The 56,829-nt window shown below is 65.0% G+C and carries 50 protein-coding genes (2 of these 50 running past the window's edge); 23 read left to right on the top strand and 27 right to left on the bottom strand.

Features of this window, described 5'->3' with window-relative positions:
• Nucleotides 1-1,695 carry the 5' portion of an ATP-dependent DNA helicase RecG gene (recG, locus tag C0V74_RS01100; protein WP_143250260.1) on the bottom strand. The gene continues 366 nt to the left of window position 1, outside the view, so 1,695 of the gene's 2,061 nt are visible here — the first part of the coding sequence; its start codon is at nt 1,693-1,695; its stop codon lies off the left edge, out of view.
• A gap of 143 nt (nt 1,696-1,838) precedes the next feature.
• Here recG and C0V74_RS01095 point away from each other — a divergent pair, with 143 nt between their 5' ends.
• The 3 genes from C0V74_RS01095 to mfd all read left to right on the top strand — a co-directional run bounded on the left by C0V74_RS01095 (nt 1,839) and on the right by mfd (nt 6,313).
• Entirely contained in the window at nt 1,839-2,354 is a 516-nt protein-coding gene (locus C0V74_RS01095; RefSeq protein WP_131623386.1) for a hemerythrin domain-containing protein, read from the top strand.
• A 39-nt stretch (nt 2,355-2,393) separates the two neighbouring features.
• Nucleotides 2,394-2,672, top strand: coding sequence for a succinate dehydrogenase assembly factor 2 (locus tag C0V74_RS01090; RefSeq protein WP_143250259.1), 279 nt, complete (start codon nt 2,394-2,396; stop codon nt 2,670-2,672).
• A 143-nt stretch (nt 2,673-2,815) separates the two neighbouring features.
• Nucleotides 2,816-6,313, top strand: coding sequence for a transcription-repair coupling factor (gene mfd / locus C0V74_RS01085; RefSeq protein ID WP_143250258.1), 3,498 nt, complete (start codon nt 2,816-2,818; stop codon nt 6,311-6,313).
• Nucleotides 6,314-6,560: 247 nt separating this feature from the next.
• Here mfd and C0V74_RS01080 read toward each other — a convergent pair whose 3' ends face one another.
• The gene (locus tag C0V74_RS01080) at nt 6,561-8,810 is read right to left on the bottom strand and encodes an EAL domain-containing protein (protein WP_168194120.1); all 2,250 of its coding nucleotides are present in this window, start codon (nt 8,808-8,810) and stop codon (nt 6,561-6,563) included.
• Between the two features lie 318 nt (nt 8,811-9,128).
• The gene (locus C0V74_RS01075) at nt 9,129-9,932 is read right to left on the bottom strand and encodes an outer membrane protein assembly factor BamD (protein ID WP_131623392.1); all 804 of its coding nucleotides are present in this window, start codon (nt 9,930-9,932) and stop codon (nt 9,129-9,131) included.
• Nucleotides 9,933-10,079: 147 nt separating this feature from the next.
• Here C0V74_RS01075 and C0V74_RS12790 point away from each other — a divergent pair, with 147 nt between their 5' ends.
• Nucleotides 10,080-10,235: a hypothetical protein gene (locus tag C0V74_RS12790; RefSeq protein WP_168194119.1), complete on the top strand. Its 156-nt coding sequence runs from the start codon at nt 10,080-10,082 to the stop codon at nt 10,233-10,235.
• A 221-nt stretch (nt 10,236-10,456) separates the two neighbouring features.
• Here the strand turns inward: C0V74_RS12790 and C0V74_RS01070 are convergent, their stop codons facing one another.
• The 4 genes from C0V74_RS01070 to C0V74_RS01055 all read right to left on the bottom strand — a co-directional run bounded on the left by C0V74_RS01070 (nt 10,457) and on the right by C0V74_RS01055 (nt 17,851).
• Nucleotides 10,457-11,191: a hypothetical protein gene (locus C0V74_RS01070; protein ID WP_143250256.1), complete on the bottom strand. Its 735-nt coding sequence runs from the start codon at nt 11,189-11,191 to the stop codon at nt 10,457-10,459.
• A 10-nt stretch (nt 11,192-11,201) separates the two neighbouring features.
• Nucleotides 11,202-13,019 (bottom strand): translation elongation factor 4, encoded by a 1,818-nt coding sequence (lepA, locus tag C0V74_RS01065; RefSeq protein ID WP_143250255.1) that lies wholly within the window; start codon nt 13,017-13,019, stop codon nt 11,202-11,204.
• Between the two features lie 49 nt (nt 13,020-13,068).
• Nucleotides 13,069-15,261: an EAL domain-containing protein gene (locus C0V74_RS01060; RefSeq protein WP_143250254.1), complete on the bottom strand. Its 2,193-nt coding sequence runs from the start codon at nt 15,259-15,261 to the stop codon at nt 13,069-13,071.
• A gap of 88 nt (nt 15,262-15,349) precedes the next feature.
• Nucleotides 15,350-17,851: an EAL domain-containing protein gene (locus C0V74_RS01055; protein WP_349236017.1), complete on the bottom strand. Its 2,502-nt coding sequence runs from the start codon at nt 17,849-17,851 to the stop codon at nt 15,350-15,352.
• Nucleotides 17,852-18,244: 393 nt separating this feature from the next.
• Between C0V74_RS01055 and C0V74_RS01050 the strand changes: the two genes are divergently transcribed.
• The 5 genes from C0V74_RS01050 (at nt 18,245) to C0V74_RS01030 (ending at nt 24,975) form a co-directional block, all read left to right on the top strand.
• On the top strand, nt 18,245-19,933 hold the full coding sequence (locus C0V74_RS01050; RefSeq protein WP_143250252.1) for an alpha/beta fold hydrolase: 1,689 nt from the start codon (nt 18,245-18,247) through the stop codon (nt 19,931-19,933).
• Nucleotides 19,934-19,947: 14 nt separating this feature from the next.
• Nucleotides 19,948-20,811: an alpha/beta hydrolase gene (locus C0V74_RS01045; protein WP_246844912.1), complete on the top strand. Its 864-nt coding sequence runs from the start codon at nt 19,948-19,950 to the stop codon at nt 20,809-20,811.
• Nucleotides 20,808-22,127, top strand: a complete 1,320-nt coding sequence (locus C0V74_RS01040; protein ID WP_143250251.1) for an FAD-dependent oxidoreductase — start codon at nt 20,808-20,810, stop codon at nt 22,125-22,127. Before C0V74_RS01045 ends, C0V74_RS01040 begins: the two co-directional genes overlap by 4 nt.
• A gap of 68 nt (nt 22,128-22,195) precedes the next feature.
• Nucleotides 22,196-23,965 carry a D-aminoacylase gene (locus C0V74_RS01035; protein ID WP_143250250.1) on the top strand — a complete coding sequence of 590 codons (1,770 nt, stop codon included), beginning with the start codon at nt 22,196-22,198 and terminating at the stop codon, nt 23,963-23,965.
• Nucleotides 23,962-24,975 (top strand): NAD(P)-dependent alcohol dehydrogenase, encoded by a 1,014-nt coding sequence (locus C0V74_RS01030; protein ID WP_143250249.1) that lies wholly within the window; start codon nt 23,962-23,964, stop codon nt 24,973-24,975. The genes C0V74_RS01035 and C0V74_RS01030 overlap by 4 nt, the downstream gene beginning before the upstream one ends.
• 103 nt (nt 24,976-25,078) lie before the next feature.
• Here C0V74_RS01030 and dnaN read toward each other — a convergent pair whose 3' ends face one another.
• The 4 genes from dnaN to C0V74_RS01010 all read right to left on the bottom strand — a co-directional run bounded on the left by dnaN (nt 25,079) and on the right by C0V74_RS01010 (nt 28,891).
• Nucleotides 25,079-26,206, bottom strand: a complete 1,128-nt coding sequence (dnaN, locus tag C0V74_RS01025) for a DNA polymerase III subunit beta (protein ID WP_131623405.1) — start codon at nt 26,204-26,206, stop codon at nt 25,079-25,081.
• A gap of 142 nt (nt 26,207-26,348) precedes the next feature.
• A complete protein-coding gene (fabG, locus tag C0V74_RS01020) occupies nt 26,349-27,101 on the bottom strand; it encodes a 3-oxoacyl-[acyl-carrier-protein] reductase (RefSeq protein ID WP_143252108.1) in 753 nt (250 codons plus the stop codon).
• Complete coding sequence (gene fabD / locus C0V74_RS01015; RefSeq protein ID WP_143250248.1) at nt 27,101-28,039, bottom strand: ACP S-malonyltransferase; 939 nt, start codon at nt 28,037-28,039, stop codon at nt 27,101-27,103. Before fabD ends, fabG begins: the two co-directional genes overlap by 1 nt.
• Before the next feature lie 24 nt (nt 28,040-28,063).
• Nucleotides 28,064-28,891 (bottom strand): LD-carboxypeptidase, encoded by an 828-nt coding sequence (locus C0V74_RS01010; RefSeq protein WP_143250247.1) that lies wholly within the window; start codon nt 28,889-28,891, stop codon nt 28,064-28,066.
• 62 nt (nt 28,892-28,953) lie between these two features.
• On the opposite strand from C0V74_RS01010, the gene C0V74_RS01005 reads away from it, so the two are divergent.
• Nucleotides 28,954-30,369, top strand: coding sequence for a Mur ligase family protein (locus tag C0V74_RS01005; protein WP_143250246.1), 1,416 nt, complete (start codon nt 28,954-28,956; stop codon nt 30,367-30,369).
• Nucleotides 30,370-30,375: 6 nt separating this feature from the next.
• Here the strand turns inward: C0V74_RS01005 and C0V74_RS01000 are convergent, their stop codons facing one another.
• The gene (locus C0V74_RS01000) at nt 30,376-31,344 is read right to left on the bottom strand and encodes a DUF808 domain-containing protein (RefSeq protein WP_143250245.1); all 969 of its coding nucleotides are present in this window, start codon (nt 31,342-31,344) and stop codon (nt 30,376-30,378) included.
• Nucleotides 31,345-31,527: 183 nt separating this feature from the next.
• On the opposite strand from C0V74_RS01000, the gene rpsF reads away from it, so the two are divergent.
• The 6 genes from rpsF to C0V74_RS00970 all read left to right on the top strand — a co-directional run bounded on the left by rpsF (nt 31,528) and on the right by C0V74_RS00970 (nt 36,289).
• The gene (gene rpsF / locus C0V74_RS00995) at nt 31,528-31,893 is read left to right on the top strand and encodes a 30S ribosomal protein S6 (protein ID WP_131623415.1); all 366 of its coding nucleotides are present in this window, start codon (nt 31,528-31,530) and stop codon (nt 31,891-31,893) included.
• A complete protein-coding gene (gene rpsR / locus C0V74_RS00990) occupies nt 31,893-32,117 on the top strand; it encodes a 30S ribosomal protein S18 (protein WP_126175369.1) in 225 nt (74 codons plus the stop codon). Before rpsF ends, rpsR begins: the two co-directional genes overlap by 1 nt.
• Before the next feature lie 14 nt (nt 32,118-32,131).
• The gene (rplI, locus tag C0V74_RS00985) at nt 32,132-32,740 is read left to right on the top strand and encodes a 50S ribosomal protein L9 (protein ID WP_143250244.1); all 609 of its coding nucleotides are present in this window, start codon (nt 32,132-32,134) and stop codon (nt 32,738-32,740) included.
• A gap of 147 nt (nt 32,741-32,887) precedes the next feature.
• Nucleotides 32,888-33,916 carry an SDR family oxidoreductase gene (locus tag C0V74_RS00980; protein WP_143250243.1) on the top strand — a complete coding sequence of 343 codons (1,029 nt, stop codon included), beginning with the start codon at nt 32,888-32,890 and terminating at the stop codon, nt 33,914-33,916.
• A 49-nt stretch (nt 33,917-33,965) separates the two neighbouring features.
• Nucleotides 33,966-35,402 (top strand): AMP nucleosidase, encoded by a 1,437-nt coding sequence (locus tag C0V74_RS00975; RefSeq protein ID WP_143250242.1) that lies wholly within the window; start codon nt 33,966-33,968, stop codon nt 35,400-35,402.
• A 41-nt stretch (nt 35,403-35,443) separates the two neighbouring features.
• Nucleotides 35,444-36,289: an SDR family oxidoreductase gene (locus C0V74_RS00970; protein ID WP_246844911.1), complete on the top strand. Its 846-nt coding sequence runs from the start codon at nt 35,444-35,446 to the stop codon at nt 36,287-36,289.
• On the opposite strand, the gene C0V74_RS00965 is transcribed toward C0V74_RS00970, so the two are convergent.
• Both C0V74_RS00965 and C0V74_RS00960 read right to left on the bottom strand, forming a co-directional pair.
• Nucleotides 36,240-38,090 (bottom strand): M2 family metallopeptidase, encoded by a 1,851-nt coding sequence (locus C0V74_RS00965; protein WP_143250240.1) that lies wholly within the window; start codon nt 38,088-38,090, stop codon nt 36,240-36,242. The genes C0V74_RS00970 and C0V74_RS00965 overlap by 50 nt on opposite strands.
• A 75-nt stretch (nt 38,091-38,165) precedes the next feature.
• The gene (locus C0V74_RS00960) at nt 38,166-38,921 is read right to left on the bottom strand and encodes an alpha/beta fold hydrolase (protein WP_207912420.1); all 756 of its coding nucleotides are present in this window, start codon (nt 38,919-38,921) and stop codon (nt 38,166-38,168) included.
• A gap of 346 nt (nt 38,922-39,267) precedes the next feature.
• Between C0V74_RS00960 and C0V74_RS00955 the strand changes: the two genes are divergently transcribed.
• Nucleotides 39,268-40,350: an HlyD family secretion protein gene (locus tag C0V74_RS00955; RefSeq protein WP_131623423.1), complete on the top strand. Its 1,083-nt coding sequence runs from the start codon at nt 39,268-39,270 to the stop codon at nt 40,348-40,350.
• A 70-nt stretch (nt 40,351-40,420) separates the two neighbouring features.
• Here the strand turns inward: C0V74_RS00955 and C0V74_RS00950 are convergent, their stop codons facing one another.
• The 4 genes from C0V74_RS00950 to trmD form a co-directional block, all read right to left on the bottom strand.
• A complete protein-coding gene (locus C0V74_RS00950) occupies nt 40,421-41,002 on the bottom strand; it encodes a hypothetical protein (protein WP_143250239.1) in 582 nt (193 codons plus the stop codon).
• Nucleotides 40,999-42,024 carry an aspartate-semialdehyde dehydrogenase gene (locus C0V74_RS00945; RefSeq protein ID WP_143250238.1) on the bottom strand — a complete coding sequence of 342 codons (1,026 nt, stop codon included), beginning with the start codon at nt 42,022-42,024 and terminating at the stop codon, nt 40,999-41,001. The genes C0V74_RS00950 and C0V74_RS00945 overlap by 4 nt, the downstream gene beginning before the upstream one ends.
• A gap of 141 nt (nt 42,025-42,165) precedes the next feature.
• Entirely contained in the window at nt 42,166-42,537 is a 372-nt protein-coding gene (gene rplS, locus C0V74_RS00940; RefSeq protein WP_131623429.1) for a 50S ribosomal protein L19, read from the bottom strand.
• Entirely contained in the window at nt 42,534-43,274 is a 741-nt protein-coding gene (trmD, locus tag C0V74_RS00935) for a tRNA (guanosine(37)-N1)-methyltransferase TrmD (protein ID WP_143252107.1), read from the bottom strand. Before trmD ends, rplS begins: the two co-directional genes overlap by 4 nt.
• Nucleotides 43,275-43,314: 40 nt before the next feature.
• Between trmD and C0V74_RS00930 the strand changes: the two genes are divergently transcribed.
• Complete coding sequence (locus tag C0V74_RS00930; RefSeq protein WP_143250237.1) at nt 43,315-44,241, top strand: NAD(P)/FAD-dependent oxidoreductase; 927 nt, start codon at nt 43,315-43,317, stop codon at nt 44,239-44,241.
• Here C0V74_RS00930 and glmU read toward each other — a convergent pair.
• A complete protein-coding gene (gene glmU / locus C0V74_RS00925) occupies nt 44,238-45,596 on the bottom strand; it encodes a bifunctional UDP-N-acetylglucosamine diphosphorylase/glucosamine-1-phosphate N-acetyltransferase GlmU (RefSeq protein ID WP_143250236.1) in 1,359 nt (452 codons plus the stop codon). The genes C0V74_RS00930 and glmU overlap by 4 nt on opposite strands.
• 61 nt (nt 45,597-45,657) lie before the next feature.
• Here glmU and C0V74_RS00920 point away from each other — a divergent pair, with 61 nt between their 5' ends.
• Nucleotides 45,658-46,326 (top strand): HAD-IA family hydrolase, encoded by a 669-nt coding sequence (locus tag C0V74_RS00920; RefSeq protein ID WP_143250235.1) that lies wholly within the window; start codon nt 45,658-45,660, stop codon nt 46,324-46,326.
• Nucleotides 46,327-46,415: 89 nt separating this feature from the next.
• Nucleotides 46,416-47,348 (top strand): SDR family NAD(P)-dependent oxidoreductase, encoded by a 933-nt coding sequence (locus tag C0V74_RS00915; protein ID WP_143250234.1) that lies wholly within the window; start codon nt 46,416-46,418, stop codon nt 47,346-47,348.
• Nucleotides 47,349-47,391: 43 nt separating this feature from the next.
• Here C0V74_RS00915 and C0V74_RS00910 read toward each other — a convergent pair whose 3' ends face one another.
• From C0V74_RS00910 to C0V74_RS00895, 4 genes are read right to left on the bottom strand one after another with little or no spacing between them, the layout of a single operon-like run.
• A complete protein-coding gene (locus C0V74_RS00910; RefSeq protein WP_131623441.1) occupies nt 47,392-47,742 on the bottom strand; it encodes a DUF2794 domain-containing protein in 351 nt (116 codons plus the stop codon).
• The gene (gene epsC / locus C0V74_RS00905) at nt 47,739-48,443 is read right to left on the bottom strand and encodes a serine O-acetyltransferase EpsC (protein WP_131623443.1); all 705 of its coding nucleotides are present in this window, start codon (nt 48,441-48,443) and stop codon (nt 47,739-47,741) included. Before epsC ends, C0V74_RS00910 begins: the two co-directional genes overlap by 4 nt.
• A gap of 28 nt (nt 48,444-48,471) precedes the next feature.
• Nucleotides 48,472-49,083 carry a DnaA/Hda family protein gene (locus C0V74_RS00900; RefSeq protein ID WP_143250233.1) on the bottom strand — a complete coding sequence of 204 codons (612 nt, stop codon included), beginning with the start codon at nt 49,081-49,083 and terminating at the stop codon, nt 48,472-48,474.
• Complete coding sequence (locus C0V74_RS00895) at nt 49,083-50,366, bottom strand: heavy-metal-associated domain-containing protein (protein WP_246844910.1); 1,284 nt, start codon at nt 50,364-50,366, stop codon at nt 49,083-49,085. Before C0V74_RS00895 ends, C0V74_RS00900 begins: the two co-directional genes overlap by 1 nt.
• Nucleotides 50,367-50,434: 68 nt before the next feature.
• Between C0V74_RS00895 and purM the strand changes: the two genes are divergently transcribed.
• Both purM and purN read left to right on the top strand, forming a co-directional pair.
• Nucleotides 50,435-51,538, top strand: coding sequence for a phosphoribosylformylglycinamidine cyclo-ligase (gene purM, locus C0V74_RS00890; protein WP_143250232.1), 1,104 nt, complete (start codon nt 50,435-50,437; stop codon nt 51,536-51,538).
• Nucleotides 51,531-52,484: a phosphoribosylglycinamide formyltransferase gene (gene purN, locus C0V74_RS00885; protein ID WP_143250231.1), complete on the top strand. Its 954-nt coding sequence runs from the start codon at nt 51,531-51,533 to the stop codon at nt 52,482-52,484. The genes purM and purN overlap by 8 nt, the downstream gene beginning before the upstream one ends.
• A 42-nt stretch (nt 52,485-52,526) precedes the next feature.
• Here purN and C0V74_RS00880 read toward each other — a convergent pair whose 3' ends face one another.
• From C0V74_RS00880 to C0V74_RS00865, 4 genes are all read right to left on the bottom strand, one after another.
• Nucleotides 52,527-52,967, bottom strand: coding sequence for a nuclear transport factor 2 family protein (locus C0V74_RS00880; RefSeq protein ID WP_143250230.1), 441 nt, complete (start codon nt 52,965-52,967; stop codon nt 52,527-52,529).
• An 87-nt stretch (nt 52,968-53,054) separates the two neighbouring features.
• Entirely contained in the window at nt 53,055-53,477 is a 423-nt protein-coding gene (gene ndk / locus C0V74_RS00875) for a nucleoside-diphosphate kinase (RefSeq protein ID WP_143250229.1), read from the bottom strand.
• Between the two features lie 80 nt (nt 53,478-53,557).
• Nucleotides 53,558-53,995 (bottom strand): DNA polymerase III subunit chi, encoded by a 438-nt coding sequence (locus C0V74_RS00870; RefSeq protein ID WP_143250228.1) that lies wholly within the window; start codon nt 53,993-53,995, stop codon nt 53,558-53,560.
• A gap of 41 nt (nt 53,996-54,036) precedes the next feature.
• Nucleotides 54,037-55,491, bottom strand: a complete 1,455-nt coding sequence (locus tag C0V74_RS00865; protein WP_143250227.1) for a leucyl aminopeptidase — start codon at nt 55,489-55,491, stop codon at nt 54,037-54,039.
• 186 nt (nt 55,492-55,677) lie between these two features.
• Here C0V74_RS00865 and lptD point away from each other — a divergent pair, with 186 nt between their 5' ends.
• Nucleotides 55,678-56,829, top strand: partial view of an LPS assembly protein LptD gene (gene lptD, locus C0V74_RS00860; RefSeq protein ID WP_246844909.1) — the 5' portion only. The gene runs 1,107 nt beyond the window's last position; the window shows 1,152 of its 2,259 coding nt (coding positions 1-1,152); it begins with the start codon at nt 55,678-55,680; the stop codon falls past the right edge of the window.

The following is a 56,829-nucleotide window of genomic DNA, read 5'->3' as shown; positions in this document are numbered from 1 at the left end:
GAGCTGATGAAGCTGGGCGAGGCCGAACCGTTCGGCCTGCTCGATGATCATCAAGGTCGCGTTGGGCACATCGACGCCCACCTCGATCACGGTCGTTGCAACCAGCAGCTTCGCGTCGCCGGCGGCGAACCGCTCCATGGCCGCATCCTTGGCTTCGGGCCGAAGCTGGCCGTGGACCAGCACGACCGCGTCACCGAATCGCTCCTTCAACGCAGCGAAGCGCGCCTCGGCCGCGGCGATGTCCTCGTTCTCCAGCTCGTGCACCATCGGGCACACCCAATACGCCTGCGCGCCAGCCTCCAGTTGCGCCGCGAGCCGCTCGACCATCTCGGACAGGCGGTCCGTGGACACGACCACGGTGTCGATCGCCTGGCGACCGGGGGGCATTTCATCGAGCCGGCTGACCTCCATCTCGCCATACTGCGCCAGCGTCAGCGTCCGCGGGATCGGCGTCGCGGTCATGGCCAGCGTATGCGGGGTCACCCGCCCCTTGCCGGCGAGCGTAAGCCGCTGCGAGACGCCGAAACGGTGCTGCTCGTCAATCACGATGAGGCCCAGATTTCGATAGGTCACCGTATCCTGGAAGATCGCGTGCGTTCCGACCACGATCCGGATGCCCCCGTCGTGCAGCCCCATAAGGATCGATTCGCGCGCCCGCCCCTTGTCGCGGCCCGTTAGCAGCGCGATCTCGACCCCGGTGGGCGCGAGCATCCGTCGCAACGTTTCGAAATGTTGTCGGGCAAGGATCTCGGTCGGGGCGAGCAGCGCCGCCTGCGCCCCCGCCTCGACCGCGACCAGCATCGCTTCCAGTGCGACCACCGTCTTGCCGGACCCCACATCGCCCTGCAGCAGCCGCAGCATCGGCGTGTCCTGCGCCAGGTCGCCTTCGATCTCGCGGATCGAGCGCTGCTGCGCGCCGGTCAGCGGGAACGGCAGTTCCAGCCGGCTCCGCAAGCTGCCATCGCCTTGCAACCGCTGTCCGCGCCGCTTGCGGTTATCCGCCCGGACCAGTGCCAGGGCGAGGCTGTTGGCAAGCAGTTCGTCGTAGGCCAGCCGGTCACGCGCGGCCGGATGCTCCCCCTTGTGCGCCAGCTTCAGAGCGTCCGCCCAGGCGGGCCACTTCGCCTTGCTGAACTGCGTGGGTTCGATCCATTCGGGCAACTCCGGCAGCCGCGCCAACGCCTGCGTCGCCAACCCGACCACTTTCGGCTGCGTCAGCCCTTCCGACAGCGCATAAACCGGCTCGTTGAGAGTGGTCAGCAGCCCGGCGCTGTCCTCGGCCACATGGTCCGGGTGGACGATCTGCAGCATCTGACCGTACTGGTCGAGCCGTCCCGCAACCCACCGCTTCTCGCCGACCGGTAGCTGCTTCTTCGCGGTGTAGCTCGCCTTGCCGAAATAGGTCAGCGAGCAGACGTTGCCGATCGCATCCTGCGCGAGCACGTTATAGGGTCCGCGGCCCGACCGGCCGGCGCGGTGTTCGGTGACCGTCAGCGGCACCACCACCTGTTCGCCCACACTCGCCTGATCCAGGTTCTCCACCGGCCGGCGAGTCACGAACCGGTCGGGCAGGTGATAGGCGACGTCGCGTACCCTGGTCAGACCCAGCTTTTCCAGTGGCTTCACCACCTTGGGTCCGACGCCGTCGAGCGTTTCGACCTCGGCGAATAGCGAGTTGAGGATTTCCGGCCGCATCGCAGGCGTCTCTAAAGCACAACGCGCCCCGCGGGGAAGCCGCACCGTCTGATCGGCCGGGCACGGCGCTTTCGGGAACGGCGCCGGCCATCGCGGCTTTCTCTGTCACGAGGCGTACCCGCCCCTGTGACTGGAGACTCCCGATGGCCGGCAAGGAAGAATATACCGACGCGATCATGCTGTTGAAGCACGATCACCGCGAGGTCGAGGATCTGTTCGAGAAGTTCGAAAAGGCGAGCAGCGACGACCGGAAGTGGGCATTGGCGCAGCAGATCTGCAACGAACTCAAGATCCATTCCATGATCGAGGAAGAGATTTTTTACCCCGCGACGAAGGATGCGGTGGAGGAAGACCTCTACAAGGAAGCCCATGTCGAGCACGACGGGGCCAAGGTGCTGATCAACGACATCATGGAATCAGGCGGCAAAGGCGAGTTCTTTGAAGCCAAGGTGAAGGTGTTGCAGGAAGAAATCGAGCACCACGTCAAGGAAGAGGAGCAGGGCAAGGACAGCTATTTCGGCCAGGTGCGCGACAGCGACGTGGACGTGAAGGCGCTGTTGGAGCCGATGCTCGCACGCAAGGAAGAGCTGAAGGCCCAGGCAGAGGCTGACGGACTCCCGCCCGCCGAATTGACGACGGTAAACGCGGACGCAAGCTGAACGCGTGACGCGAGCGGCCGTGGCGGCTAGATCGTCGCCATGGCCGCTCCCGACCACCCCCTCGCCGCCCGTCTCGCCCGCGCGAAGTTTCGCGCGTGGCACCGTGGCACGCGCGAGGCGGATTACATGATCGGCGGCTTCTTCGATCGCTATCACACCGATTGGGACGAAGCCGGGATCGAGTGGTTCGAAGCCTTGCTCGAAGAGGATGATGTCGATGTAATGGCCTGGGCGCTTGGCGTGCAGGAGCCTCCGGCGCGCCTCGCCGGCCCGCAGTTCGATGCCATGCGCCGGCTGGATTACGTCGACATCGGTTAGAAACCAAGGGCGTATTTAGCCGGAAACCGGTTGCCGAACCGGGCGTTCGTCCTATCTGGCAATTCGGCCAAACCGCCTGCTCGAATATCTCGGGCGGGTGCCTCCGTGTGCCGTCCACCAATCTCCCCCGCGACAGGATCCCGATGCCCGACCTTCAGCGAATCCTGAACGCGAAAAAGCCGCTGACGCTGGCGTCGATTCCGCGCGGCGCCCAGCCTTTGGTCATGGCGGATCTTGCCCGCACCGCCGGACATCGTCCCAAGGGTGGCCGCGCGGTCTTCATCGCACCCGATGAAGCGGGCATGCGTTCGATTTCCGAAGCCGCGCACTTCTTTGCGCCCGAGTTGGAGGTGATCGAATTCCCCGCGTGGGATTGCCTGCCCTATGATCGCGCCAGCCCTGCTCTCTCGGTCAGCGCCCGGCGGCTGGCGGCGCTGCACCGGCTGCAGTCGGGCAAGAAGGGTTCGCAGCTGCTGGTGACGACGGTCAACGCGCTGCTCCAGCGCGTCCTGACGCCGTTTCGCGTGCGCGAGGCGGTGCGCGAGCTGAGGCCGGGCATGACGATCGAACGCGAAGCGCTGATTGGCGTGCTCCAGCGGCAGGGGTATTCGCGCACCGACACTGTCGTCGACCACGGTGAATTCGCGGTTCGCGGCTCGATCTTCGATGTGTTTCCCTCAGGCCTCGATCATGGCTTGCGACTGGATTTCTTCGGTGACGAACTGGAGAGCCTGCGCCTGTTTGATCCGACGACGCAGATGACCACCGGCACGCTGGAGCGGCACCTGCTGCTGCCGGCGAGCGAGGCGCTGCTCGACGATGACACGATCAAGCGCTTCCGCACCCGCTATCGCGAGCTGTTCGGGGCCAACGCGACCCAGGACCCGTTGTACCAGGCCATCAGCGAAGGCCGCCGCCTAGCGGGAATGGAGCACTGGCTCCCGCTGTTCGAGGACAAGCTGGCAACCTTGTTCGATCATCTGGCCGACAATGACCTGCTGGTCATCGAAGCGAGCGCGATGACCGCCGCCGATGAACGCCTGACCGACATCGGCGACTATCACCGCCAGCGCGAAAGCGGCACCTATCGGCCGCTGGCGGAAGACGCGCTCTACTTGTCGGTGGGCGAGTTCCAGGCGGCCCTGAAGGACCAGCCCATTCACCGCGTCTCGATCTTCGCCGAGCCGGAGAGCGCCGACGTGATCGACTTCGCGTTCCAGTCGGGCCGCGATTTCGCGCCTGAGCGTGCGCGGCAGGCGAGCGGATCGGGCGACAGCATCTATGCCGCCGCCGCCGACCACCTCAAGGCCGTTCGCGCAGCGGGCAAGCGCCCCCTGCTGGCACTGTATTCAAAGGGCAGCCGCGCGCGGATCGCGTCCATCATCGGCGAGGCGGGGGCCCCGATGGAGCTGGCCCAAAGCTGGCAGGAAGCGCTCGGCCTCAGCGCGAAAGGCAAGCCCACGGCGCTGGTCGTCCCGCTCGAAACGGGCTTTGCCAACAACGAGATCGACCTTGTCACCGAAGCCGACTTGCTGGGCGACCGGCTGGTCCGCCGCAAGAAGCGCCGCAAGAGCGCGGATGCCTTCCTCGCCGAACTGCAGGCGCTCAATGCCGGCGACCTCGTGGTCCACCTCGACCATGGGATCGGCAAGTATCTGGGGCTGGAACCGATCCCCGTCGGCAAGAGCCAGCACGACTGCGTGATGCTGGAGTATCACGGCGGCGACAAACTGTATGTGCCGGTCGAGAACCTCGAGGTGCTCAGCCGATATGGTTCAAGCGAGGAGTCCGTCTCGCTTGACCGCCTGGGCGGCGAGGCGTGGCAGAAGCGGCGCAGCCGGCTCAAGGAGCGGATCCGTGAGATCGCGCACGAATTGCTCCGCACCGCCGCCGCCCGCGCCCTCCGCAAGGCGCCGGTGGTGGAAGTCGATGAAGCGAGTTTCATGCCCTTCGTCGACCGTTTCCCGTGGGAAGAAACCGACGATCAGGATCGCGCGATCTTTGACGTGTTGAATGACCTCGCCAGCGGCGCGCCGATGGACCGGCTGGTGTGCGGGGACGTTGGCTTCGGCAAGACCGAGGTCGCCCTGCGCGCAGCGTTCGCCACGGCGATGAGCGGCAAGCAGGTGGCAGTGGTCGCCCCCACCACCCTGCTCGCGCGCCAGCATTACGAAAACTTCGCAGCGCGTTTCTCCGGCTTTCCGCTCAAGGTGGGGCGGTTGAGCCGGCTCGTCACCGCCAAGGAGATGGCCGAGACCCGCGAAGGCCTGAAGAACGGCCAGATCGACGTGGTCATCGGCACCCATGCGATCCTGTCGAAATCGACCGAGTTCAAGGATCTGGGCTTGGTCGTGGTGGACGAAGAGCAACGCTTTGGCGTGACGCACAAGGAGAAGCTCAAGCAGCTGCGCGCCGATGTCCACGTCCTGACCCTCACCGCCACGCCCATCCCGCGCACGTTGCAGATGGCGATGTCGGGTTTGCGCGAACTGTCGACCATCCAGACCCCGCCGGTCGACCGGCTCGCTGTGCGCACCTACGTGATGGAATGGGACGACATGGTCATGCGCGAAGCGCTGCTGCGCGAGCATCATCGCGGCGGCCAGAGCTTCATCGTCGTTCCGCGCATCGCCGACATGGCCGAGGTCGAGGACTGGCTTTCCAAGCACGTACCCGAGGTGAAGGCGATCAGCGCTCACGGCCAGATGCCCCCGACCGAAGTCGAAGAGCGGATGAGCGCGTTCTATGACGGCAAGTACGAGGTGCTGCTGTCGACCACGATCGTCGAGAGTGGGCTCGACATCCCCAGTGCCAACACCATCGTGATTCACCGCGCCGACCGCTTTGGCCTTGCCCAGCTGTATCAGCTGCGTGGCCGCGTGGGACGCTCGAAGCTGCGCGCCTATGCGTACCTCACCACGACGAAGGACACCGCGCTGACCGAGGTGGGTGAGAAGCGACTGAAGGTTCTGGGCGACCTCGACAGCCTGGGCGCCGGTTTCCAGCTCGCCAGCCACGATCTCGACATTCGCGGCGCGGGCAACTTGCTGGGCGATGAGCAATCGGGCCACATCCGCGAGGTCGGGTTCGAACTCTATCAATCGATGCTGGAGGACGCGATCCTGGCAGCCAAGGCCGGCGACATGGGCGTCGAGCGGGAGAAGGGTCCGTCGCCGCAGATCACCGTTGATGCGCCGATCATGATCGCCGAAGACTATGTGCCCGACCTCACCGTCCGCATGGGCCTCTACCGCCGCCTGAACGACGCGCGCGACCAAGGCGAGATCGAGGCGCTGGCAGCGGAAATGATCGACCGGTTCGGGCCCCTGCCTCCGCCGACCGCCAATCTGGTCAAACTAATCGAGATCAAGCACCAGGCGATCGAGGCCAATATCGCCAAGATCGACGTCGGCGCGCGTGGCACGCTGGTAACGTTCCACAACGACACCTTCCCCGACCCTGCGGGCTTGATGAGCTGGATCGATCGAGTGGGCGCCGACGCCAAGCTGCGGCCCGACATGAAACTGGTGCTGAGCCGCGCGTGGGGCGATCCGCAGAGCCGGCTCAACGGCTTGTTCCAGCTCACCAAGGGCCTCAGCGGCGTCGTCAGGCGGCGCGGCGAGCAGAAGCAGGCGGCGTGAGCAATGGCCTGGGGCGTGGTTACCGATTCGTTACTGGCTAACCGCTACCGGGCCATCTCCCGGCCTCAAGCAGACGATCCCCTAGAATCAAAAAGCCCCGGATTTACCGGGGCTTTTCAATGCATTGAGAGCGCTTCAGTTTCCGCCGAAGAGCGCACGCCATCCAGACCAAATCGACATAAAGTCCTCCTGTTGCAACAATTGCCGCAGGAAGAGAGTTAACAGATCGTAAATGGTTTGCAAGTCGTTAAGCCGCGATAGAGCTTGCTCCCATCCGGGCCAGCAGTTCCGCCATCGTTTGTGCCCGGGCGAAGTGATAGCCCTGTGCGGTATCGCAGTTCATGGCACGCAGCAGATCGACCACCGCCTGGTTCTCGACGCCCTCTGCAACTGCCGTTCGGCCCAGTGAATGAATCATCTCGATCGCACTACGCACGAGCGCTCGATCGTCGGACGAGGATTCCATCCCGGTCACGAAGCTGCGATCGATCTTGACCTCGTCGGCCGGGATGCGCCGCAGGTAGTGCAACGAGCCGTGCCCGGTGCCGAAATCGTCTACCGACAGCTTCACGCCCAACTGCTTGAGGCTCTGCAGCGCTGTCGCGATGACCTCGTCATCCTCGACCGGTGCCGTTTCAGTGATTTCAAGCATCAGGTTGGCGGCGGGAAAGCCAAACCTGCCAAGCAGATGCTCGATCTTCCCGACGAACAAGGGGTCGTGCAGGTCGAGCGCGGAGATGTTGACCGCGATCGTGAAGGCGGGGTCGATGGTCAATGCGCGCCGCGCTTCGCTGATCGCGCGGGTGAGCACGAACCGGGTGATCATATCCACCCGATTATGTTCCTCCGCGATCGCGACGACCTGCGACGGTTCGATGAACCCGCGAACCGGATGCTGCCATCGCAGCAGCGCCTCCGCGCCAACGATCGTGTCGTGGGTAAGGGAATACTTGGGCTGGAAGGCGACATCGACCTCGTTCTTGCGGATCGCGCTCTCCAGCTCGGAAAGGATTTGTAGCCGCCAGACGCGGTCTTCGACCATCCGCGGTTCGGCTACCATGAAGATGCGTCCTGCATGGGCGGCGTCCTCGGCGCACTGGATCGCATTCTCTGTCCGTTCGCGCAGCGGCGCGACGTAATCGGTATCCACTCCTATGGAAGACGCCACGTCCGGCGCCTGGCCGCTGACCGAGATGCTGGTGCTGAACAGCGCGTGCAGCCCGCGCAAGTGGTCTTCCAGATCGCCTTGCCGCAGTCGCGAGGCCAGCCAGATGAACGTGTCCTTGTCGAACGCGAACTCGGCAGCTTCGTCGGTCGCCTGCAGCATGGCCTGCGCCTTGGTCAGCAATTCATCGACCTGCTCGGGGGTGAGCAACGCGCTGATAGTGCCGAAATTGCGGATCTTCAGCGCGATGACATCCACCTGGTCATCGGCGTGATCCCGCTGCAGGACCGAGAAGTTCTGCAAGCTGGTCGATCCACGATAGGCTTCCCGTGCAAGGCGCCTCAGGCGCGCCGCCGCAATCGTCAGGCACAGCAGCGCGGGCATGATGTCGATCGAGATTCGCCCCCAATCGAGCGCGAACGGCAGGGCGATTAACACGGCGAAAGCAGCGGCGATGGTCCTGCCAGACGGCTGATTGCGGCGCGACAGGTAGACTATGAGACCGCAGACAACGGCGAAGGCCGGCAGCCAGCCAAGATTGGTCGGGTATCCCTTGCGCAGGGTCTCGGCCCCCATGACGTGCATCAAGGCCCCGGGTATTTTCTTGTTGAATGGAATGGGGTGGAGATCCGGCTGGGTCCGGCTGAACGGTGCAACCACCACATCCTTGCCGCTGAACTTGCCAGGATCGACCTGCTTGTTCAGCACATCCATATAAGAAACCCGCGGGATGGTCGTATAGTCGATTGCCAGGTCGATGGGATACCATCCGCCCGGCCCGCGGTAACCAGCAAGCTCGGCAGACAACGACGGCAACTGCCTGCCCCTGACTGTCTGGATCGTTGGAAACTTGGCCGAGAGTCCAAGCGGACCTTCTTCCCCGTCGAGCGCGACAATGTTGGCCGCATCGCGAAATAATGGGTTGGGATATAGCGACAGGCCCGTCCCATCGAGGCGCCCGGTACCGCCGATGAATGTCTTGGCCTTGTGGCGCCGCATCGATGCAGCCAGCGCTGCGTCACCCTTGGGGTTGGTACTCCTGTCAGCATAAAGCCGGTCGAAGAACACGCGTTGAGCGCCCATCGCGAACAGAGTCTCGAGCACCGTAGCATCGTCCGCCCGATCGGGGTCGCTGACCCCCAGGGCGTCGAGCGAGCGATCGTCCACGAACACCATGACCGTCTTGCCATCGCTGGGATGCTCGCGGGTCATCGCGCGAATCGCGCGGTACGAATCCTCGATCGGCAGGAACAGCTCGATCGCCCCGGCGATCAGCCCGAATGCGATCGCCCACAGCACGATCCGGAGGCGGGCGTTGGACAGCGACGCCATTCGATTGCTGCGCCTGCGACCGCCGCTGAACCACGGACGCGCGCGGCCGGTCGCAGAGCGGTCTGTGCCACGCGCTTGGAGGTGCCCGTACTGATCCATCTGGTGCGGCGACGCGCCACTCCTCGGCTGCGATCGAAAATGATCCGCAACGGTTCTAATCCGGGAAAGGGAAAGAAATCGTAACCCTAAACGGCGCCGTTCCCCTCAGAAGTGGGGAGGTCCGCTGTTAACCTTGGCCGTGCACATGAGGCGGCGCCGGAAACGGCCCCGAGGGCCGCCGCCCCCCGCCATGGGGTGCCATCCTGAAAAGCGGGCGGGCTAGCTCGCGGTTACGTTTGCGGCGTTCTTCTGCACCAGCTTGTAGGCTTTTTCGTACCATTCGCTGCCCGGGTAATTGGCCCCCAGCACGGCAGTGTACTTAATCGCCTCGGACGGGATGCCAAGCGCGAGGTTGGTTTCCGCCAGCCGGTACAGCGCTTCGGGTGCGTGGCCCGTGGTCTGGAAGTTGTCGACCACGTTCTGGAACCGGATCTGCGCCGCCAGCCATGAACCGGAGCGTTCGTAGAACCGCCCGATCTCCATCTCCTTGCCCGCGAGGTGGTCCTCCACCAGGTCGAGCTTCAGCTTGGCATCGCTCGCGTACGGAGTGCTGGGATAGCGGCGGACCAGTTCCTGCAGTGCGGTGCGGGTCTGCTCGGTCACCCGCTGGTCGCGAGTCACGTCGCTGATCTGTTCGTAATAGGACAGCGCGATCAGGTAATACGCGTAGGGCGCGTCCTTGTTGCCGGGGTGGATCGACAGGAACCGCTGCGCGCTCGACACCGCCTTGTCGTAATCGCGCGCCACGTAATAGCTGAACGAGCTCATCAACTGCGCCCGCCGGGCCCACGGCGAATAGGGGTGCTGGCGCTCCACCTCGTCGAACAGCGCGGCCGCCAGCTTGGGCTGGTTGCGGTCGAGCCGGTCCTTGGCCGCGGCGTAAAGTGTCTCGACGTCGCGCGCGACATAGGCGGTGTCCGCCGGCCCCCCGCCCCGGCCCGCACACGCGGTGAGGGTGAGCGACGCGCCGAGAACGGCGGCGGTGGCGATCAGCTTGAGCGGGGTGCGGGGGCGGGTCTGCATAGGGCCGTGCCTATACCGCCCTCCCCCGTGAACGCAAAGTGAAGTTGCCCGCGCAGCGCCGCCCCGCCCGCCGCCGGTTTAACCCCGCGGTAACTTCCGTGCGGTAGGCCGCTGGCAACTCTACCACAGGCAAGAGGCGGTTACCCCATGTGCGATTATGTCCAGCCCGGCTTCCACGCGCTCGATTATGCGATGATGGGCCTGGTGACGTTCGTGGTGGCCTCGGGCACGCACGTTGTGGCGACCCGCGCGCGTGACCTGATCACGCAAGTCAAGCTGGTGCGCGCCGCCGCGGTCGGCTGAGGCCTTCCGCTTAACGCCATTTTCCCACAACCGCATTTTTCTGCTCACCCTGGCCGGTTCCCCGCAGCCAGGAGCAGATGACCCACGGTGTCATCGATTCCACACCACATCGCGGGCGCAGGTGATGCTCACCGCGCTCCGGGGATAGCAGCCCCGCATCGGGTTCAGCTCGGATTCGACCCTTTCAAGGTCATTTGCCACGCAGCGAAGCGGGCCGAAACTTAGTCCGGGCCGCGCTCTTCGCTTGCAGCAAGTCCGCCGCCGATCATCATTCCACCGCCCATGCCGCCGCCTCCAGCGCCGCCGCCCTGACCCCCGCCGCCGCCGCGGCCACCGCCCTGCCCGTCACGCCCCCGACCGCCGCCTCCGCCGCCGCCAGACGGTCGCGTGGGGCCCTGGGCCGGCAGCTTGTCGGCAATCTCTTGGGGAATAGGTGCGAGGTCCAGCGCGGAACGAATGAAATCACGCAGGGATACCACCAGCGCGTGGGTGTGCACGCGGCGCCCGGCGACCAGCTCGGCAATCGCTTCGCCCGCGAGCCGCACCTGCTCTTCCGTGCCCAGCAGCAATATATCCGACAGCGCGCTTTCCACGGCGTCGCGGATGCGGCGTGCCCGTTCGGATCCGCCCAGTGCCGCGGCAGACAAGTCCAGCGGCGTATCGACGCCTTCGTCGGTCGCCTCCGCCACCCCCTCACGCGCGATCCCTGCGGCGCGGCGGCGCAGGTCCCGCATATGAGTCGGATCGACCGAGAGGTCGCCGGTGAACGATCCTCCCAGGGTCTTGTAGGCGGCCATGAGCGTCTTGACCCGTTCATTGATCTGACGGTTGGCCCGCTGACGCTTCTCCTGCACGCGCATCATGATGACCAGCCGGATGCCGACGCCGATTACGGTGACCAGTGTCAAACCGATCAGCGTGGTCAGGATGCCCTGCCAGCTGCTGAAATCCATCATGCGCAGAGGTTCATTCCTCCCCCATCCGCAGCGCCGCGATGAAGGCCTCCTGCGGGATGCTCACGTTGCCATACTCGCGCATCCGGGCCTTGCCCTTCTTCTGCTTCTCCAGCAGCTTCTTCTTGCGGCTGATGTCGCCGCCATAGCACTTGGCGGTCACGTCCTTGCGCAGCGCGGCGATGGTTTCGCGGGCGATCACCTTGCCGCCGATCGCGGCCTGGATCGGGATCTTGAACAGGTGGCGGGGGATGAGGTCCTTCAGCCGCTCGCACATACCGCGGCCGCGCGCCTCGGCGACCGAGCGGTGGACGATCAGCGACAGCGCGTCGACCGGCTCGTTATTGACGAGGATGCTCATCTTGACGAGATCGCCTTCACGCAGGCCGATCTGTTCGTAATCGAAGCTGGCATAGCCGCGGCTGATGCTCTTCAGGCGGTCGTAGAAGTCGAACACCACTTCATTCAGCGGCAGCTCGTACACTACCTGCGCGCGGCCGCCGACGTACGTCAGCTCGCGCTGGATGCCGCGCCGGTCCTGGCACAGCTTGAGGATGGGGCCGAGGTATTCGTCGGGGGTGTAGAGCGTTGCCTTGATCCACGGCTCCTCGATCGTCTCGATCCGGCTGGGATCGGGATAGTCGGCCGGGTTGTGCAGCAGGATCTCGCGCGCGTCGTCGGTGCGGCTGGCGCGCAGCTGGATGCGGTAGACAACGCTGGGGGCCGTGGTGATGAGGTCGAGGTCGTATTCGCGCGACAGCCGCTCCTGGATGATCTCCAGGTGCAGCAAGCCCAGGAACCCGCAGCGGAAGCCGAAGCCCAGCGCGGCGCTCGATTCCATCTCGAAGCTGAAGCTCGCGTCGTTCAGGCGCAGGCGGCTGATGCTCTCGCGCAGCTTCTCGAAGTCCGCCGCGTCGACCGGAAACAGGCCGCAGAACACCACCGGCTGCACCTCCTTGTACCCGGCGAGTGCCTGGGTGGCGCCGTTCTTGACCGTCGTGATGGTGTCGCCGACGCGGGCCTGCTCCACCTCCTTGATCTGGGCGGTGATAAACCCGATCTCACCCGCGGCAATTTCAGGCAGGTCGATCCGCTTCGGGGTGAAGGCGCCGACGCGGTCGACCAGATGCTCGCTCTCGCCCTGCATGAACTTGACGTGGAGGCCCTTCCTGAGGACCCCGTCGATCACCCGGACGAGGATCACCACGCCGAGGTAGGGATCGTACCAGCTGTCGACCAGCATCGCCTTGAGCGGCGCGGTGCGGTCGCCTTTCGGGGGCGGTATCTTGGCGACGAGCGCTTCCAGCACGTCCTCGATCCCGATACCTGACTTGGCGCTGGTGAGCACGGCTTCGGACGCGTCGATGCCGATGATGTCCTCAATCTCGGCGCGGACCTTCTCGGGCTCGGCGGCAGGGAGGTCGATCTTGTTGATGACGGGGACGATCTCGTGGTCGTGCTCGATCGACTGGTACACGTTGGCGAGTGTCTGCGCCTCGACCCCCTGCGCCGCGTCCACCACCAGCAGCGCGCCCTCGCACGCGGCGAGGGACCGGGAGACTTCATAGGCGAAGTCCACGTGGCCCGGCGTGTCCATCAGGTTGAGCTCGTACGTCAGCCCGTCCTTGGCCGTGTAGTTGAGCCGCACCGTCTGTGCCTTGATCGTGATCCCGCGCTCACGCTCGATATCCATGTTATCAAGCACTTGATCGCTCATCTCGCGATCGGTCAATCCCCCCGTCGCCTGGATCAGGCGATCGGCCAGGGTGCTTTTGCCATGGTCGATGTGCGCAATTATCGAAAAGTTGCGTATAAGCGAAAGGTCAGTCATCGCGCGGGCCCTTAGCGCCCGTGCCGGCACCTGTCACGCGGGGCGCCGGTCAGGCGGCGCGATTGGTCTGGGCAAGATCGACCTGCAGGAATGCCGGTCGGCTCTTCGGCCCGTCATCGCGGCTTTGCGGCAGGTATGATCCAGGCGGCAGAGCGGCAAGCGGCATGCCCGCCGAAGCGAGGGCATAGGGGCTGATGCGATGCCTGGTGCACAGCCCGTCAGCCCCGTCGTTGATCAGCGCCTGCTCGAATTCCAGCCCCTGGGAGTAGCCTTCCGATCGGACGACTTCGGCAACCGCGAGTTGCCCGCCGCCGAGATCGAGCACCAGCGGGGTGCCAAGCGGCACATCGAGCAGCCCCTCGATCCCCGCCCCCGTCCGCGACAGGTTGCGCATGACCACTTCGTAACGGTGATCCTCGTGAATCACCCCGACCCGGCGAAAGGTCGATCGCCGATCCGCCCGATGCTTGGCCGGGCCTTCGGGTTCGAACTGAAGACCGCCCTCGAGCAGCCGCTCGAGTAGAGCGTCGTGCGTCAGCGCCTTGGAGAAGATGTAGCCCTGGATATGGCTCGCGCCGAGCTTGGTGATCAGGTCGAGTTCGTCCATCGCCTCGACCCCTTCGGCCACGGTTTCCATCTTCAGCGCGCGCGCCAGGCTGACGATAGCGGTGATGATCGCCGCGTTATTGTTCTCGTCTTCGGTCAGCCCGGCGACGAAGCTGCGGTCGATCTTGATCTTGTCGAGCGGGGCGCTGCTGAGATAGCCCAGCGACGAATAGCCGGTGCCGAAATCGTCGAGAGCGAGCCGCACCCCGATCTTCTTCAGGGCCTTGAGCATGATGCCCGTGCCCTGCGGATCGCCCAGAAAGACGCTCTCAGTGATTTCCAGCTCCAGACGCTCGGGCTCCAGTCCCGACCGGTCGAGGACCGCGCGCACCACCTTGGGCACGTCGGTTCCGGAAAACTGGATCGCGGACACGTTGACCGCCACCCGCAGCGAGTGCGGCCACTCGACCGCGTCGCGGCAGGCGCGCCTGAGCACCCATTCGCCGAGCGCGTTGATGAGGTTGGTTTCCTCGGCCACGGGAATGAATTCGGCCGGGCTGATCCAGCCGCGTTCCGGGTGATTCCACCGGACCAGCGCTTCCAGCGCGGTTACCTTGTGATCGCTGGTGCGCACGATCGGCTGATAATGCAGTTCCAGCTGGTCGGACTGGATCGCGTCGCGCAGATCCTCCTCGATCTGGCGGCGGAGCCGTGCGCCATCCTTCAGTTCACTGGAGAAGAACCGGTACTGCCCGCGCCCGCCGCCCTTGGCCGCATACAGCGCCAGGTCGGCGCTGCTGACCAGCTCGTCGGTGTCGATCCCGTCGTAGGGCGCGATCGCGATTCCGACCGAAGTGCCGATGATCGCCCGGCTGCCATCGAGCGAATATGGCTGGGAGATCATCTGGATCACGCTGTTGGCGATCTCGCCCAGCCGGCCGCGATCGTCGATGTCGGGAAGCATCACCTGGAATTCGTCGCCGCCCAGACGGCCGATCTCACCCTTGCTACCGACGATCCGTTCCAGCCGCTGCGCCACCTGCTTCAGCAATTCGTCGCCCGCCGGATGACCGAGTGTGTCGTTCACCTGCTTGAAGCGGTCGAGGTCGAGCATCATCAACGCGCAGCTGCGCTTGGCCGCCTTGTAAGCGATGAGCGTGGCGGTCAGCCGCTTGCTCATCCGGTGCCGGTTCGCGAGCCCGGTCAGCGAATCGTACTGGGCAAGACGCGAGGCATCGCGCTGGCTTTCGCGTACCGCCGTGATGTCCTTGGCGCTGCCACGATAGCCCAGGAATTCGTTTTCGCGATCGAGTTGCGGCTTGGCGCAAATCGACCACCAGCGTTCCGTCCCCGCCACGGACACGCGCACGGGCATGTCGGAGATGGTGCTGCGCGCGCGGAGCTGAAAGGCGAACGGCCGCTCCGCGCGGTCCTCGTCTTCCAGTTCATCGGGCAGGAACAGCGCGGTGAGCGGCGTGCCGAGCATCTGCTCGGGTTTCTGTCCCAGCCGATGCGCCGCGCTGGCGGACAGGTAGCTCAGCTTGCCTTCGGCGTCAGTCGCCCAGAACCAGCCCAGCTCCGATTCCTCGAACTGATCGAGCAGCGCCAGCCGATCGACATCGGCCGCGCTGGGCGAGCGCGTCGCCCCGCCGCTGCGGTCGCTGTTTCTGCGCGAAAAGATGCCGTTAAGTGCCACGTCTCTCCAAACCTGCGACTGGGACCCGTGACCGTTTCCCGGCCTTGGCGTGTCGCTTAGCGAACATGCCTAACCAAATTGCTAATGCTCACGCCGATCGTCTGAGTTCGCGGCGCACCGGGGGCGGCGGTTCCACCGCCAGCGCGACCAGCGTGCCCGAAGCGTCACGTTCAAGCGGGGCGGAGAACTCGACGCCCAGCCTGTCCTCCGCGCTCCAGCGCGCGGTCGCGGTGACGCTCAAGCCCTCCGACAGCAGAATGCGAAAGATCGTCCCGGGCGGCACATTCCACAGCCCCTCCACCAGCGCTCCGGTGGAGGAGATATTGCGAATGGTTCCGTTGTAGTGCTGCCCGCCATGCTCCAGCAGCACCTTGCGCAGCATCATGTGGCGCGATGCGCGGGCCGAACGCGGCCCCTTAGCGACGGCGGCCAGCCCGGTAGCGAGGCGCCGCGTCGCCGCGCCGGCATCGAGCGCGCGCTCGTAGATGAACCCCTGCACGTGGCTGCAGCCGTACATCCGCACCAGATCGAGTTCATCGAGGGTTTCCACGCCTTCGGCCGTCGTATCCATGCCCAGCGCCTGCGCGAGGCCGGTGATCGAGGCGATGATCGCGCCGTTTCGGCTGCCCGGCTCGGTCGCCCCGCGAACGAAGCTCTGGTCGATCTTGATCTTGTCGAAAGGCGCTTTCTTCAGGTAGCCGAGAGAGGAATAGCCGGTGCCGAAGTCGTCGAGCGCCAGCCGCACGCCCACCGCCTTCAGCGCGGCGAACATCGCGTCCGTGCCGGCGTCATCGTTAAGGAAAACGCTCTCGGTGATCTCAAGCTCGAGCCGCGAGGGCGTGATCCCGGCGCGCTCGATCGCGCTGGCGACGATAGCGGGCAACGCGGGGTTGGCGAACTGCAGCGGCGACACGTTAACCGCGCAGCGCACGTTTTCGGGCCAGGTGGCGAGGTCCCGGCAGGCGGCGTGAATGGCCCATTCTCCGATCTTGCCGATGAGGCCCGATTCCTCAGCAACGGGGATGAACTTTGCGGGGGACAGCCAGCCGCGCACCGGATGCCGCCAGCGCAGCAGCGCCTCGAACCCGGCGATCTTCTCGGTCGCCGTGTGGACCACCGGCTGGTAGTGCAGTTCCAGCCCGCCCTGCGTGATCGCATCGCGCAAGTCCTGTTCCAGCCGGCTGCGCTCCTCGGCGTCGGAATGGAGGTCGGCCGAATAGAAGTGCAGCCGCCCCCGCCCGCCATCCTTGGCCGCGTAAAGGGCAAGGTCGGCGTTGCGGATCAGCGCTTCGCTGGTCACGCCGTCCTCGGGCGACAGGGCGATGCCGATCGACGCGCCGATCACCACGCGCTGCCCATCGATGGAGTAGGGCTGCGACAGCGACGCGATCATGTCCTGCGCAAGCTGGCTGAGCTGGCCCCGCTCGATGCGTCCGGGGATGATGACCTGGAACTCGTCACCCCCGAGGCGGCCGACGAGCCCCATCTTGCCGACGGAACACTCCAGCCGCTGGGCCACCTGCTTGAGCAAGGCATCCCCCGCCGGGTGGCCCAGCGTATCGTTGACATGCTTGAACCGGTCGAGATCGAGCAGGAACACGCGGCAATCGCGGTGCATCTCGAGCGGCGCGGTCAGGATCTTCTCGAGGCTCTGCGACATCTGGAATCGGTTGGCGAGACCGGTAAGCGAATCGAAATGTGCCAGGCGCGACGTGTGCTCGGCGCTCTTGCGCTTCTCGGTCAGGTCCGTGCCCGACCCGCGAAAGCCGCAGAAGTTGTCGAACTCGTCGAAGATGGGGCGGCCGTTGATCGACCACCAGCGCTCCTCCGCCTCGATGCCAGCCCGCACCGCCAGGTCGCTGAAGGCGGAGCGGGCGGTCAGATGGAAAAGCAGCGTGCGTTCGCCCTCGCGCTTGTCGCTTTCAAGGTTGAACAGCTCGGCCAGTGGGCGTCCGGTCAACTCCGCGTCGTCGCGGCCCAGCGTGCGGGCGACGCTGTGCGAGACATAGGTGATCTGCCCCCGGCGATCGGTTTCCCAGAACCAGCCCTGGCCGGTTTCCTCGTAATCGTGGAGGATGTCCTCGGCGCGGTGGCGGACCCGCTCCAGCGCCTGCTGGCGTTCCTCCTCCGCGCGATTGATGCGGGCCTGGTATCGCGTCACCAGCACCATGACTGCGATGCCCGCGCCGGTAGCGCCGATCGCCGCCAGCGACCCGTCCATGATCGCGAAAACGCCCCACAAAACCGCCTTGCCAGCGAAGATCAGGGTCAACCGGTTGCCCAGCAACGCGGTAGACACCGCCGTCAGCGAGACCAGCGTCGCCACGCCCCAGTGGTACGCCAGCCCCCCGCTCAACATCCAGTATCCGAATGCCGCCGAGGTCAGCGCGATTGGCAGGAGGACCGCTATCACCAGCAGCCCCAGCGATGCGGGCGAGCGCGGGGGCAACCGTTCTTCAAGCCGCATTAGCCACGGCGCCGCGCCGACGATGGCGCATGCCAGCGCCGCCCAGACCACGCTGAGAAATGGCGGCACCGATCGTCCTGCGACAGCGGCGAACACCAGCGCGCAGACAACGAACACCGCCACCCGGGTCCACTGGCGCGGAATCTGGCACCCTCGCACATGGGCCGGCGCTTCGCGCGCGGGTCTGCTGCGCCGCGAGCGACGCCGCGCCTCCCCTTCCCGGCGCGACGGTGCCGGCATGGCTTGCCCCGACGCAGAACGCGCGCCTTCACCGGGCACTTCCCCGGGTGGAGCTGCCAGCAGCACCTGCGCTCGTTTGCCTACCATGCGTGCGCTTTTGAGCGCGGGCGCTTGATAATGTGTTAAAACAAGCGTGCGGGCGATGCGGTTTCAGCCTGCAGAAAGCGCTGACATTAATGGTTAACCGCGCCTTGCGAAGCAGCCTGGCGGCTCGCTTGCCAAGCACCGCGGCGCCGTGCATGAATCACGCTCATAAAGTCGCCACGGGAGAGCGCGATGAGCGGCCAACTGGAAAACGAAGCGGCGCAGTCAACCACGGCACTGGGCCCCATGGTCGGCCTGGTGCGTGAGGATTTCACCGGCGCGGTCGCGCTGCTCCTGCGGGAAACCGCCAGCGATCCGGCGCGCACGATGCGCCATGCCCGGGCGATGAGCGAGGACGTGCTCCAGATCGTCACCGGCAACAGCGACCTTGCGCCCGATCTCAAGGACAAGCGGTTCAAGGACCCGGCGTGGACCTTCAACCCGTTTTTGAAGGCCAGCGCGCAGTACTATCTCGCGATGCAGAAAGGCATGAAGAACTGGCTGAAGGAGCTGGAGCTCGACGCGCTGGAGCGCGACCGGGCGAACTTCATCAGCCAGATCATCATCGATGCGCTGGCCCCGACCAACACGCTGCTCGGCAACCCGGCCGCGCAAAAGCGCGTGGTCGACAGCGGCGGGCTGTCGCTGATCAAGGGGCTGAAGAACGCCTACACTGACATGGTCCACAACAAGGGCATGGTGTCGCAGGTGGACAAGCGGCCATTCAAGCTGGGCGAGAACGTTGCCACCACGCCGGGTCAGGTGGTGCTGCGGACCGAGATGATGGAGCTGATCCAGTACGCACCGACCACCGATCAGGTCTATGCGGTGCCGCAGCTGACCATCCCGCCGCAGATCAACAAGATGTATATCAACGACCTGTCACCGGACAAATCCGTGGTGAAGTACCAGGTCGATGCCGGCATCCAGACTTTCGTGATCAGCTGGAAGAACCCCACGAAGGAACAGGGCTCCTGGGGCATGGGCGATTACGTCGCCAGCTGCCGCGAGGCGATGGAGGCGGTGGCGGCCATTACCGGCAGCGACAAGGTGAACGTATCCGCCGGGTGTTCGGGCGGGCAGACGGCCGCCGTCCTGGCGAGCCAGCTGGCGGCGGACGGCAGCGACCTGCTCGGCGCGCTCACGCTGATGGTGTGCGTGCTCCACCCGCAACATGGCGATATCGAAGCCGGCGCGCTGATGACCGACAACGGCCTCGCGCTGGCCCGGAAGCGCGCGGCGAAGGGCGGGATCATCAGGGGCGACGACCTGTCGCGCGGGTTTGCCTGGCTCCGGCCCAACGACCTGATCTGGAACTACGTCGTCAACAATTACCTGCTGGGTGACGATCCGCCCGCGTTCGACGTGCTGTTCTGGAACTCCGACGCGACCAACCTGTCCGCCACGCTGATGGGCGATTTCCTCACCCTGTCGGAAACACTCGCCTTCACCAGGAAGGGCGAAGTCGAGATGGCCGGGCACCAGGTCGACCTGTCGAAGGTCGACGCCGACCTGTTCATTCTTGGCGGAGTGACCGATCACATCACCCCGTGGCGCGCGACGTACCGCTCCACCCAGTTGTTCGGTTCCGGCCAGGTGACTTACGTGCTCAGCCAGTCGGGCCACATGCAGGCCATCCTCAACCCGCCCGGCAATCCCAAGGCCCGGTACTACGTCCAGCAGGCCGACGGTCCCCTGCCCGCCACGGCCGAGGAATGGCTGGAGGGCGCGCATGAAGTCGCCGGATCGTGGTGGCCGTTCTGGATTGAATGGCTCCAGCAGCGGTCGGGCGAACAAACTGCTGCGCCCGAAACGTTGGGCGGTGAAAGTTTCGCGGCGACCGATCCCGCTCCCGGGCGTTACGTCCTCGAACAAGCCTGAAGGACTTAGCTGCCGTGACCGATCCGATGACCACCGCCCACGTTCGCCTGATGCAAGTGGGGGGGCGCGAATTGCGGGTCGCCACCTGGCGGCTCGACATGCCCTCCGATCACCTGCCGGTGCTGTTCTTCAATGGCATCGGGGCCAACATCGAAGCGGTCGCGCCGCTGGCCGAGGCGCTGGACGACCGGGGTTTCGTGATGTTCGACATGCCCGGGGTCGGCGGGTCTCCCGAACCCACTCTGCCGTACACGCCTGTGACCATGAGCCGCACGGCCGCCAAGCTGCTCGACCAGCTGGGCCTGGATGAAGTCGACGTCATGGGGGTCAGCTGGGGCGGCGCCATGGCGCAGCATTTCGCCTTGCAGCACGGCGGGCGCGTGCGCCGGCTGATCCTGTGCGCCACCACCGCCGGCATGCTGATGGTGCCCGGCAGTCCGGCGGCGCTGAGTAAGATGGTGGATCCGCGCCGTTACGTGGACGCCGCTTTCATGGAGAAGCACTTTGCCACCCTGTACGGCGATGCGCTGGGCAAGACCGCCGGCAAATCCTCGCACATTGGCCGGCTCACCCCGCCCACCCGGCGCGGGTACATCTACCAGCTGCTCGCGATGGTGGGCTGGACCAGCGCGCCCGCCCTGCCCTTCCTCCGCAAGCCGACGCTGATCATGATGGGGGACGAGGACGCGATCGTGCCGCTGATCAACGGACGCTTCCTGCACGCGCTGATCCGCGGCAGCGACCTCGAAATCTTCGAAGGCGGCGGACACCTGTTCCTGCTCAGCCACCGCGAACAGTCGGTCTCGTGCATCCGCACATTCCTCGATCGTCCGCTGCTTGAGGAGCACGGGCACGAGGAGAACAGGCAGGCCGCATGACCCGCCACCTCGCGATCGTCGGCTCGGGCCCCGCGGGGTACTACACGGCGGAGGCCGCGCAGAAAAAATGGGGCGACGATGTGCGGGTGGACGTGTTCGACACCCTGCCGGTGCCGTTCGGCCTGATCCGCACCGGGGTCGCGCCCGATCACCAATCGATCAAGGGCGTGAGCCGCCGGTACGAGACGACCGCGCTTTCCGACAACGTGCGCTTCGTCGGCAACGTAACCATCGGCCAGGATGTTACCGTCGAAGAGTTGCAAGGTCTCTACGATGCGGTGGTGTTCGCCACCGGCGCGCCGCACGACAAGCCGCTTGGCCTGCCAGGGGAGGACCTGGCCAACGTGTTCGGCAGCGCGGCGTTCGTCGGCTGGTACAACGGCCACCCGCAGTTCGCGCAGCTCGATCCCGACCTGTCGGGCAAGTCGGCGGTCGTGATCGGCATGGGCAACGTCGCGCTCGATGTGGCGCGCATCCTCTCCAAGACCGAGGACGAATTCGCCGGCAGCGATATCGTCAACCATGCGCTTGAGGCGCTGAAGGCCTCGCGGCTCACCACCGTCACCATCGTCGGCCGCCGCGGGCCGCACCAGATCATGATGACGCCCAAGGAACTGGGCGAACTGATGCACCTGTTGCGCGCCACCCCGCGCGTCGATCCAGCCGACCTGCCCGCGCCGGAGGATGATGCGATCCTGGAGCCGGGCCTGCGCAAGTCGGTCGGCCACCTGCGCAGCTTCGCCGCGATCCCGGAAAGCGAGCGCGCGGACAAGGCGGTCGAGATCGATTTCGATATGTTCGCCTCCCCCGTACGGCTGATCGGCACCGGGAAAGTAGAGGGCGTCGAGGTCGAACGCACGCGCGTGGAAGCCGGCCGCGCGGTCGGCACGGGCGAGACGTATGTGATACCCGTCGACCTGGTGGTCGCCTGCATCGGCTACCGCAGCTCGCCCATTCCCGGCGTGCCGTTCGACGAGCGGGCCGGCAAGTTCGCGAACGACGAGGGGCGCATCCTCCCCGGTCTCTACGCGGTCGGCTGGGCGCGGCGCGGGCCGACCGGCACCATCGGCACCAACCGCCCCGACGGGTTCGGGGTGATCGACCGGATTGCCGAGGACCTCGCCAGCGGCGCGCTTGGCACCGTAACCCGGCAAGGCCGCGCCGGGTTCGACGCGTTGGCCGAGGAGCGCCAGCTCGATATCGTCACGTTCCGCGACTGGAAAAAGATCGAGGAGGCCGAGGCCCAGGCCGCGCGCGAAGGCGCTCCGCGTGAAAAGTTCGTCGACATCGCCAGCATGATCCGCGCGCGCGGGTAAGCCCGTCAGGGCGCTGGACTCACCAGTTGCAATATGAGACCGTCCGCTCCGGAGAGAGGAGCACAAACATGCCCACATTCGACCTGATCATCCGCGGCGGCACCATCGTCGATGGCACCGGCCATGACCGCTTCACCGGCGACATCGCGATCAAGAACGGGCTGATCGCGCAGGTCGGCACGGTGCACGGGGACGCGGCGGAGGAGATCGCCGCGGACGGGATGATCGTCACGCCCGGCTTCGTCGACATCCACACGCATTACGATGGGCAGGCGACCTGGGACCAGGAGATGGCGCCGTCCAGCTGGCACGGGGTGACGACGGTGGTGATGGGCAACTGCGGTGTCGGCTTCGCCCCCGCGCATCCCGATCGTCACAACTGGCTGATCGGCCTGATGGAGGGGGTGGAGGACATCCCCGGCACCGCGCTCGCCGAAGGGATGAAATGGAACTGGGAGTCCTTCCCCGAATACCTCGACGCGCTGGAGGAACTGCCCCGCACGGTCGATGTCGGCACCCACGTGCCGCACGGCGCGGTGCGTGCTTATGTGCTGGGCGACCGCGAAAGGCCGGGCGCCGTGCCCACGGCCGAAGACATCGAGGCGATGGGCAAGATCGTCGAGGAAGGCGTCCGCGCCGGCGCGCTCGGCTTCTCCACCTCGCGCACCGTGCTCCATCGCTCGATCGACGGGGAGGTCGTTCCCGGCACCACCGCCACCGCGGAGGAACTGGTCGGCATCGGCCGCGCCATGGGCCGTGCTGGTCACGGCGTGTTCGAGATGGCCAGCGACATGATGCGCGAGTGGGACGAATTCGGCTGGATGGGCCAACTCAGCCGCGAGACGGGGCTGCCGGTCACCTTCGCCGCGCTGCAATCGATCGCCAAGGAACTGCCACTCGAAGAACAGATCGCCACCATGCGCGCGGAAAACGACAACGGCGCCAACATCGTCGCCCAGATCGCGCTGCGCGGCAACGGCATCGTGATGGCATGGCAGGGCACGGTGCACCCGTTCCGCCTGAAGCCAAGCTGGCAGGCGATCGCCGACCTGCCGTGGGACGAGCAAAAGGCCCGGCTGCTCGATCCCGCGTTCAAGGCGCGGCTGCTGGCTGAGGAAAATGACTTCAGCGAGGTCAACCAGGACATCATCGGCCTGATCATGGTCGTCACCGGCGGTTGGACCATGCAGTTCGAGATGGATCCCGATTTCGATTATGAGCCGCAAGCCGATGCCAGCATCGCCACCCGCGCCGCGGCGGCCGGGACCACCCCGGAAGAATACGCCTACGACCTGCTGTGCCGGGACGACGGCAAGGGGTTCATCTATTTGCCCTTGCTCAATTACGCTGACGGTAATCTCGACTTCCTGGAAGAGCTGCAGGCGGCGGATGACACGGTGAACTCGCTGTCCGATGGCGGGGCGCACTGCGGCACGATCTGCGATGCGGCCAGCCCCACGTTCATGCTCCAGCACTGGGTGCGCGATCGCAAGCGGGCCAAAGATCGTCCAAATGGCCGGCTCAGCATCGAACACGCCGTAAAACGCCAGTGCCTCGATACCGCGCGGCTGTACGGGCTGGAGGACCGGGGGGTGATCGCGCCCGGCTATCTGGCCGATCTCAACGTGATCGACATGGAGCGGCTCAAGCTCGGCAAGCCGTGGCTTGCGTTCGACCTGCCGGCGGGCGGCAAGCGGCTGCTACAGAAGGCGGAAGGATACGTCTGCACGATCAAGAACGGACGGGTGACCTTCCGCGAAGGCGTGTGGACCGGGGAAGCACCCGGCGGTCTTATCCGCGGGCCGCAGCGCGCCGCGCTGGCGGAAGCCGCCGAATGAAGGGAATCGTCACGGGCGCCGCGCCCTCCACGCTCGACGCCCTCACGCTGACCGATCTTCCCGACGCACCCGAGCCGGGACCGGGCGAGATCACCGTGCGCCTGCGGGCCAGTTCGCTCAACTTCCACGATCTCGCGGTGGTTTCGGGCATGATCCCCGCGCCGCAGGGCCGCGTGCCGATGTCGGATGGCGCGGGTGAAGTGATCGCGGTAGGGGGCGACGACACCGGCTTTGCGGTCGGAGACATCGCGCTCAGCCTGTTTTTCCCTGGCTGGCAGGACGGGCGCGACGTGCCCTACGCCGCGCAGCGGATGGTGCCGGGTGACAGCACCGACGGCTACGCGCGCGAAGTGGTCACCCGCCCCGCATCGTGGTTCACCCGCGCGCCCGCCGGCTATACCGCGGCCGAGGCGGCCACCCTGACCTGTGCCGGCCTCACCGCCTGGCGCGCGCTGTTCGTCGACACGCAGACCAAGCCCGGCGATACCGTGCTGGTCCAGGGCAGCGGAGGCGTGTCGGTGTTCGCGCTTCAGCTCGCCAAGGCTGCCGGGGCCCGCGTGATCGCCACCAGCTCAAGCGGCGAGAAGCTGGAGCGGCTGCGCGATCTCGGCGCCGACGAACTGATCAACTACAAGGAAACGCCCGCTTGGGGCCCGCTCGCGATGCAACTGACCGGCGGCCGCGGGGTGGACACCGTGGTCGAGGTCGGCGGCCCCGGCACCCTCGACCAGTCGATGCTGGCGGCGCGGGTCGGCGGACACATCGCCCTGCTGGGCGTGCTGACCGGCGTGGCCGGCCCGGTGCAGACGGCGCTGCTCTTTTCCAAGAACCTGACCGTGCAGGGCCTGACCGTCGGCAGCCGCGCCCAACAGCTCGGCCTGATCGCGGCATTGGAAGCGAACGGCATCAAGCCGGTGATCAGCGACACGTTCGAACTGGCGGACCTAGCCGACGCGTTCCGGCACCAAATCGCCAACAAGCACTTCGGCAAGATCGCCGTGAGAATCTGACAGCCGTCATCCCGGCGGAAGCTGGGATTTCGTGCCCAAACACCTCGCCTGCCGGCACGAGGCCCCAGCGGGCGCTGGGGCCACGCGGCGTCTCAGCGCGTCATCACACCCGCATCGGCATCAGCACGTACAGCGCGGGGCTGTTCTCGTCCTGACGGATCAGCGTGGGCGCGCCCGGGTCTGCGAGGTGCAGTTCCACCGTGTCGCCGTCGATCTGGTGGAGGATGTCCTTCAGGTAATTGGCGTTGAACCCGATCTCCATCCCGTCGGAACGGTAGTCAGCCGGGACTTCCTCGGCCGCGGTGCCGTTGTCGGGTGAGGTGACCGACAGCGTGACCTTGTCGTTCTCCAGACCCATCTTGACCGCGCGGGTCTTTTCGGTGGCGATGGTCGCCACCCGGTCCACGCCGGCGTAGAAGCTTTTCGGGTCGAGCTTCAGCAGCTTGTCATTCCCGGTCGGGATCACCCGACTGTAATCCGGGAACGTGCCGTCGATCAGCTTGCTGGTCAGCACCACTCCGCCTTCGCCGCCCAGGGTGAAGCGGATCTTGCTCGCGGACAGGTCGATCTGGACATTGCCGTCCAGCGCTTCCTCCAGCAGCTTGCGCAGTTCGGCCACGGCTTTGCGCGGCACGATCACGTCAGGCATCCCTTCCGCGCCATCGGGCCGGGGGATGGTGAAGCGGGCCAGGCGGTGGCCGTCGGTCGCGGCGGCCTTCAGCACCGGCTGCTCGTCGTCCGAGACATGCAGGAAAATGCCGTTGAGATAATACCGCGTTTCTTCGGTCGAGATCGCAAAGCGCGTACGGTCGATCAGTTCGGCCAGCGTCTTGGCCGGCAGTTCGAAGCTGGTCGGCAGGTCGCCTTCGACGATCACCGGGAAATCGTCGCGCGGGAGGGTCGGCAGCGAGAACCGGCTGCGCCCCGCCTTCACCGTCATCCGGTTCTCGGCCGTCTCCAGGCTGACCTGGCTGCCTTCCTGCAGCTTGCGCGCGATATCGAACAACAGGTGCGCCGATACGGTGATCGCGCCGGACTGTTCGACGCTGGCGGCGGCCATATTCTCCACCACCTGCAGGTCAAGGTCCGTCGCCATGACTTTCAGCGTGCCGCCGTCGGAGGCGTCGAGCAGCACGTTCGACAGGATCGGGATCGTGTTGCGGCGCTCCACCACCGATTGCACGTGGGACAGGCAGCGCAGCAGCGTCGCGCGTTCGATCGTGGCTTTCATCGGATCCTACTCTTACCCCTCACGCGCCCTACGAACGCGGGCGCCGGAAATTGCCCGGATATCCTTAGCGGGGAGGTGGCTGTGGGCAAGGATCAAGCCCGCGCCCTGAGCCCCTCTGGCCGATTCCCTTGGGGATAAGCCGCTACGACAGCATCGCCATGCCGCCGTTGACGTGAAGCGTCTGCCCGGTGACATAGCCGGCCTCGCGACTGGCGAGATATGCGACCGCGGCGCCGATGTCCTCGCCCTCCCCCATCCGGCCTATCGGGATGCGGCCGTTGAGCGCTTCCTTCTGCGCATCGGGCAGCTGGTCGGTCATGGCGGTGCGGATGAAGCCGGGGGCCACGCAGTTGACGGTGATGCCCCGGCTGGCGACTTCCTGCGCCAGCGCCTTGGACATCGCGGTCAGCCCGCCCTTGGCCGCAGCGTAATTGGCCTGGCCCGGATTGCCGGTCGCGCCGACGACGCTGGTGATGGTGACGATCCGCCCGAACCGCGCCTTCATCATCGGCTTGCACGATGCGCGCATCAGCCGGAACGCGGCCTCCAGATTGATCCGGATCACCTGGTCCCACTCGTCATCCTTCATCCGCATGGTCAAGTTGTCGCGGGTAATGCCCGCATTGTTGACCAGGATGTCGAGCTTGCCGAAGGTGTCGATCGCCGCCGGGATCAGTTCCTCGACCTGCGTGGTGTTCGACAGGTCGCAGGTGATCTCGACATGATCGAGGTGCGATTCGGCGATCAGTTCCTCGCGAAACGCGCGCAGCTTCGCACTGTTGGAACCCGACAGCGCCAGCCGCGCGCCCTGGCGTGACAGGCTCCGCGCGATCGCCGATCCGATCCCACCGCTGGCTCCGGTGACCAGCGCCGTCATCCCTTCAAGGTTGAACATCATCCGATCTCCTTCGCCAATGCCTCGATGTCGGCCATCGTCACCACGCTGGTGACCTTGGCGTCCGGATCGATCCGCCCGATCATCGGGCCGAGCACCTTGCCGCCGAGCTCCACGAACTCTTCGACCCCCGCTTCCCGCATCGCCAGCACGCTTTCACGCCAGCGGACGCGGCCGCATACCTGTTCGACCAGCAGGCTCCGCTCCTGGTCAGGTTCAATCACTTGTGCGGCAAGGACGTTGGCATAAACGGGCAGCCGGAAAGCCTGAGGCGGCACTTTTGCAAGCGCCTCGGCCATCGCGTCCGCCGCCGGCTGCATCAGATCACAGTGGAACGGCGCTGAAACCGGCAGCAGCACCCCCCGCTTGATGCCGTGGTCTTTCACCATCGCGACGGCCCGCTCGATCGCCTCGCGATGCCCGGACAGCACCACCTGCGTTGGGTCGTTGTCGTTGGCGACCTGGCAGACCTGCCCCTCGGCGGCCGCCTCGGCGAGTGCCTGCGCCTTGTCCAGATCGGCGCCCAGCAAGGCGCACATCGCCCCCACCCCTACGGGCACCGCCGCCTGCATAGCCTGCCCGCGCAGCTTCAGCAGCCGGGCCGTATCGGCGAGCGAGAACGCGCCCACCGAACACAGCGCGGTGTATTCGCCCAAGCTATGCCCCGCGACGCAATCGGCCGCCTGGGTCAGCGTGATTCCGCCTTCCTTTTCAAGCACCCGCAGGACCGCGATGGCGTGCGCCATGATCGCGGGCTGAGCGTTTTCGGTCAGGGTCAGCTGGTCTTCGGGACCGTCCGACATGATGGCGAACAGCTTCTGGCCGAGCGCGTCGTCGACCTCCTCGAACACCTCGCGCGCGATCTGGCTCGACTGCGCCAGTTCGGTGCCCATGCCTACTTTCTGGCTGCCTTGCCCCGGAAAGACGAACGCTCTCATCGTGATCTCCTCTGGCCGGTGCGACTATGCGCGGTGGGCACTCGCGGCAAGACCGAAGGGGACGATCCGGTTCGCCGGATGGTGCCCGACCTCGGCGCGGCCGAGGTACGGAATATCGGCGGAAGCACACCAGTAGCGCGCGATATCCTCTGCCTCGCTACCGAACGGCCGATCGTTTTCGGGTACCGCGGTCACCATTCCCAACCGCAGGCCGGCCACCCCGTGCAAATGAGCGACCAGGTGGAAAAACAGCCGGTCGATCGCATAAAGATGCTCGGCCACCTCCTCGACGATCACCACGTGCCCCGTAAGATCCGGCATCAGCGGAGTGCCGGTCAGCGCTGTCAGGGTGATGAGGTTGAAGGCGACCGAGGGCCGCTCATCCAGGCCCGGCTCCAGCGTCCGATCGTCGCCCGCAAACCACGCCAGCGCCCGGCGGATCGCCTCCTCGCCCCCGGCCGAGGCGACGTTTCCGACCATCGGCCCGTGTACCGGACGACCAATGCCAGCCTTGTACAACCCAGCCAGCACGAACCCGCAGTCGGAAAAGCCGACAAAGGACTTGCGCGCCGCTGCCTCATTCATTCCCGCGATCGCCGGAAGCGCGATGCGATTGGAGCCATAGCCCCCGCGCGCAAACCACACCGCATCCGCACGGGGATCGTTGGCGCTTTCGATCAGGGCTGCAAGGCGCTGGTCATCCGGCCCGGCAAAGTGTCCTGCGGCAGCAAAGCACTGATCGTGGAAATCGAGCGTCAGGCCCGGAAACTCGGCGGCGGCAAGCGCGGTGACCTTTTCGGCCATGTCGCGGGTGATCGGGGTGGCCGGGGCGCAGATGGCGATGCGGGTCATTGCTGCAGGCCTAGCAGCCGCTTCACAAGTTGTGCATCCCCGACTACGCACCGGGGCACATCATGGATACACCGCTCAAGCCATCCGCCCGCCCCTGGTTCTTCTGCGGTATCGGCGGATCGGGAATGCTGCCGCTGGCGCAGATCGTCCAGGGTCTCGGCGGCACAGTGGCAGGGTCCGACCGCAGCCGGGATCAGGGCCGGACACCGGACAAGTTCGCGTGGCTGGCGGATCACGGTTTCACGCTTTTTCCGCAAGACGGCAGCGGCGTCACCAGCCCGGATCAGGTCGTGGTCGCCAGCGCGGCGGTCGAGGATACGGTCCCTGAGATCGTCAGGGCGCGCGCACTCGGCTGCGACCGCATGACCCGTGCCGAGCTTAATTCAGCGCTGTTCAATGCCGCGCCGGCATCGGTCGCGATCGCGGGCACCAGCGGCAAGAGCACCGTCACCGCCATGCTGGGCTGGATTCTTCATTCCGCGGGGCGAGCGCCGACCATCATGAACGGGGCGGTGATGAAGAACTTCGCCTCGGCGGAGAACTCCTTCGCCAGCGCGCATGTCGGTGGGTCCGAGCTATACGTCAGCGAAGTAGACGAGAGCGACGGATCGATCGCGCTGTATCGGCCGGCGGTGGGGGTGCTGCTCAACGTCAGCCTTGACCACAAGAGCATGGATGAGTTGCGCCTTTTGTTCGCTGACTTTCTGCGCGCATCGGCGACCTGCGCGGTCAACCTCGATGATCCGGAGGTGAAGGCTCTCGCGCAGGGATTGGACGCGATCACTTTTAGCGTCTCAGACCCCTCGGCAAGGATCTCGGTAGAACCAGGTTCAGCCGACTACGGAATGTCAGGCCTGAGTGCGGTGGTGACCGATGGCAGTGACGGGTCCGCGCACCGGCTAAGTCTGGCGATGCCGGGACGGCATAACTTGGCGAACGCGCTCGCGGCCATTGCCGGTGCGGCCGCGGCGGGGGTCGCGCCAAGCGAGGCCGTCGCGGCGCTTACTTCGTTCAGGGGGCTGGCTCGCCGGTTCGATGTGATCGGCACGAGTCCGGGCGGCATTACCGTGATCGACGACTTTGGACACAACCCCGAGAAGTGCGCCGCGACCTTGCGTACGCTGAAGCAACATTCCGGGCGAGTGATCGCGTTCTTTCAGCCCCACGGTTATGGCCCATTGCGACAGATGGGGCTTGAACTCGCTGACACCTTTGCACGAGAGCTTGGACCCAATGACGTGACGATCATCTGCGACCCGGTCTACTTCGGCGGCACGGTGGACCGCAGCGGCGGATCGCAAGATTTGGTCGCCGCGATCTCTGCGGCGGGCCGCTCCGCCGAATACATCGCAGAGCGTGCGGCGGTGGCCGATCGCATCGCGGCCATTGCGCGCGACGGCGACCGGATCGCGATCATGGGCGCGCGGGATGACACTTTGACCGAGTTTGCGCGAGACCTGCTGGCCCGCCTCAGGTGACGACGCTCAGTGCGCTTCGGCTTCCTTGCCGACGCCGTGCCCCATCCGCAGCACTTTGTGCATGACGAACACGATGAGCATGCCGAGAGCCAGGCCGACCAGCGCCGATATCGCTGCGTAAGTGAACCATCCGGCGACTCCGGCGAACGCGCCGGTAGCCTCCTCGACCGCGTGCTGCGCCCCATGCGCCAGATCCGAGGGCGCGTGCAAACCAAGCTCATGCAGCCCGTGAAGGACGATGCCGCCGCCTACCCACAGCATGGCGATCGTGCCGACCAACGACAGCGCGGTCAGCAATATGGGCATGGCTTTCAGCAACGCACGGCCAATTGCCTGCGCGCTCGTCGAGGCGCGCTCGGTCATGTGCAAACCCACATCGTCCATCTTCACGATCAACGCCACAGCGCCATAGACGATCGCGGTGATCGCGATGCCCACCGCTGCGAGGGCGATAGCGCGGGTCCAGAAGCTGTCAGTCTGGGTGGCGACCTCGTTCAGCGCGATGGCCATGATCTCGGCCGAAAGGATCAGGTCCGTCCGGATGGCGCCGGCAATCCGCTCCTGCTCGAACTTCGCGGGATCGTCGATCGCATCCTCAAGCGTCTTACCGTGCTTTTCCCCGCCAAGCTTCTCCAGTACCTTTTCCGCACCCTCGAACGCGAGATAGCTGCCGCCCAGGATCAGGATATAGGTGATCGCCTGGGGCAGCAGCCAGCTCAGCAACAGCGCCCCCGGCAGCAGAAACAGCAGCTTGTTCTTCAAACTGCCCTGCGCAATCTTGGCGATGATCGGCAGTTCGCGCGAGGGATGAAGGCCGGTCACGTAAGACGGCGTGACCGCCGCATCGTCGATGACCACCCCCGCAGCTTTGGTCCCCGCCTTGCCTACGGCAACACCGACATCGTCGATCGACGCCGCTGCGACGCGCGCGATGACCGAAATGTCGTCAAGCAAAGCAACCAGTCCGCCGGGCATTCTGTTCTCCTTGTCCGGCGGCGCCTGCCCCGTCCCAGCCAAGCGCACAAGCCTTGCTTTTGTGCCGCAGGGCGTTATGTGCGCCGCTTCCCCGGGCCGAGCCTTGGGATAGAAGAAAGCCGGAGGGGCCCCTGCGATCCGCGCGGGATGTGCCAGCGATCGGTAACAACAAGGACGTGAGACATGGCTCTTTACGAGCACATTTTTCTCGCGCGTCAGGATCTGAGCCAGGCTCAGGTCGATGCACTGGCCGCGACGGCCACCGAGATCGTCGAAGCAAACGACGGCAAGGTGACCAAGACCGAGACCTGGGGTCTCAAGAATCTCGCCTACAAGATCGACCGTAACCGTAAGGCGCACTTCGTGCTGCTGAACATCGAGGGCCCCGGCGCCGTCGTGGCCGAGCTTGAGCGCCAGACCCGGATCAACGAAGACATCATCCGCTACCTCACCGTGCGCGTCGAAGAGCACGAGGGTGGCCCGAGCGTGATGATGCGCAAGAGTGACCGCGATCGCAAGCCGCGTCGCGACCGTGAGGAGCGCGACTGATGGCCCGCCCGTTTTTCCGCCGCCGCAAGTCGTGCCCGTTCTCGGGCAAGAATGCGCCGAAGATCGATTACAAGGACGTGCGCCTGCTGCAGGGCTTCATGTCCGAACGCGGCAAGATCGTGCCGTCCCGCATCACTGCCGTGTCCGGCAAGAAGCAGCGTGAGCTCGCCACCGCGATCAAGCGTTCGCGCCAGATCGGCCTGCTTCCCTACATCGTGAAGTAAGGAGCGCGCTGACAATGGATATCATCCTGCTCGAACGCGTCGCCAACCTGGGCGCCATGGGCGATGTCGTGACCGTCAAGGACGGCTACGCCCGCAACTTCCTGCTGCCGCAAAAGAAGGCGCTGCGCGCTAACGATGCGAACCGCAAGGTCTACGAAGCCAACCGCGAGCGTCTCGAGACCGAGAACGCGAACCGCCGCGGCGACGCCGAGAAAGCCGGCGAGAGCCTGGCAGGCGCCGAGATCGTCCTGATCCGTTCGTCGTCAAACGCTGGCCAACTTTACGGCTCGGTCAGTGTCCGTGACGTGGTCCAGGGCCTCGAAGCTGGCGGCCACAAGGTGGACAAGCGCCAGGTCGTCTTGGGTCACCCGATCAAGACGCTCGGCATCCACGACATCACCATCGCCCTGCACCCTGAAGTGCACGTGACGGTGAAGGCGAACGTCGCCCGTTCGGACGACGAGGCCGAACTCCAGCGCCAGGGCGTCGATGTGATCGGTGCGATGGCTGAGGAAGAGCGCGGCGAGAGCGAAGGCTTCACCGAAGCCGTCGACAAGTCCCTGGAGCCCGGCGAAATTCCCGCCGATCTCCTGGAGGAGCGCGCAGAAGCTAGCGAAAGCTAAGCCGGTTCGGCATAAGCATTCAAAGGGGCGCCGGGATCACCGGCGCCCCTTTTTTTATGCGCAATTCGTTAGCGCGACGGCCGCATAAGCCCGACTGCGGCACGATACGCGCGCTCAGCAGTAGGGTTGGCGAAGGAGTTTTTCGCCGTGCCCATCAAGCTCAAGCCGCTCAGCCAGCAAACCATCGTGATCACCGGCGCCTCGTCAGGCATCGGACTTGCCACTGCACGACGCGCGGCGCGCGAAGGCGCGGCGGTGATGATGGTCTCCCGCAATCGCGAAGCCCTCGAACAGGCGGCAGCCGACATCCGGTCTGATGGTGGCCGCGCCGCCGTGTGCGTGGAGGACATCTCGGATTCCGGATGGGCGGACCGCGTGGGCGAGGCAGCGGCGCGCGAATTCGGCGGTTTTGACTGCTGGGTCAACGACGCCGCCGTCGCGATGTACGGCGAGTTGAAGGACGTCTCCCTGGAAGAGCACCGGCGGGTCTTCGACGTCGGCTATTTTGGAACGGTCACGGGTTCGCTCTACGCGAGCAAGGCACTCCGCGATCGGGGCGGCGGGGCGCTGATCAATGTCGGTTCGGTGCTGTCGGAGCGCGCGGTGCTGTTGCAGGGTCCCTATTGCGCCATGAAGCATGCGGTGCTCGGCTTCACCGAAGCCCTGCGAATGGAGCTTGAACGGGACGACGCCGGCGTGTCCGTTACCCTCATCAAGCCCAATGGCATCGACACCCCATATCCCGAGCATGCGCGCAACAAGATGGACCGTCCGGCGGCGATCCCGCCAATACTGTACGATCCCGAACTCGTCGCGAAGGCAATCTGCTTTGCCTGCGCCAACCCAAAGCGAGAACTGGTGGTCGGTGGGCAAGGGTTCATGATTACCAAGCTCGGCAACCTCATGCCGGGCGTGACCGACGTCATCATGGAACGGTTCATGGGCGAGTCGGCGCAGACCAGCAGCGTGCCGCCGGAGCCAGGGGCGAAGGATAACCTGTTCGAGCCGCGAGAGGATGGCCGGGTCCACTCTAACCAGAACAACCGGGTCCGCAAAACCAGCCTTGCCCTAGAGGCGCAGATGCACCCCCTGACCACGACCGCTCTCGGCCTGGGCCTCGCTGCCGCGACTGTCGCTGTCGGTCTGATCCGCCCGCGCCAGTCCCACGGCGGCTAGGCACACAACTGCGCTAGGATTGCACGCGCTGCCGCGCTAACGGCAGGTGATGCAATCGGTTGATACGATCCTCGCCCAGTTGAGCGAGCTATACACGCGCGCGGTAAACACCCTGCGCGAGGACATCGTCGCGTATGCGCGCAGCGGCACCCTGCCCGCGTCCGGGCGGCGGATGGACGGCAGCTATGCCTATCCCGAACTGCGCATCCGCTTTGCCGGCGGCGAAGCGGCGCAAGGCCGCGGGCGCGCCTTCGGGCGGCTTAACGCACCAGGCGTTTACGCGACGACCGTCACCCGACCCGCGTTGTTCGAAGATTACCTGCGCGAACAGCTTCAGCATATTACCGGCGACTACACTGTGGAGATGGAGGTGCGGCCGTCGCGGCAGGAAATCCCCTTCCCCTACGTGCTTGATGGTGCCGCGGGCGCGGAAATGGCGGGGATTAGCCCGCAGGATCTCGCACGACATTTTCCGGCCACCGAGTTAGCGCTGATCGGCGACGAACTAGCCGACGGGATCGACCTGAACATCGGCGACACTATCCCGCTGTCGCTGTTCGACGGGCTCCGGACAGACTTCTCGCTGGCGCGTCTGGCGCACTACACGGGCACGCGGATCGAGGATTTTCAGCGCTATATCCTGTTCACCAATTATCACCGCTACGTCGACGAGTTCGTAGACTGGGCGGCGGATCAGTTGGGCGAGAACGGCTGTGTGGCCCTTGCCGGGGCGGGCGGGCTCATGCTGACGGAGCGCCGTGCCAACGCACGGCTCCAACTGTCGGATACCGCGTGGCGGCGGCACCAGATGCCCGCTTATCACCTGATCGGTGAGAACCGATCCGGCATTACTTTGGTCAACATCGGCGTCGGGCCGTCGAACGCGAAGACGATCACCGATCACTTGGCCGTGCTCCGTCCGGAAGCATGGCTGATGATCGGCCACTGCGGCGGTTTGCGCCCCACCCAGAAAATCGGCGACTACGTGCTCGCCCACGCGTATCTTCGCGACGATCACGTGCTTGACCCGGTTCTCCCGCCGGAGATCCCGCTGCCGGCGATCGCCGAAGTGCAGCAAGCACTCTACGGCGCGGCCGAAGAAGTGAGCGGCGCTCACGGCGCCGACCTCAAGCAGCGCATGCGCACGGGGACCGTGGTCACCACCGACGATCGCAATTGGGAACTGCAGTACACGCAGTCGGCCCGCCGCATGTCCCTTTCGCGCGCGGTCGGGGTCGACATGGAAAGCGCCACCATCGCCGGCCAGGGATACCGCTTCCGGGTCCCCTACGGCACGCTACTGTGCGTCAGCGACAAACCGCTGCATGGGGAAATCAAGCTGCCTGGCCAGGCAAACAAGTTTTATGAAGAGGCGATTGCCGCCCACTTGCAGATCGGCGTGACCGCCTGCCGCCGGCTGCGTGACGAAGGCGACCGGCTGCACAGCCGCAAGCTGCGGGCATTTAACGAGCCGCCCTTTAGATAAGGAGGTCTGCGTGGCGGCGTGATATGTCACCTGCCATGAGCATGGACCTGTTGGCGCCCGAAGCACGCTCCGTCGTCGGGCGCGCCGTCATCGTCACCGGCGCGGCCAGCGGTATTGGCCGAGCGACTGCGCGATTGTTCGCGGCGCACGGAGCGCAAGTTGCGGTGACCGATATCGATCAGAGCGCCTGCGACCGCGTGGCTGCTGAAGCTGGCGGCGGCGCGCGTGGCCATGCGCTCGACGTCGCCGATCCCCGAGCGATCGAACAAGAAGTGGCGCGGATCGCGGGCGATTTCGGCGGAATCGATATCCTGGTCAACAACGCCGGCGTTTCGGCATTTGCGTCGCTCGATGATGGTGATCATTACGAGGAAGTCTGGACGCGGGCGCTTTTGATCTTGCTGACCGGCCAGCAGAGGATGGTTCGCGCCGCCCTGCCCCATCTCCGTCGCAGCGAGGCGCCGCGGATCGTCAACATTGCCTCGACCGAAGGGCTCGGCGCGACCGCGGGTGACACACCGTATGTTGCGGCCAAGTCGGGTGTGGTCGGCCTCACCCGGGGGTTGGCGGTCGACCTAGGGAAGGAGGGCATCACCGTAAACTGCATCTGCCCGGGTCCGATCAACACGGGCATGACGGCGAGCGTGGCAAACGAGGCCAAAGCTGAGTTTGCCCGCCGCCGGACTGCGCTTCGCCGCTACGGAGAGCCCGAGAAGGTGGCGCATATCGCCCTCAGCCTCGTGCTCCCCGCCGCAAGTTACATCACCGGTGCGATCATCCCGGTCGACGGCGGGCTGATCGCGCAACGCCTGAACAGAGGCATGCGCGCGCACCTTCTTACCAGCCAGTCGGCTTGCCCTTGTTCTGTTGATCGAGCCACTTCTTGAGCGGCGCGAAGTATTCCAGCATCGGCTTGGCGCTCATTTCACTGGTACCGGTGAACACCTTGAGCGCGTCTGGCCAAGGCTTCGACGCACCCATTTCCAGCATCGCGTTCAGCTTCTGGCCCACTTCCTTGTTGCCGTAGAAACTGCAGCGATGCAGCGGCCCCTTCCAGCCCGCCTGCTCGCAGGCTGCCTGGTAAAACTGGAACTGCAGAATCCGGGCGAGGAAATAGCGCGTGTACGGCGTGTTGCCGGGAATGTGGAACTTGGCGCCAGGGTCAAACGCATTCGCAGGGCGCTCAACCGGAGGGACGATGCCCTGGTATTGCTTCTTAAGATCGACCCAAGCCTGATTATACGTTGCCGGGGTAATCGACCCGTCGAACACGCCCCAACGCCATTTGTCCACCAGCAGGCCGAATGGCAGGAACGCGACCTTGTCCATCGCCTGGCGCAGCAGCAACCCGGTGTCCTTGTCGGCGCTCGGCACCTTCGATTTATCGAGCAGGCCGATGTCAACCAGGTACTGCGGAGTGATGGACAGGGCGACGAAGTCCCCGATCGCCTCATGGAACCCGTCGTTCGCGCCATTGAGGTAGGCAAGCGACTGCCCGTTGTAGGCGCGCTGGTAATAGTTGTGGCCGAGTTCGTGGTGAATGGTGATGAAATCGTCCCCATTCACCTTGGTGCACATCTTGATGCGGATGTCGTCCTTGTTGTCGACGTTCCATGCCGAGGCGTGACACACGACCTCACGGTCCGCCGGCTTCACGAACATCGAGCGCTCCCAGAATGTCTGGGGCAGCGGCTCGAACCCGAGCGAGGAATAGAACCCCTCGCCGATCTTCACCATGTCCAGCGGCGTCTTGCCCTGCGCCTTGAGCAACTCACCGATGTCATAGCCGACATCGCCCGCACCCGCCGGTGCGACGAGTGGGTAGATGTTGCCCCACTCCTGCGCCCACATGTTACCCAGCAGGTCGGCGCGGATCGGACCGGTCTTGCTTTGCACGGCGTCGCCATACTTTTCGTTGAGCTTCCAGCGCACGTACGTGTGCAGCGCCTCGTACAGCGGCCTGGTTTCCTGCCACAGCCGCTCGGTCATCGCGGTGAATTCCGCCGGGCTCATGTCATAGCCCGAACGCCACATGGCACCGGTGTCGGCGAAGCCGAGCTCGGCCGCACCGTCATTGGCGATCTCGACCATTCGAGCGTAGTCGTCCTTCATCGGCGCCCCGACGTTGGTGTGCCAGCTGGCCCACATTTCCGAGAGCTCGGCTGGGGTCCGCTCGAGATTGCCCATCTCGGCCTCGATGTCGGAGCCGTTGATTTCCTTTCCGTTGAGCGTGCCCTTGCCCTTGCCATATTGCGATTGCAGGTTGGTCGCGATCGTGTTGAGCTCAGTGGCTGCTCCGGGGGTGGTCGGCGCGGGTAAGACGATGCCGTTGCGCAGCATATCGAGCTTGCGCTTCACATCGGCATCGAGCCCCGGAAGCGCGGCGTAGCGAGCAGCCTCAAGGGCATATCGGACGCTTTTTTCGGTGCCGACAGCGTTGATTTGAGAGGCCAGCGCATCGGTATCATGCGTGATGTACGTCGCGTTGACCCAGTTCACCCGGCTGGCCTCGACCGTGTAATCGAACAGGTCCTTCTCGGCCGCCGCGACGAATTGCGCCGCCCCGGCAGCAGTCATCGGATAAGCAAGTGCTGTCGCCGGCGCGGCAACGGGGGCGGCATCCTGCGCGTAGGCGGGAGCCGCAAGGGCGACAGCAAGCGCGGCAAGCGCGACGGAAGCGTGCTTCATCATTGACCTCATTGAAAATGCGACGTTCTGAATAGTTGTGACGGATTAACGCCTAAGACCTGAGGGCTGGCTTAATCAACCCGTGAGGAAAGCGACGAGCGCGTCCCCCAGCGCCGGCTCGGTCACCGAGCTCATATGGGTGCCGGGGATTTCGGTCAGCGTCGCGTCAGGCAGCGCGGCGACCAGCTTGTGCGGATCGCCATTATCGCGGTCGTCTGTCCCACATAGCACCAGCGTGGGCATCGCGATCCTGGCCAATTCTGCCTGATCGGTGTCCGCCACCGACTCCAGCAGCAGCCGCGCGGCCACCCGGTCCACCTTTTGCGTCTTCATGAAACTGACCGCCATGAACGCCGGATCTCCGTGCTTCACGTGATCGAACCGGGCGAGCGCATCAAGGAAGAACGCGGCGCGCCGGTTCCACCCGGCCAGTCCTTCCAACCCCATTCCCGCGAGCACCAGTCGCCGAGGGTCCAACCCGGCGATGACCGCCCGAGCGGCCGTGCGGGACCCAAGGGAAAAGCCTACCAGATCGAAATCGTCGAGCGCGAGCTCGTCAACAAGTGCGAAGATATCGCGCACCAGCACGTCGCGCGGATAGGCAGCCGGCTCGTGCGGCTTTGCGCTGGCTCCATGTCCGCGCAGGTCCGGCATGATCGCCTCAAATCCGGCAGCGGCAAGCCGTTCAGCGTGGCCGAACTTGATCCAGTTTGTCCCGGCTTCCGAAAACAATCCGTGCAAGAGCACGACCGGACGCCCAGCCCCCAAGCGGTGCACCGCCAATGGCTGACCATCAAAACCGGATACCGTCGTCAGTGTTGCATCGCCCACTCTGTCATCTCCCTTGGTCACATCGGACGCTGGGCGCCGGTGTGTCGCCAGTTCTGCGTCAGTACATCGTACTCATGCGAGCGGATGCGAGTCAGGTGACGAGTGTTCGACCACGCATCGCTCAGGGTTTCCGAGCCCGGCATAAATAGCTCCGCAGGGCGGTCTGCGCATGATAACGCAACCCGCCGCATTCGCAGCCGCGCTCTTTCGTAACTGGCCGCGGGCAAGCTTCTATCGTGTCGCATGGATTGCGAAAGGCATTTGCCGCGCTCGTCAGGATTGCAATTTGCAACTGTTTGAGCTTTGAACCCCCACATGAAGACCATTGTCATAAGTTTAGGGCTCGATGGCTGACGCAGAGCCCTTCGCTCCAGACAATGTGACCAGCGAGGCGCAGGACGCCCCTGCCAAGGCTGCCAAGCCCAAGCGGCGGATCGGGCGGCTGGCGCTGATGGTGGCATTGCCGCTGGTACTGGTGGTGGGCGGCGGGCTGTACTGGCTGAGCCTTCAGGGCAAGGTTTCGACCGACAACGCATACGTCCAGCAGGACAAGGTGTCGATCAGCGCGGAAGTTGCCGGCAGAATCGTCCACGTCGCCGTCAAGGAGGGGCAGACGGTCACGCAGGGCGACCTGTTGTTCCGCATCGATCCCGCACCGTTTCGCCTGCAAATCCAGGAAGCGGACGCGCAGATCGCGTTAGCGCAGGCGAGCGTCACCGCTTTGGAAAACTCGTCGGACCTGTCCGGCGCCGACATCTCGGCTGCGAACGAAGACATCGGTTTTGCGCAAGCCACGCTCAATCGTCAGCAAGCTTTGTGGCGCCGCGGGTTCACCACCAAGGCCGATCTGGAGGCTGCGCAGCACGCGGTCGCCGAGGCGCGTGAACGGCTGCGGGCGGCACAGGCGCGGCAGGAAGAGGCGCGCGCCCGCCTTTCGACCGGCGCTCAAGTGCCTGACGAGAATCCCCAGATTGCCGCCGGCAAAGCGCAAAGAGCAGTCGCCCAGCTGAGCCTCAGCCGGACCGAAGTGCGCGCCCCGCTAAGCGGCCGGGTCGCGCAGGCAGATCGGCTGCAGCAGGGCCAGCAGTTGGTCCAGGGGGTGCCCGTGCTGACCTTGGTCGCGACCGAGACCACGTACGTTGAGGCGAACTTCAAGGAGACCGATCTCGATAAGATGGCGGTCGGTCAGCCGGCGGAAATTCGCTTCGATGCGTATCCCAACCTGACGGTAAAGGGCCACGTCATGTCGATCGGAGCGGGCACAGGGTCTGAATTCTCGGTCTTGCCCGCGCAGAACGCCACCGGCAATTGGGTGAAGGTCACTCAGCGTGTTCCCGTGCGCATCGCCATTGACGGCAAACCCCCACGCCAGATGATCGCCGGACTATCGACCGACGTGACGGTCTTCACAGACGGCCGCAAGCGTTAAGACAGTGTCCGCCGTCCGCGTCTGGCGTTGAGCGTGTGCCGCGGCAATCTGACGAAACGCTGGTGCTCGTTCAACGGAAGAAACAGTTCTGCCCGGCATAAAGGCTCGCGATCTTCGCGTCGCGACCCTCGCCTTCAACGAATCCCCGGATCGCGCGGCCGTCAGCGGCGAGGTACTCGAACTCACCGTCAAGCGTGCTGTTCTCCATCATTCGCGCACTTCGCGCGATCTTGAGGTCGCGCATCGGCTTGCCCGGCATCACGCTGTCGCTGGTCAGGACGCCTTCTCCTTCGCGAGCCATCCAGCCGACGAGCTCGCCATCCTGGAAATTGAGCGTGATCGGCCCGTAGCGCGCGAACTCCATAGGACCTGCGCCGCACTCGTCATTCCGACTGTCTTCGGGCGCGCCGAACACTCTGGCTGCCACCGGCTCGATCGACTCGCGCGGCGTGCCGAACGTAAACTCACCGGTCTTGCCGCCCGGCAGATCAAAAATGACGCCTTGTGCATCGACGATCGCCTTTCCCTGGCGCTTCGCGCTGACGCCAGCAGACTTGTCTATCTTCGATACATCAGACGTCGGGGCGCTGTCCACCTGACCACAACTGGCAAGCACCAGCGCGGCGAGCACCAAAAGGGGTCGCAAGGTCACCCTTTCTTCAGGTGCCGCCGACCGAGCAGTTCGGCAATCTGTACCGCGTTCAATGCGGCACCCTTCCGCAGGTTATCGGACACGCACCAGATGTTGAGCCCGTTCTCCACCGTGGGATCCTCGCGCACCCGGCTGACGAAGGTGGCGCCGTCACCGACGCACTCGACCGGCGTGACATAGCCGCCGTCCTCACGCTTATCGATCAGCATCACGCCCGGCGCCTCGCGCAGGATGTCCATTGCCTGTTGCGCGGAGATTTCGCGCTCGAACTCCACGTTCACCGATTCGGAGTGGCCCACGAACACCGGCACGCGTACGCACGTGGCTGTGACCTTGATCTTGGGGTCGAGGATCTTCTTGGTTTCGACCACCATCTTCCACTCTTCCTTCGTCGAACCGTCGTCGAGGAAGCTGTCGATGTGCGGGATCACGTTGAACGCGATCTGCTTGGTGAACTTTTTGGTCTCCACCTGATCGCCGACAAATATCGCGCGGCTCTGCTGGAACAGCTCGTCCATCCCTTCCTTCCCCGCACCGCTGACCGACTGATAGGTCGAGACGACCACGCGCCGGATTCCGGCGGCATCGTGCAGCGGCTTCAGCGCAACGACCATCTGCGCGGTGGAACAGTTGGGATTGGCGATGATGTTGCGTTTGGCATAGCCGTCGATCGCGTCGGGATTAACCTCCGGCACGACGAGCGGCACGTCGGGATCCATGCGGTAGAGCGAGGAATTGTCGATCACCACGCACCCTGCCGCGGCGGCTTTGGGCGCGTATTCCTTTGCTGGCCCGCTGCCGGCGGCAAACAGAGCAATGTCCCAACCCGCGAAATCGAAATGTTCGATGTTGCGGCACTTGAGCATCTTGCCCGTGTCTCCGAATTCGACTTCGGTGCCGGTGGAACGCGAACTCGCGACCGCCGCGACTTCATCGCACGGAAACTCACGCTCAGCCAGGACGGCGAGCATCTCACGTCCGACATTGCCGGTCGCGCCGACCACGGCCACCCGGTAACCCATCGCTACCACTCCTGAAGATTAGCGGAGCAGTCACCTAAGGGCGGCACTCGCGAGAGACAAGCGTTTCCAAGAAACGCGGAAGCAACACGGCAAAAGGCGCCCCGGTCACCCGGAGCGCCCTTCCATAGCCTGAAAGTCTGCTTACTGGCTGACGGGCTGCTTGCGCTCGGCGATACGAGCGCGCTTGCCGGTCCGGCCGCGCAGGTAATACAGCTTGGCACGCCGCACCACACCGCGGCGCACGACCGTCACGCTTTCGACGTTCGGCGAATACAGCGGGAAAACGCGCTCCACACCTTCGCCGAAGCTCATCTTGCGGACGGTGAAATTGCTGTTGATGCCGCGGTTCGAGCGCGCGATGCACACGCCTTCGAAGTTCTGGGTACGCGTGCGGGCGCCTTCGACGACGCGCACCCCCACGCGCAGCGTGTCGCCGGCGCGGAAGGTGGGCATTTCCTTGCCCTGGGTCAGGGCCTCGATGGCTTCCGCCTCGAGCGTCTGGATCAGGTTCACTGGTCCGTGTCCTTCATTTCACGCTGCGCACCAGAGGCAGGTCGGCCCCGAACGCCACAATAGCGTTCCCAAAGGTCCGGCCTGCGTAGCCGTGTATCAGTCTCGGCCATGGCCTTGCGCCAGCCTGAGATTTTCGCATGATCCCCCGATCGCAGCACTTCGGGGATCGTGCGCCCTTCCCATATCGATGGTCGGGTATACTGCGGATATTCGAGCAGCCCTTCTTCGAAGGATTCCTCGGCCCCGCTAGTCGGCGCGCCCATTACGCCGGGCAGCAGGCGAATGCAAGCATCGAGCAGGGCCAGTGCAGCAGGCTCTCCGCCCGAAAGAACGATGTCGCCGAGTGAGACCTGTTCGATCACAGGACGCGCTTCAAACAGCCGTTCGTCGAACCCTTCGAACCGGCCGCATAGGATGACTGCGCCTGGCCCGTCCGCGAGCGCCCGGATCCGTGCTTGGGTGACCGGCGCACCGCGCGGCGTCATGGCAAGCACAGGCCGATGATCCGTGACGCTATCGACCGCCGCCGCCAGAATGTCGGCTTTCAATACCATTCCTGCGCCGCCCCCGGCCGGAGTATCATCGACCGTGCGGTGCTTGTCGGTGGCGAAATCGCGAATCTGCACCGCTTCCAGCGACCAGTCGCCGCGCGCAAGAGCGCGCCCTGCAAGAGAAACGCCCAGTGGCCCGGGAAACATCTCGGGATATAGCGTTAAGACGGTGGCGGCGAAGGACATGGTCTCAAGCCCATGCGCAAGGCCGGAGGGCAAGGCAACAATGACTGACGAAAACACACCCGACGATTGCATCATCATCGGTGCCGGGCCGGCGGGTCTGACGGCGGCGATCTATCTCGCCCGCTATCACCTTTCGATCCGCCTGTTCGACAGTGGCACCAGCCGCGCGGCCTGGATCCCATGCACTCACAATCATGCGGGCTATCCCGACGGCATCGAGGGCAAGGAGTTGCTTCGCCGAATGCGCGAACAGGCGCGCAAGTACGGTGCCGTGCGCGAAGAGAAGCTGGTCAATCATCTTGCCAAGATCGACGACCACTTCGTCATCGGCACCGACAGCGGAACGTACACCGCACGATCGGTGCTGCTCGCGACGGGCGTGGTCAATCGCCGTCCCGCAGCTCTGCCCGACGATGTTCACGACGAGGCGCTCGCCCGCGGCCTGCTGCGCTACTGCCCGGTGTGTGATGGTTACGAAGTGACCGACAAGCGTGTCGCGGTGATCGGCTCAGGCGGGCACGGAAGTGCCGAAGCGATGTTTCTCCGGGGCTTCACGCGTGATCTCACACTGGTTTGCCCCAAGGGCGAACATGACCTGGATGATGGACAGAGACAGACGCTGCGAGAGGCCGGGATTGTCGTCGAGGATGGTCCCTGCGGCGGATTCGCGATCGAGGGCGACACCCTTGTCTTCGACACGGGAACTCGGCGGATGGCGTTCGACAGTGTGTACCCGGCACTTGGCAGCCATGTGCGTTCGGAACTGATTGAACTGATCGGCGCCGATACCACCGACGACGGCTGTGTCCTGACGGATGATCATTATGAAACCTCCGTCTCAGGGTTGTTTGCTGCAGGCGACGTCGTGAAGGGCCTCGATCAGATCAGCAATGCGATGGGCCAGGCCGGGGTGGCGGCGACCACCATCCGCAACCACCTGGCGCGGGGAAAGCCTATCTGGCGCTAACCCGATCTCCGGTCGGACTTCTTCTTTTTCATCGCATCGTGGAAGCGATCGGCCCACCCCGGCTTTACCAGCTGCTCACCGCGCACCATCCGCAGTTCCCCGTCGGCCACGTCGCGACTGACCGCGCTTCCGGCGGCCACGATCGCGTCCGCGCCGATCCTGACCGGGGCGATCAAGGCACTGTTGGAGCCAATGAAGGCGCGTTCGCCGATTACGGTCTTGTACTTGAAGTACCCGTCGTAATTGCACGTAATGGTACCCGCACCGATGTTGGCGCCCGCTCCGACCTCGGCATCGCCCAGGTATGTGAGATGATTGGCTTTCGCACCCTCTCCCAGCACCGCTTTCTTCATCTCGACGAAGTTGCCAACCTTGGCTCCGCGTTCCATCACCGCGCCGGGCCGCAGCCGCGCGAACGGGCCAACCTCGCAGCCCTCTCCCACGATGGCTCCTTCCAGGTGTGAGAAACCTCGAATCGTCGCGCCGTCAGCAATGCTCACCCCCGGACCAAAGAACACGTTGGGCTCGATCGTGACATCCCGGCCGAGTGCCGTATCCCAGCTGAAGAACACGGTTTCTGGCGCTCTCAGCGAGGCGCCGTTCGCCATGGCCTCCTCGCGCTTCAAGTCCTGCCACTGCGCTTCCGCAGCCGCGAGTTCGCCGCGGGAATTGATGCCGGCCACCTCGTCGGCCAGATCGGTGACCACGACCGCGCTCTTGCGCCCATCGCCGCGCGCCACATTGACTGCATCGACCAGGTAGTACTCACCGGCGGCATTATCGTTATCGACGCGGCCCAGCAGGGCGAACAGGTCCGCCCCGCGCGCCGCCATCAGGCCGGAGTTGCACAGCCGGCATGCACGCTCCGCCTCGTTCGCATCCTTATGCTCGACCATCTTCTCGATCGTGCCGTCAGAACCGGCAATGACGCGACCATATTGCAGCGTATCGGCAGGCTCGAATCCGAGCACCACGATGGCCGGAGCATCATCCTGATGCAGGCGGTCGAGCATGCGTTGCATGGTCTCCGCTCGGACGAAGGGCACGTCCCCATAAAGGATCAAGACATCGCCAGCGAAGCCTTCAAGACAGGCCTGAGCCTGTTGCACCGCGTGGCCCGTACCCAGTTGAGGTTCTTGCAGGGCGGTCGTCGCGCGCCCGCTGACCGCCGCTTCGATCTGCTCGCGCCCGCTGCCAACGACCACTACCGTCCGGCTCGGCCCCAGTGCGTCCACGCTCGCCATCAAGTGGTGCAGCACCGGCCGTCCACCGATCGGATGGAGGACCTTATGCAGGTCGCTTTTCATGCGGGTGCCCTTGCCCGCGGCAAGGATTACAGCGGCGAATTCTCTCATGCGGACGCCAATGGCACCAATTCCTTGCGGTTGAAAGAATGCAGGGTATTCCGGGCGATCGATGGCTGACTTTCCTTTCGACATCGTCGGTTTCGACCTCGACGGCACCTTGCTGGAAACCCACCGGGACCTGGGGGCGGCGGTCAATCACGCGCTGGGCGTCGGCGGGTTCGAACCCGTTCCGGTGGAAGCGATCGAAAATTTGATTGGCGGCGGCGCGAAGATGATGCTGAAGCGCGTGATCGACAGCCGCGGAGGACTGCCGGACGAGGAATTTCGCCGGCTCTACAAGGCGCTGCTGGCATTCTACGCGGAAAACAACTGCGTGCACACGCGCCCGTACCCCGGCGCGGCCGACACGCTCGACGCGCTGGCGGGACGAGGGGTGCGCCTCGCGCTGGTGACCAACAAGTTCGAAAGTTTTGCCCGGGCAATTCTGGAACGGCTGAGCCTTGCGCAGCGATTCGAGGTGATCATCGGCGGTGACACGCTCGGCAAAGGGCGATCAAAGCCGACGCCCGATCCGCTAATCGAAGCGCGAGCACGGCTGGGCAATGGGCGTTTCGTTTACATCGGCGACAGCAGCTATGATGTGCTGTCCGCCCGCGCCGCACGGGTTCCGGTGGTGGTGGCTGCCTACGGCTATTGCGACAAGCCACCCGCAGAGCTTGGCGGGGATGTCATCATCGCAAATTTCGCTGAACTGATACCCGCGCTCGAGACGATGTAGCGCGGTTGCATAGCCGAGCGGTTGGTGCCAACGGCGTGGCATACTTTACGGGCGCGTAAACCTCGCCCCTATCCAGGAGGACAAGCAGCATGACCATCTCGTTCAAGGACAAGGTTGCCATCGTCACCGGCGCTGGCGGCGGTTTGGGCCGCGAATACGCGCTCGAACTAGCACGGCGGGGCGCGAAGGTCGTCGTCAACGATCTGGGCGGCTCGCGCGACGGTACCGGCCACTCCGACATGGCTTTGCAGGTGGTCGAAGAGATCGAGCGGGCCGGCGGCGAGGCCGTCTCGAATGGCGCCTCGGTCACCGAATACGAACAGATGGAAAAGATGGTCGCCGACGCCAAGCAGAAGTGGGGCGGCGTACACATCCTCATCAACAACGCTGGCGTACTGCGCGACAAGACCTTCGCCAAGATGGAGCCGAAGGACTTCGAATTCGTCGTCGACGTGCACCTCAACGGTTCGGCGTACGCCAGCAAGGCGTGTTGGGAGCTGATGCGCGAGCAGGCCTATGGCCGCATTCTGATGACGGCCTCGTCGACCGGCCTGTTCGGTAACTTCGGCCAGGCCAACTATGGCGCGGCGAAGCTCGGCCTTGCGGGCCTGACCAAGACGCTGCAACTGGAAGGCGCGAAGTACGGGATCAAGGTCAACACTCTGGCACCGGTGGCCGGCACCCGCATGACCGAAGATCTGTTCCCTGAGCAGGCGTTCAAGTTGTTCGCGCCCGAGAACGTCGTGCCCGCGGCCTTATATCTTGTTAGTGAAGACGCGCCCACCAACGCGATCGTCGGTGCCGGCGGCGGCGGCTATCACTCCGCCTGGGTGATGATGAATGATGCCATCTGGCTGCCCGAGCAGGAGCGGACTGTCGAAGGCTTCGCCGCAAACTGGGAACAGATCAGTGCGCAGACCAATCTGCGTTCGCCCAATTCAGGCAGCGAGCAATCGGGCGCGATCATGACGGCGATGCAGAAAGTGACCGGCGGCAACGGACCCACGTCCGCACGCGGCTGAACCGGCAAGGCTGAAGACGCCGGGCTCGAGCCGGCGCTTCGGCCTAGTCGACGGCTTTGAGGAGACGGCGCTCGACCGGAGCCAGTACCCCGGCGAGTTCGTGACCGCGCTTCAGCACCTGGCCGTGCTCCCCAAACAGGGTCCACATGCCTTGACGCCCGCGCAACGCAGGCCGCTTCTCGATCCGCGCCTGGGGCCGCTCCGCGGCCCTGCGGAACGCTGCGAACGCGGCGAAATCGCGCGTGAAGTCCATCGCATAGTCGCGCCACTCCCCCGCGGCCACCATACGACCGTAGAGGTCAAGGATGCGCGACAGTTCATCCCGCGCGAAACCCACTTGGCCAACACCTCGCCCGGGGAACGGGAGAACAGAGCCCCCTTGGCCAAAGGTCATCCGCGCTTGGCTCCCCCGCGGCGCGGGGAACCGGCGGACGCCGGGATCGCAGCCCTGAGCTGAGCGATCTCCTCCCGCAGTGCGGCAAGTTCGCTTTCCAGCTTCTCGACACAGTCGCGACTGGGCGCACACGGCTCTTCACACGGCGTGCCGTACGGCAGAAAATCCTTGATCCACTCTTCGGCGGGCACGAGCGTCGACCGCGCCTTGAGACCGATCATCGTCGCGCCTTCGGGCACGTCGTCCGTGACGACGGCATTCGCGCCGACCCGGGCGCGGTTGCCCAGAACGATCGGACCGATGACCTGCGCCCCCGATCCGATGATTACGTTGTCCCGCACGGTCGGATGGCGCTTTCCTCCAATACCGTTGGTGGGGTTCGTCCCGCCCAGGGTCACGCACTGATAGATCGTGACGTTGTCCCCGATCTCTGCCGTCTCCCCGATCACGACAAAGCCATGGTCGATGAACAGGTTACGGCCGATCACTGCGCCGGGATGAATATCGATCGCGGTGAGAAAGCGGCTGAAATGGTTGATCAGCCGCGCCAGGAAAAACAGCCGCGCTTCATAAAGCCAGTGCGCCGCGCGATGCAGGCCAACGGCGATCACTCCGGGATAGAGCAATATCTCCCATCGGGAGTGCGGCGCAGGATCCCGCGCGCGGATGGAATCCAGGTAACCATAGAGACGGTCGAACATCGGGTCCCAGACTCCCACCATTGTTGCCTCAAAGCAAGCGCGGCTGCTCCGCACCTTGCACCGCTTCGAGCGCGTCGCGCCACACCGACAGCGTCGGCGGAACCATCCGCTCCAAACTTAGCCGATCGACCGTCGCGACGATCGCTTCGATCCCGGCAAAGGTACGCTCCACGCGCGGAACCAAGTAAGTAAGCGCGCCTTCGCTTACGACAAGGGAGCGCGCCGCGGCGTGGGCCTGGATCAGCGCCGCGACCATCTCGTCGTCCGGGAGGCCGATGGTCAGATGCAGCGCGGCACCAAGGCGGCTGCGCAAGTCCGGCAGGGTGACAGGCCACGGGTCGCGGCTGGTGACGAGCAGCAGCGGACGCCCGCTTTCCTGGGCGCGGTTCCAGCGATGAAACAGCTCTGTCTCGTCCGCCGCGTCGGCGTCATCGCAGACTTCAATACCGCCCTGCCCTTCCGCCCAGCGAGCCAGCAGCGACTTGCCGCTGCGGGGCGGCCCCGCCAGGATCGCGACCAGAAAGGGCCAGGCGGCAGGTTCGGACAGGGCGTCGATGACGGTCTGATTGGCGTTGCCGATAACGATACGCACCGGGTCGTCCGCCCGCCGCGTCATCAGCGGCAGCGCGATCTGACCCATTACCGGCTGATCGCGAAAGAATTGCCCGATTGGCGAACGGTGTAGCCCCGGCCGCGCAACGCCGCCGCAAAGCCCGCCGCGTCGCCCGCGAAGCTGACCGAGAGGACCGATGTCCCTCCGATGGCAGCGCTCGTCACCGCCGCTCCGCGCACCCCGATCGCGGCGCGCACCGACGCGACGGCGCCTTCGAATGCCGCGGGGTCAGGAGTTGGCACCTGTACGGTGAAGCTGTTGATGACCGCGGGCGTTCCGGTTTCGGTCGGAGTCGGCGCGGGAGGCGTCCCGGCAGCGCTCGCAGCGTTTCGCGCAGCGGTAGCGCGGGCGCGTTCCTGCGCATCGGCTGCCCGGCCAAGCTCGATCAATTGCAGGATTGCCGGATCGATCTGCGGCTCCCCCAAATTGAGCGTTGGATCGGGTTTGAGTTTGCCGTCCGTCAGCGCCTGTTCGTAGATCGCGTTGAAACGGAGCACCGCCTGATCAAGCATCTTGGGCAGCGAGGCCTGATTGGAAGCCGTCAGCTTGAAAGTGCCAAGGTAGGTACTGTCCGGCCCGTAGCGGGCGGTGAAGGTGCCCTGCACCGGGCCGCCCGGATATTGGTACTTCAGATCGGCGATCGCGATCAACACGTCGCTGGCACCGAACTGATCGAGCACGTTGCGCCACCAGGTCCGGCTGCGCCGCGTGGTCTGGCCGTACGTTACCAGTAGCGAATCGCCGCCAGAGCCGACGGGCCGCACATAGTCGATCCGGCTCCCGCCCGGCTGGTATTCGGCCCATGCACGCTGCCACGGGTTGCGAATCTCGTAGACGGTCTGCGTGCCACCGGAAAATGTCACGGGGACCAGCAACAGGGGCGCTGAGCGAGCGATGGCCTCGCCCCGTCCCAGCAACCCGCCCGCGCGCGCGCGATCGAACACGATCCCGAGCCGGGCGATGTAACGGTTGGGGCCAAGCTCTTCACTCTCGACCACGACCGATGAGACCATGCTGTAAAGCTGACCATCGGGAATGGCGGGTCCGCCGATCTTCTTCCATGCCAGCTTCATCGCTTCGCGCCAGCCTTCGTCGCGCGCTTCCTCCGCGGTCTTGGCAGTCACGTCCACCTCGACGCCGCCCACCTGTATGTCGCCCGAGGCAGCCACCGCCGCTATGCCGCGATCGCCCGCGATCTGAGCGAGCAGGGCCTTGCCCCCCAGCAGCGCGCCAAGCGCAACCGTAAGTGCGATGACGCCGATCAGGGCGGCGCGGCGCGGGTCGCGCGGAAAGAGCATGCGGGTGGCCATGGGGAAACTCGCGGCCTTTTGCCCAAAGCCCCATGGAAATCCAAGTGCGAAAGCGTTACGCGCCGCGCATGGATGACCAGCGCCGCAACAGCCCCTACACTTATGCCGACGCGGGGGTGTCCATCGACGCCGGCAATGCGCTGGTTCGGGCGATCGCTCCACTGGCGAAGGCAACCGCGCGTCCCGGTGCGACAAGCGAACTCGGCGGGTTCGGCGGGTTCTTCGATCCCCGGGCCGCAGGGTACAGCGACCCGCTTCTAGTGGCGGCGAACGATGGCGTAGGCACGAAGCTCAAGCTCGCGATCGAACATGACCGTCACGATTCGGTCGGGATCGATCTGGTCGCGATGTGCGTCAACGATCTCATCGTGCAAGGAGCCGAACCGCTTTTCTTCCTCGACTACTTCGCGACCGGCAAGCTCGATAACGGGATCGCAGAGCGAGTGATCGCCGGCATCGCCGATGGGTGCAAGCAGGCGGGATGCGCACTGATCGGCGGCGAAACGGCCGAAATGCCAGGAATGTATGCGGCTGGCGATTACGACCTGGCAGGCTTTTGCGTCGGGGCGGTCGAACGCGGCGAGCAGTTGACCGGCGACCGCGTGACTCCCGGCCATGTGCTGCTCGGACTGGCCAGCAGCGGGGTGCATTCCAACGGCTTCTCGCTGGTTCGCCGGCTCGCGGCGGACAAGGACTGGCGGCTCGACCGTCCTGCCCTGTTCGACCCAGAAACCCGGCTGATCGATGCGCTGATCGCTCCAACGCGCATTTACGTGCAAGCGCTGTTGCCGCTGATCCGTGGCGGCAAAATCGATGCCCTGGCGCATATCACCGGCGGCGGTCTGCTCGAGAACATCCCCCGGGTGCTGCCGGACGGCGCGCATGCGATGATCGACGGCGATGCCTGGGAGCAGCCGCGCCTGATGGCGTTCCTGCAGGCGCAAGGCGCGATCGAACCGGCGGAAATGGCCCGAACCTTCAACTGCGGCATTGGCATGGTTCTGGCGGTGGCGCCGGACTCTGCCCGCGAAGTGGCGGCGGAGCTGGAGGCGCAAGGGGAAACCGTGAGCCGGATCGGCGAAGTGATCGAGGGTCCGCGCGGCTGCACCGTCCGCGGAAGCGCCGGGACGTGGAGCGCCCGTGAAGCTTGGGAAGCGCGCCACGTTGGGTAAGCCTGCCAAGGTTGCCGTGCTGATCTCGGGCAAGGGCACGAACATGGCCGCGTTGCTTTACGCAAGCCGCGTTCCCGAAGCGCCTTATGCGATCGTGCTGGTGGCGAGCAACGACCCTCACGCCCCAGGCTTGGTCGTTGCGGAAGGTGAAGGCGTCCCGACCTTCGCGCTCAGTCACACAGGTATGCGGAGGTCCGATCATGACGCAGCAATGGACGCGGCGATCCGCGCAAGCGGAGCGGAATACGTTGCGCTTGCCGGTTACATGCGAGTGCTGGGCAGCCAGTTCGTATCCGACTGGAGCGGACGGCTAACTAACGTGCACCCATCGCTTTTGCCAAAATATCCTGGACTGCACACGCACCGCGCGGCGCTGGCGGCCGGCGACGCCAAGGCCGGCTGCTCCGTCCATCTGGTTACCGACGAACTCGACGCGGGGGAGGTGCTTGGGCAGACGGAAGTAGCGGTGCTGGCCGGCGACACAGAGGAAACCTTGGCCGCGCGCGTCCTGATCGCCGAACATCAACTCTACCCGCGCGTGCTGTCGGAACTCGTCTCGCGCCCCTACCATGCCGACTGGCTGGTGGATCAGGTTCGCCAGCTTGCCCTCGCGCAGCCGCAAGCTGAAGAAACCGTCAGCCACGGCATGCCGTGCTTCGGTATCATCAAGGGCAAGAAGTTCGCCTGGGTTTCAGTCGATCACCACAGCGACGGCAAGGTCGCTCTCCTCGCCCGCATCAGCGGCGTGGACGAGCAGGCGCAGTTGATCGAAATGGACCCGCAGCGATACTACCGTCCGCCGTATTTCGGCGCGGAATGGATCGGCATCCGCCTCGATCTCGGCGATACAGACTGGAACGCCATCCGCGACTGGCTGTCGCGTAGCTGGCGGAGCGTCGCGCCCCGCAAGCTGACTGGCCTGATCGACGCCGCCGAGCAATTCTAAGTTCGCCGGAGCTGTTTAATGGTCCGGCGGGTCCAGGCGATGCTACGGTGCGCCTGGCGCTTCGGCCGCGCGATCCGACATGTCGATCGTCGCCTCGGGTGAATATGTGCGGGTGAACCGCGGCGGGTGCCCCTCCGCCCAAGCCTGCCACTCGGCAATCAAGCCGTCCTCGCACCGCGCGCGCCAGACCGCCCGACGGCGCCCGACATCCGGATTGGCGCTGTTGATCCAACCGCGCATGAGTACGAAGGGCTCACTGTAGCTTACGGTCTCGACTTCCATCCGGAAATCGGGATCGCTTGCGAAAAGCAGTCGAGCCCCTTCGATCACCCGATCCCGGCCGGTGACGCCCTCCCGCCAGCTATCGATGTAGGTGAAATCGGCCGTGACGAGATCTCTGAGCGCGTCAGCATCACGCGCGTTCACCGCCGTCACGAACCGTGCGGCAATCGCTTTGCACTTCCGGCCCGATCCCCATAGCATGCGGTAAGGGTAGCATATCGGTGCTGACCGACGCTACCCTATTCGCCCGAAGTGGAGGACCGACGCGCCTGATTGGGCGCGTAGCTGTCAGCCGACGATTTCTTCCGGCTTGAAGAAGTAATCGATCTCGATCTTAGCGTTTTCTTCCGAGTCGGAACCGTGAACCGAATTGGCCTCAATGCCTTCGGCGTGGATCTTGCGAATGGACCCTTCCGCAGCATCGGCGGGGTTGGTGGCGCCCATGACGTCGCGATTGCGCTTCACGGCGTCCTCACCTTCCAGCACCTGGACGACGACCGGACCGCTGGTCATGAAGTCGCACAGTTCGCCGAAGAAGGGCCGTTCCTTGTGCACTGCGTAGAAGCCTTCGGCCTGCTCGCGAGTCATCTGGATGCGCTTGGAAGCGACGACCCGAAGTCCGGCGTCTTCCAGCATCTTGGTGACCGCGCCGGTCAGGTTGCGGCGAGTGGCATCGGGCTTGATGATCGAGAAGGTGCGGGTGACCGCCATGAAATGTTCCTTGTTGGTAAGATCGCGCTGATCGGAGAATTGCGCGCGCCCCTAGCGAGGCAGCCTATCATGCGCAAGGCTCAGAGCCGCTTGGTCCACTTGCCATCGTCCTGCGCGAAATAGCCCCGGGTCACGTCCTCTCGCCCGTCGTACTGGCGCCAGACGGCACGGGCCGGCTGGACCTGGGCCTCGCTGAACAGCAGGATCACGCGGTCTAGACCAGCAGGCGGGTCCCGCCACTTGCCGTCCGCCAGTACCGCGACCTTTGCGCCGTTGATCGCCCTGCACTCGCCGGACAACAACACCGGCTGCCGCTCCGCATGCGCGGCGGCAGCGTCACCATTCGCCAGGAAACGTTCGGGTCTGGTTTCCCACAAAGCGGCGCTGGTCGACGCCCGCCGCTCGGCGTTTCCATCGACCACCAGCAGCCGCTCGCCACCTGCCAACACCCGATCCGCTATCAGCGTCACGATGCGCTCGACAGATCCTTGGGAGTATTGCCAGAAATCGATCTGCATCGGTGGATTAAACCCTGCATCACTTAGCGGGCGGGGTTCGCTCAAGCTTCCAGAACGTCGCGTACGTAGCGATCGATCAGGCGAACTCCATATCCCGTTGCGCCCTTGCCCCAAGTGGCGCCGGGCTTAGCTGCCCAGACCATGCCAGCAATGTCGCAGTGCGCCCAGGGACGCCCCTTGTCGATGAAGCGCTGGAGGAACTGGGCAGCGGTGATCGAGCCGGCTTCACGGGGCCCGATGTTCTGCATGTCGGCAATCGGTGAATCGATCAGCTTGTCGTACGCGGCGCCCAGCGGCATGCGCCACAGCTTGTCCCCGCTGGCGCGCCCGGCGGCGAACAGCGCGTCGGCCAGCGTGTCATCGTTCGAGAACATGCCGCCTTGTTCAAAGCCGAGGCTGATCAGCATCGCCCCGGTCAAGGTCGCGAGATCGATGATCGCCACCGGATCATGTTCCTTCTGAACCCAGGTCAGCGCGTCGCACAGCACCAGCCGCCCCTCGGCATCGGTGTTGAGCACTTCCACGGTCTGCCCGCTCATGGTGGTGAGCACGTCGCCCGGTCGCATCGCCTTGCCGTCCGGCATGTTCTCGACCAAGCCCATCACGCCGACCACGTTGGCCTTCGCCTTGCGCCGCGCGAGTGCAAGCATGGCCCCTGCGACCGCGCCGGCGCCGCCCATGTCCCATTTCATGTCGCCCATGCCCGGGCCCGGCTTGATGCTGATGCCGCCGGTATCGAAGGTGACGCCCTTGCCGACGAACGCCATCGGCCGTCCGGCCTGTTCGCCGCCGTTCCACTTCACCGCCAGCAGGCGCGAAGGTTGTTCGGACCCCTGCCCGACACCCAGCAGCGCGCCCATGCCAAGCTCGGTCATCTCTTCGACCCCGAGGACGGTGATTTCCAGCCCAGTGCCCTGGTACCGCTCGCGGCAACGCTGCACGAAGCTTTCGGGATAGATCACATTCGCTGGCTCGGTCACCAGTTCGCGGGTGAATTCGATTCCCTCAGCAACCGCGCTGGCTTCGGTCCAGGCATCCTGCGCGCCCTCGCCCGCGCCGATCACGGAAGCGTTGGCAAGGGTGACCTTCTGGTCGTCCTTGATAGTCGTGCGATAGCGATCGTAGCGCCAAGTGCGAAGACGCAGGCCGGTCAACACTGCCGCTACTTCGTCCACCGACAGCGTACCCGCTTCAATCGCGATGGTGTCCGCTCCGGACGTGGCATATCGGGCCGCAAGGGCAGCACCGGCTTGTTCCAGATTGGCGCCGCGTCCCTCGTCGCCGGTCTCTCCGGAACCGACCAGGGCAATCCTAACCACCTCGCCATTCCGCTCAGCGAATCCGTCGAACAGCTGTCCGGTCTTGCCCTTGAACCTTGCGGCCTTGGCCCCGTGGACCAGCGTGGATTCAAGGCCTTCGGGCAGAGAGCCTTGCGTGACGATATGCGCCACGATCTGGGTGTTGGCGGGAATAGCGGAAGCGAATGCGACGTTCATGTGATCTCCGGCAAGCCTTGCTGCGACCGGCGGCCGCTTTTGCAACTGCAGCCGGCGGCGTTGGCGATTGCGATTAGGCGGCAGTGCTGCGATAGGCAAGCGATGCTCCCCGCTTCGACCGGATCGCAGCAAGCTTCTTCACGCCGCTTGTCCCTCCGGATGCGCCCGGGGGTTGCCAGCGCATTGATGCTCTGCACTGCTCTCGCCGCTGCGCCGGTTGCGGCGCAGGACGGTGCCGCTCAGGGCATGGGCACGATCGAGCAGCCGCAGGGCGAACCGCCAGCGCTGTCGACCCCCGTGCCGCCGATCGATTCTGCGACTCTCCCGCCGGCACCGACGAACGAACGCCAGATCAATTTCGAGGCGAATTCGGTCGCTTACGACAACAATGCCAACACCGTGACAGCGTCGGGAGACGTCGTCCTGCGCAGCGCGGACAAGTCGGTTCGCGCAGACGCGGTGACCTGGAACCGGGTCACGGGCGAGATCGTGGGAACTGGCAACGTCCGGTTTGTCGATCAGGACGGCAATCAACTCTACACCAGCCGCATCGAGCTGACCGACGAGTTCGAGGCCGGAGCGATGGAGGATCTTCTCCTCGCACTTCGCGAAGGCGGGCGTCTTGCCGCGGCCGAGGGTTCGCGTCAGGCGGACGGTACCATCGAACTGAACCGGGCCGCCTATACCGGGTGCGAGGTTGTCAGCTCTACAGGTTGCCCGCGGGAGCCGAGCTGGCGGATCACGGCCGATCGTGTGGTCTATTCACCGACCGACAACCGGGTCCGGTTCAACAATGCCTATCTGGAGCTGTTCGGCGCCCGGCTGATCCCGCTGCCCGGCTTGTCGATCCGCACCGATGGCGGCCCGGCCTCGGGATTTCTGGTCCCTGAGCTCCAGTTCTCCCGCAACAACGGCTTTGAATTGAGCGGCAGCTACTACCTCAACCTGGCCGCGAACAAGGACCTGACGCTCAGCGCCTATGCCTTTACCGATCCGCCTCCAATGGTGAGCGGGCAGTGGCGGCACCTCACCGATATCGGCGCCTATCAGGTGACCGGTTATGGCACGGTCAGCCGGCGCCTCGACCTGGCGGGCCTGCGCACGCCCGAGAGCGAGTTTCGCGGATACCTGTTCACCAACGGACGATTTCAGTTCGATCCGAACTGGAGCCTGAATTTCTCGCTCCGCCGGACGACCGATCGCACCTTCCTGCGTCGCTATGACATCAGTCGCGACGACCGACTGCGGTCGATGTTCGAGATCGAGCGGATCGACGCCGATTCTTACCTCGCCATCTCGGGTTTTGCGACCCAGACGCTGCGAGTGAATGGCGATCAG

Source organism: Altererythrobacter sp. TH136, from assembly GCF_007065885.1.
Taxonomy (GTDB): Bacteria; Pseudomonadota; Alphaproteobacteria; order Sphingomonadales; family Sphingomonadaceae; genus Tsuneonella.
This window is presented reverse-complemented; position numbering and strand designations above follow the sequence as displayed.

Excerpts from the sequence above, each read along its gene's own strand:
- C0V74_RS01095 (WP_131623386.1), top strand. The coding sequence starts at position 1,839 with ATGGCCGGCAAGGAAGAATATACCGACGCGATCATGCTGTTGAAGCAC.
- C0V74_RS01090 (WP_143250259.1), top strand. The coding sequence starts at position 2,394 with ATGGCCGCTCCCGACCACCCCCTCGCCGCCCGTCTCGCCCGCGCGAAG.
- mfd (WP_143250258.1), top strand. The coding sequence starts at position 2,816 with ATGCCCGACCTTCAGCGAATCCTGAACGCGAAAAAGCCGCTGACGCTG.
- C0V74_RS01080 (WP_168194120.1), bottom strand. The coding sequence starts at position 8,810 with ATGGCGTCGCTGTCCAACGCCCGCCTCCGGATCGTGCTGTGGGCGATC.
- C0V74_RS01075 (WP_131623392.1), bottom strand. The coding sequence starts at position 9,932 with ATGCAGACCCGCCCCCGCACCCCGCTCAAGCTGATCGCCACCGCCGCC.
- C0V74_RS12790 (WP_168194119.1), top strand. The coding sequence starts at position 10,080 with ATGTGCGATTATGTCCAGCCCGGCTTCCACGCGCTCGATTATGCGATG.
- C0V74_RS01070 (WP_143250256.1), bottom strand. The coding sequence starts at position 11,191 with ATGATGGATTTCAGCAGCTGGCAGGGCATCCTGACCACGCTGATCGGT.
- lepA (WP_143250255.1), bottom strand. The coding sequence starts at position 13,019 with ATGACTGACCTTTCGCTTATACGCAACTTTTCGATAATTGCGCACATC.
- C0V74_RS01050 (WP_143250252.1), top strand. The coding sequence starts at position 18,245 with ATGAGCGGCCAACTGGAAAACGAAGCGGCGCAGTCAACCACGGCACTG.
- C0V74_RS01040 (WP_143250251.1), top strand. The coding sequence starts at position 20,808 with ATGACCCGCCACCTCGCGATCGTCGGCTCGGGCCCCGCGGGGTACTAC.
- C0V74_RS01035 (WP_143250250.1), top strand. The coding sequence starts at position 22,196 with ATGCCCACATTCGACCTGATCATCCGCGGCGGCACCATCGTCGATGGC.
- C0V74_RS01030 (WP_143250249.1), top strand. The coding sequence starts at position 23,962 with ATGAAGGGAATCGTCACGGGCGCCGCGCCCTCCACGCTCGACGCCCTC.
- dnaN (WP_131623405.1), bottom strand. The coding sequence starts at position 26,206 with ATGAAAGCCACGATCGAACGCGCGACGCTGCTGCGCTGCCTGTCCCAC.
- fabG (WP_143252108.1), bottom strand. The coding sequence starts at position 27,101 with ATGTTCAACCTTGAAGGGATGACGGCGCTGGTCACCGGAGCCAGCGGT.
- fabD (WP_143250248.1), bottom strand. The coding sequence starts at position 28,039 with ATGAGAGCGTTCGTCTTTCCGGGGCAAGGCAGCCAGAAAGTAGGCATG.
- C0V74_RS01010 (WP_143250247.1), bottom strand. The coding sequence starts at position 28,891 with ATGACCCGCATCGCCATCTGCGCCCCGGCCACCCCGATCACCCGCGAC.
- C0V74_RS01005 (WP_143250246.1), top strand. The coding sequence starts at position 28,954 with ATGGATACACCGCTCAAGCCATCCGCCCGCCCCTGGTTCTTCTGCGGT.
- C0V74_RS01000 (WP_143250245.1), bottom strand. The coding sequence starts at position 31,344 with ATGCCCGGCGGACTGGTTGCTTTGCTTGACGACATTTCGGTCATCGCG.
- rpsF (WP_131623415.1), top strand. The coding sequence starts at position 31,528 with ATGGCTCTTTACGAGCACATTTTTCTCGCGCGTCAGGATCTGAGCCAG.
- rpsR (WP_126175369.1), top strand. The coding sequence starts at position 31,893 with ATGGCCCGCCCGTTTTTCCGCCGCCGCAAGTCGTGCCCGTTCTCGGGC.
- rplI (WP_143250244.1), top strand. The coding sequence starts at position 32,132 with ATGGATATCATCCTGCTCGAACGCGTCGCCAACCTGGGCGCCATGGGC.
- C0V74_RS00975 (WP_143250242.1), top strand. The coding sequence starts at position 33,966 with ATGCAATCGGTTGATACGATCCTCGCCCAGTTGAGCGAGCTATACACG.
- C0V74_RS00970 (WP_246844911.1), top strand. The coding sequence starts at position 35,444 with ATGGACCTGTTGGCGCCCGAAGCACGCTCCGTCGTCGGGCGCGCCGTC.
- C0V74_RS00965 (WP_143250240.1), bottom strand. The coding sequence starts at position 38,090 with ATGAAGCACGCTTCCGTCGCGCTTGCCGCGCTTGCTGTCGCCCTTGCG.
- C0V74_RS00955 (WP_131623423.1), top strand. The coding sequence starts at position 39,268 with ATGGCTGACGCAGAGCCCTTCGCTCCAGACAATGTGACCAGCGAGGCG.
- C0V74_RS00945 (WP_143250238.1), bottom strand. The coding sequence starts at position 42,024 with ATGGGTTACCGGGTGGCCGTGGTCGGCGCGACCGGCAATGTCGGACGT.
- trmD (WP_143252107.1), bottom strand. The coding sequence starts at position 43,274 with ATGTCCTTCGCCGCCACCGTCTTAACGCTATATCCCGAGATGTTTCCC.
- C0V74_RS00930 (WP_143250237.1), top strand. The coding sequence starts at position 43,315 with ATGACTGACGAAAACACACCCGACGATTGCATCATCATCGGTGCCGGG.
- glmU (WP_143250236.1), bottom strand. The coding sequence starts at position 45,596 with ATGAGAGAATTCGCCGCTGTAATCCTTGCCGCGGGCAAGGGCACCCGC.
- C0V74_RS00920 (WP_143250235.1), top strand. The coding sequence starts at position 45,658 with ATGGCTGACTTTCCTTTCGACATCGTCGGTTTCGACCTCGACGGCACC.
- C0V74_RS00915 (WP_143250234.1), top strand. The coding sequence starts at position 46,416 with ATGACCATCTCGTTCAAGGACAAGGTTGCCATCGTCACCGGCGCTGGC.
- C0V74_RS00910 (WP_131623441.1), bottom strand. The coding sequence starts at position 47,742 with ATGACCTTTGGCCAAGGGGGCTCTGTTCTCCCGTTCCCCGGGCGAGGT.
- epsC (WP_131623443.1), bottom strand. The coding sequence starts at position 48,443 with ATGTTCGACCGTCTCTATGGTTACCTGGATTCCATCCGCGCGCGGGAT.
- C0V74_RS00900 (WP_143250233.1), bottom strand. The coding sequence starts at position 49,083 with ATGGGTCAGATCGCGCTGCCGCTGATGACGCGGCGGGCGGACGACCCG.
- C0V74_RS00895 (WP_246844910.1), bottom strand. The coding sequence starts at position 50,366 with ATGGCCACCCGCATGCTCTTTCCGCGCGACCCGCGCCGCGCCGCCCTG.
- purM (WP_143250232.1), top strand. The coding sequence starts at position 50,435 with ATGGATGACCAGCGCCGCAACAGCCCCTACACTTATGCCGACGCGGGG.
- C0V74_RS00880 (WP_143250230.1), bottom strand. The coding sequence starts at position 52,967 with ATGCTATGGGGATCGGGCCGGAAGTGCAAAGCGATTGCCGCACGGTTC.
- ndk (WP_143250229.1), bottom strand. The coding sequence starts at position 53,477 with ATGGCGGTCACCCGCACCTTCTCGATCATCAAGCCCGATGCCACTCGC.
- C0V74_RS00870 (WP_143250228.1), bottom strand. The coding sequence starts at position 53,995 with ATGCAGATCGATTTCTGGCAATACTCCCAAGGATCTGTCGAGCGCATC.
- C0V74_RS00865 (WP_143250227.1), bottom strand. The coding sequence starts at position 55,491 with ATGAACGTCGCATTCGCTTCCGCTATTCCCGCCAACACCCAGATCGTG.